We start from the raw sequence: 55,306 nt of genomic DNA, 5'->3' as shown, positions 1-55,306 counted from the left end.
CCGCACCAGCCGTTCGGTGAGTTCGTGGAGGCGCGGGCCGTTGGCGCCAATGTTGCGGAGCAGCGGTAGCGCCTCGGCGGTCAGGCGCGCGGCATCGACGATGATGCCCGCGATGTCGCGCATCTCGGGCTCGAACTCGGTGACGTCGTAGAGGTCGACCGCACCCGCGGTCTTCTGCATTTCGTCGATCGCATCGTCCATCGAGGCGATTAGATCGGTGATCGCGCTGCGGTCGAAGGGGGTCAGGAAAGTACGGCGGACGGTCTGAAGCACTTCGCGCGTAATCGCGTCGGCATCATGCTCGCGCTCGATGATCTCCTGGACATGGTCGGCCATGCCCTCCCCGCCCTGTAGCATCCGCGACAGCGCGTTCGCCCCCGCGACGAGCGTCGCCGCGTGGCCTTCGAACAATTCGAAGAAATTTCCCTGTCGCGGCAGCAAACGCTGAAACCATGCGAACATGCGGCTTACCCCTGTCTTGTCACTCATATTCTGAACCACGTCGCGCGGCTGCGCGACGGCGCGGAAGCCGCCATCGCCGAAGGAACGGATCAGCGCCTGCAAATCGGCCTCGTCGACCGCCTTCGCGGCCTCGCGGAACGAGAACCATTTGCGTTCGCGCTCATCCATTTCCTTCCACTCGTCGAGTTCGTTGGTCACCGCGAGCGGAAAGACCTCGACATTGTACATGATCGACGCGCCGTTCGCGCGGCGCTTGCGATATTCATAGCTGCCGATTGGCGTCGGACAGACCGCGCCGATCACGCCCGCCTCTTCCTCAGCTTCGATCGCCGCGGCAGCGTGGCGCGTCATCCCGTTGAGCGGATTGCCTTTCGGCACCACCCAGCGCTTCGTTTCGCGCGAGGTGATCAGCAGGATTTCGGTCGGGCCGTCCTGCTGAGGGCCGCCGAATCGATAGGGCAGGACCGCGATCTGGCGCATTTAGATCAATCCTTTCCTATAGTTGATGCGGCGCGATGGCAGATTGATGACAATTGGGTTTCGCCCCTATGACAATAATGTGACAGCCACAAGGGACGGCGCCTCGCAAACCCCTACTTTCAGGGCTGTCAATTCGATTGCAAAATGCAACGCGGTGCGTAAGCTGCCACCCAAAAGCAGACGGGAGACGAGATGATGGCAGGCACGGCGACGATGGAACGCCCCGTGGACGCAAAGGCTGCACCGGTCGATCAGGATGTGCTGATCGTCGGCGCCGGCATTTCGGGCATCGGCATGGCGGTGCATCTACAGATGAATTGCCCCGACCGCAGCTTCGCCCTCGTCGAACGCCGTGAACAGCTTGGCGGCACCTGGGATCTTTTCCGCTATCCCGGCATCCGTTCGGACAGCGACATGCACACGCTCGGCTTCATCTTCGAACCGTGGAAGCATGAAAAATCGATCGCCGACGGCCCGGCGATCCTCGAATATCTGAACCGTATCGTCGACGAGCGCCATATCCGCGAACGCATCCGCTTCGACCGCAAGGTCGTCGGCGCCGACTGGGACAGCGCCGCCGCGCGCTGGACGGTGACGATGGAGGACAGCGAAGGCGCGACTTCGACAACCACCGCGCGCTGGCTTTATCTCGGGTCGGGCTATTACGACTATGACGAGCCCTTCGACGCGGGATTCGCGGGGCGCGAGGATTTCCAGGGCCAGATCATCCACCCGCAATTCTGGCCGAAGGATCTCGATTATCAGGGCAAGAAGGTCGTCGTGATCGGGTCGGGCGCGACCGCGGTGACGATCGTCCCCTCGATGAAGGGGGCGGCGCACGTCACGATGCTCCAGCGGACGCCGACCTGGTATTTCATCCGCCCGGCCAAGGACGGCTTCGCCAACTTCCTGCGCAAATTCCTGCCCGAAGAGCTCGCTTACAAGATCACGCGCTTCAAGAATGTCCGGCTGCAGGACATCGCGTTTCGCCGCGCGCGCGAAAAGCCCGAGAAGGTCAAGGAGTTCCTGACCAAGAAGCTGAAGGCGAGCCTTGGCGACCATTATGACGCCGAAGCCTTCACCCCGCCCTACAATCCGTGGGAGCAGCGGCTGTGCCTCGTCCCCGACGCCGACTTCTTCGAAGCGATGAAGGCAGGCGAGGCATCGGTCGTGACCGATCATATCGAGAAGTTCGACGCCTCGGGCATCCAGTTAAAGTCGGGCAAGCATCTCGACGCCGACATCATCATCACCGCGACGGGCCTGAAACTAGCGGTCGCGGGCAAGATTCCGGTGCGGGTCGACGGCGCGCCGATCGATTGGCACGATCATTTCTATTACAAGGCGTGCATGTTCTCGAACGTCCCGAATTTCTCGGCGGTGTTCGGCTATCTCAACGCAAGTTGGACGTTGCGCGCCGACATCGTGTCCGAATATGTCTGCCGCGTGCTCAACCATATGCGCGATACCGGGACGACGGTTGCGACCCCTGCTCTCGCCGATCCAGCAAGCCTCGAAGAGGAAAATGTCTTCGACTTCTCGTCGGGCTATATCCAGCGTTCGCTGCACATCATGCCCAAGAGCACGGCTGCGCTGCCGTGGCGGCTCAGCCAGAATTATGTGCAGGATCGCATCGACATGCGCACCGGTGCGATTGCCGACGGCGTGCTGACCTTCAGCAATGCGAAGGCCACGGTGACAACAGCCCCCGCGGAGCTCGAAGCCGCAGAGTAAGGTCAGGTAGTCGCCCCCGCGAAGGGCGTTTCAGAGTCACGTGCCTCTGAACGCGGCCGCCGGAGAGGTAGCGCAAGGCCGATAGCGGCCAGTTAAGGGTTGGACATGTCTCCGGCATGTCCAAGGATTGACCGGGGGACAATCCGGCCCTTCACTCCTTCGCGGGGGCGACGTGAAATCGGCGGACCCGATCGGTCCTAATCGACGTGCTCGGGCTTGCCTTTGGTCGAGCCCTTGGCGAAATCCTCGAGCTGTTTTTCGGTCATGCTGTCGACCATCTGTTTCGACGCGCCCTTGAGCTTTGACTTGGGCGTGTCGCCGCGTTTGGCGCTGAGCGCGGCACCGGCGGCCTTTTGTTGCGCTTTAGATTTGGCTGGCATGGCGTTTCTCCTTTGCCGCCCCGCTAGCCATTAACGATTGTGCCGCCGTTGGGATGCAGCACCTGACCCGACATATAGCTACTGTCGTCGCAGGCGAGGAACAGGAAGCAGGGCGCGACCTCATTGGGCTCACCCGGCCGTTTCATCGGCGTGGCCTCGCCAAAGGTCGCGACCTTTTCGGCGGGCGCACCGCCGCGCGGGTTGAGCGGGGTCCAGATCGGGCCGGGCGCGACGCCGTTTACGCGAATGCCCTTGTCGATCAGATTTTCGCTCAACGAACGGGTGAAGGCGGTGATCGCACCTTTGGTGGCGCTGTAATCGAGCAGGCCTTTCGACCCCTGATACATCGTGACGCTGGTGCAATTGACGATCGCCGAACCTTTTTTGAGATGCGGCAGCGCCGCCTGCACCAGATAGAACATGCCGAAGATATTGGTGGCGAAGGTCTGTTGCAGCTGATCCTCGCTGATGTCGCGGATATCCGCCGCCGGATGCTGTTCGCCGGCGTTGTTGACGAGTATGTCGAGGCGGCCGAGTTTCTCGACCGTCTGCGCGACGATCTTTTCGCCCGCCTTCGGCTTGCCCACATCGGCCTTGATCGCGATCGCGCGCCGCCCTTCGGCCTCGACGATCGCGGCGGTTTCGACGGCATCGGCGCTGTTCTCGAGGTAGACGACGGCGACGTCGGCGCCCTCGCGCGCAAACAGCGCGCAAACCGCGCGGCCGATGCCGCTGTCGCCGCCCGTCACGATCGCCACCTTGCCGTCAAGGCGCCCCGATCCCGGATAGCGCGGCTGCCATTTCGGCGCACGATCGAGGTCGGCTTCGCGGTCGGACGGCGGCTTGGCGATCGTCTTGCCGCTGCCCACGTCGCGGCGCAGCTTCGCCGCCGCGCTTCGCTTGCCCTTCTTTTCCTTCGTGCTTTCGCCGACCTTGCCGGCTTTGGGCTGCTTCGCCATGGCTTGTCCTTGTTCAGTTGATAGGGAGAAAGTCGCGCGCGAACTCGTCTTTCACGACCTTGACGAGCGCGCCGGTCATCGGGACATTGATCTTGTAGCTACCCTCGGCATAGGCGCCGATTTCATAAGGCGCGATCGCGATCGTCAGCCGGTCGAGATAGCGCCCGTCGGACGAGCCGAGCCACAATGTCTGCGCCGACGCCGGTGGACATTTGGCGAAAACGCTGTCGGGCGCTTCCTCGATCCCCTTCGCCGCCTTCGCGCGTTTGATCCCGGCGCAGAAGCCGTCGCGGATCGCCGAGTCGAACGCCGCGCTGCTTTCGAACAGGTCGACCGGCTTCATCCGCTTGCGCCGATTACGATCCCAGATCAGCGTGTCGAATGTCTGCATGCCGTGCGCGCCGCCCGAATAGGTTCCGATCTCCGCCGACAGGCTGAGAAAGCGCGGGGTACTGGTGACGCGCTGCCAAGTCTGAAGGTGGCTATGCTTGCGATAGGGGAAGCCCTCCTTTTCCGCTGCTTCCTTGTCGCGCCGCGCCGCCGCGATCAGCGCCTCGCGTTTCGTTGCCCGGTCCTTGTCGAGCATTTTCGCCAGTTCGGGAATCCGCGCGGCGTCGGCGGGATAGGCGTATGCGAATTCGATGAGGTCGGTGTTTTCGCTGACGTTCGACGCCGCCGCGCCCTTCGCTGCTTCGTCGGCAGCGGCCTCGGGCGGTGCGCCGGGCACCGATGCCGCGGCGACCTTTTCCGCTTTGGTCGGCTTTTCTTCGGAACAGCCCGCCAGCAACAGCGCGCCGACAAGGATCGGGATGGCGTTTCGCCAATGTGGGTCGGTCATCATGCGGACATAACGCCGGGAATCGACAAAATATCCACGGCGGCCTAGCACGGCCCGCATGACCGACTATTCCGACCTGATCCAGCCCGACAAGGGACAGGATGCCCGCACCATCCATCTCGTCGACAAGAAGGGCTATGACGAATGGCTGAAAGGCCGCAGCGCGCGCGAACGCGCGCATCTGGCGGCGGTGGGCTTCAAGCCCGACGCGTTCGTCCACGCGATCCTGCCCGGCGACGATCCCGAAAAATGGGCCGTCGTCACCACCGTCGCCGATGTCGCGAGCCTGTCGGCCTGGTGCCTCGCGAAGCTGGGGCAGATTTTGCCCGAGGGCCGCTACCGGCTCGAAGGCCAGCAGCCGGGCAAGGCGCTGTTCGGCTGGATGAGCGGGCAGTATCGTTTCGACGCCTATAAATCGAAGCCGTCCACCAAAGGCCCGCGCGTCCTGCTGACGACCGACGTCGGCGCGATCGCGCCGCTGGTTGCCGAAATGCGCGCGGTCGCGCTCGTCCGCGACCTCGTCAACACGCCCGCCGCCGACATGGGGCCCGCCGCGATCGAGAAGGCGGCCGAGCGCATCGCCAAGACGCATGGCGGCAAGCTCTCCGTCACCAAGGGCGAGGCGCTCGAACAGGGCTATCCGATGATCCACGCGGTCGGCCGCGCCGCGGCGAAGCATCACGCGCCGCGGCTGATCGAGATCGAGTGGGGCAAGGAGGATCATCCGCGCATCGCGCTCGTCGGTAAGGGGATCAGTTTCGACAGCGGCGGGCTCGACATCAAACCCGCGGCGGGAATGCGGCTGATGAAGAAGGACATGGGCGGCGCCGCGCATGTGCTCGCGCTCGCCGAACTAGTGATGGCGAGCGGGCTGCCGGTGCGCCTCCACTGCCTCGTCGCGGCCGCCGAAAATGCCATCTCGTCCGACGCCTTCCGCCCCGGCGACGTGCTGAAGAGCCGCAAGGGGCTGACGGTCGAGATCGGCAACACCGATGCCGAAGGCCGGCTTGTGCTCGGCGACGCGCTCGCCAAGGCCGGCGAAGGCAATCCCGAGTTGATCGTCGATTTCGCGACGCTGACCGGCGCGGCGCGCGTCGCGCTCGGCCCCGACCTGCCGCCGCTGTTCGCGAACGACGACGATCTGGCCGAAGCGATGCTCGCGGGCGGGATCGAGCGCGACGATCCCCTGTGGCGCATGCCATTGTGGGACGGCTATGCCGACCTGCTCGAAACCGACATCGCCGACCTCGGCAATGCGGGCAGTTCGCCCTTCGCCGGCTCGATCACCGCCGCGCTGTTCCTGAAACGCTTCGTCCCCGAAGCCACCGTTTGGGCGCATCTCGATACCTTCGCCTGGCGTCCCTCGGCCAAGCCCGGCCGGCCCAAGGGCGGCGCGGCGCTGGGGTTGCGCGCGGCATGGGCGATGCTCCAGGCGCGCTACGACCGGCGCGTCAAAAGCTGATCATTCTTGATAATGCAGGCCCTGCTGGTCTAATGGCCCGCGATTGTCCGCGCCCGGCGGACCTCGGGTTTCAACAGGACGGCAAGTGACAGCAGATAGCGGCGAACATTCAGCGGCAAATCGCGTGCGTATGGGACGTCCCGGCGCTGCGGGCGCAGGCCGTGACCGGTTCGGTTTGACCGGAACGTCGCAGCATTTCGATCCGCGCGTCGTCGCGATCCGTCCCGACCTCGCCGATATCGCCGTCGCCGGCACGCATTTCGCGCCGCATTATGCGGCGCCGATGATGCGCAGCGGCGTCCTCCCGGCCGCGGCGCTGCGCGCATCGCCGTCGGTCGATGCCGACCAGACGAGCGAGTTGCTGTTCGGCGAGGGTTTTGCCCTGCTCGACCTCACCGGCGGCTGGGCCTGGGGCTATTGCCTCGCCGACCATTATGTCGGCTACCTCGCCGCCGAAGCGCTCGCCGCGCCGATCGCGCCGACGCACCGCGTCGAAATGATCGAAGCGATGCTCCACAGCGCGCCCGACGCCGCGAGCGGCGGCCCCGCCGTCCTGCCGCGGGGGGCGCTGGTGATGGGCGAGGTCGAGGGCGAATGGCTCGCAACCTCGCACGGCTATCTGCCGCTCGCGGCGCTGGTCGAAGTGGTGACCGGGGACAGCGACCCCGCCGAACTGGCTGAACAGATGATCGACGTCCCTTATCTTTGGGGCGGACGCACTGCGAAGGGAATCGACTGCTCGGGCCTCGTCCAGCTCGTGTGGGGTGCCGCGGGCGTCCAGCTCCCGCGCGACAGCGACCTCCAGCTTGCCGCCCTCGGCCCCGACAAGGATGTCGATCCGGCGGCGCTCGCGCGCGGCGACCTGGTCTTCTTCCCCGGCCATGTCGGCATCATGGCCGACGACAAGAACATCATCCACGCCAGCCGACGATGGATGGCGGTGAAGGCCGAACCGCTGGCCGACGTCATCGCGCGTTCGGCTGCAAAGGATCATGATCCGCCGGTGAGCGGATATAAAAGACTGCGATAACATATGACACAGACGGTTTTCATCGACGGCGCGGCGGGTACGACGGGCCTCGAAATCGCCGAGCGCCTTGCGGGGCGAAGCGAATTTTCGCTGATCACGCTGGATGAGGCGCGCCGCAAGGATGCCGCCGCGCGGCGCGAGGCGCTGAACGATGCCGATTTCGTCATCCTCTGCCTGCCCGACGACGCCGCGCGCGAAGCGGTGGCGATGATCGGCAATGACCGCAGCCGCGTCATCGACGCATCGACCGCGCATCGCATCGCGCCGGGCTGGGTCTATGGCTTTCCCGAAGTCAGCGGCCATGACGCCGTCGCCGCCGCAGCGCGCGTGTCGAACCCCGGTTGCTATTCGACCGGCTTCATCGCGCTCGTCGCCCCGCTGGTGCGCGCGGACCTGCTGCCCGCCGACTGGCCCTATATCTGCCATGCGGTCAGCGGCTATTCGGGCGGCGGCAAGGCCTTGATCGAACGGTTCGAACAGGACCGCGACATCGCATGGCGCGGCTATGCGCTGGCGCTCGGCCACAAGCATGTGCCCGAAATGCAGGCGCGGTGCGGGCTGTCGATCGGCCCGCTTTTCTCGCCTGCCGTGATCCCCACGCATCGGGGCATGGTCGTCGAGGTGCCGCTGCCGCTGAACGCGATGCCGACCGCCGCAGCGCCCGACGCGCTCCGCGCCGCGCTTGCGAACTTTTACGGCACAAGCCCGATCGTCGTCATGGGCGCCGCGCCCGAAAGCGGCGAAATGCTGCTCCGCGCGTCCGACCCCGGCGACGATCGCATCGAATTGTTCGTATTTGCGAATGCAGACGCCAGCCAGGCCCGGCTCGTCGCACGGCTCGACAATCTGGGCAAGGGCGCGAGCGGCGCGTGCGTCCAGAACCTCAACATCATGGCGGGCTTGCCCGAGACCGCGGGCCTGCGGCTGTAAGGTCTAATGCACCGTGTCGAGGATATCCTCGACCGACAAATAGGTAATCAGCCTCTCGATCTGGCGCCAGCGCGCGAAATGGAGATGATTGCCAAGCGCGCGATATTGCTCGGCGCGCGCGGCGGCCGCGAAACCGGCTTCCTCGCCATGCAGGGTGATCAGCGCATGGGCATCCTCGACCGCGGCACGATCGGCAAGAAAGGGGGCTGGCAGGTGCATCGGTTCCTGGTCCGTTACTCGAACCCTTCTCCTACGCGCCGCACCTCACCGCGCCGTTCCCAACCGTGATGAACGGACAGGTAAGGTTAATCGCCAGCCCTTGCCGGTTAACCATTCGTCCGCGCGCGCTATCCCTTTGACGCCGCGCGCCGCCCGTGTAGACAAGACGCCATGCGCAAGATCCTGAAATATGCCGCCCTCGCCCTGCTGGTCCTGCTGATCGCCGGCGGCATCACGCTTTATGTCATGTCGCGGCCCGATGTGGCGCGCTTCTCGACCGCCGAACTCAGCGGCCGGGTGCCGGTGATGGCCTCGCAGCGCACCGAGACATTTCCGACGATCAACGTGCCCGAGGCGACGAGCTGGCCCGCGGGCCAGGCGCCGCGCGCCGCGCAAGGACTGACGGTCGCGCGCTTTGCCGAGGGTCTCGACCATCCGCGCACGATGCTGGTGCTGCCCAATGGCGATGTGCTCGCCGCCGAATCGCAGAGCCCGCCGCGCAAGGACGGCGGCGTGCAGGGCGCGGTGATGAAGAGCCTGATGGGCAAGGGCGGCGCGGGACGCCGTCCGTCGGCGAACCGCATCACCCTGCTCCGCGATGCCGACGGCGACGGCAAGGCCGAGGTGAAGACCGCCTATATCACCGGCCTCAACTCCCCCTATGGCATGGCGCTGGTCGAGGGCACGCTCTATGTCGCGAACACCGACGCGCTGCTCGCCTTTCCCTATGTCGAGGGCGAGACCAAGATGAGCGGCAAACCGGTGAAGGTCGTCGATCTGCCCGCGAAAGGCACCAACCGCCACTGGACCAAGAGCCTCGTCGCGGCGCCCAATGGCTGGCTCTATATCGGCGTCGGCGCAGATTCGAACATTGGCGAGGCGGGCATGAACCGCGAGTTCCGCCGCGCAAGCGTGCTCGAGGTGCGGCCCGAGAACAAATATATGCGCACCTTTGCCGCGGGCATCCGCAACCCCGTCGGCCTCGCCTTCTACCCCGGTTCCGACCGGCTGTGGACCGTCGTCAACGAACGCGACATGCTCGGCAGCGACCTCGTCCCCGATTATCTGACCGACCTCGACGAGGGCGATTTCTATGGCTGGCCCTGGTATTATTGGGGCGGCTTCATCGACCCGCGCGTCGAGCCCGAGGCGGAAGATCGCCGCCAATATGTGAAGCGCCCGGAATATGGTCTCGGCGCACACACCGCGCCGCTCGGCATGACCTTTACCGACGGCCTCGACCTCGGCGAACGCTGGACGAACGGCGCGCTGATCGCCCGCCACGGATCGTGGAACCGCGAACCCGTAACGGGTTACGACGTGGTGTTCGTCAAGTTCGGCGCGAACGGCAAGCCGGTCAACGCCCTGCCGATCACCCTGCTCGACCAGTTCCTCGGCAAGGACGGCGAAACCACCCGTGGCCGACCCGCCGACGTCAAGGTCGCGAAGGATGGCAGCGCGCTGGTCGCCGACGATACCGGCGGCGTCATCTGGCGGGTTGCGAAGGCGGGTTGATCACCGAACCATTGTGCCGTCATTGGGAGCGAAGCGAACAATCCAGAGAATAATCGGGTTGGGCTGAAGCAGCGCCCTCCCTACTTCGTCATCCCGGCGAAGGCCGGGATCTCGCCGGTGCGTTAGGCCGAGACGACGAGATCCCGGCCTTCGCCGGGATGACGATTCAATGAAATCTGACCACGCGCCAGCGGCCCCCGCCTTCGCGGGGGCGACGCCAGACTACACCCGCATCGGCATCAGCACATAAAGCGCTGGGCTCTTCTCGCTTTCGCGGATCAGTGTCGGCGCGTTGGCGTCGGCAAGGTGCAGTTCGACGTTGTCGCCATCGACCTGCCCCAATATGTCGCTGAGGTAGCGCGCGTTGAAGCCGATCTCCATCGCATCGCTGTCATAACCCGCCGCGAGTTCTTCGGCCGCGGTGCCATTCTCGGGGCTGGTCACGCTCAGCGTGATGCGATCCTTGTCGAGCCCGACCTTGACCGCGCGCGTCTTTTCACTCGCGATCGTCGACACGCGGTCGACGCCCTGGAACAGGCTCTTCGGATCGACCTTGAGCAGCTTGTCATTCGCAGTCGGGATCACGCGGCTATAATCGGGGAAGGTGCCGTCGATCAGCTTCGAGGTCAGCACCGCATGACCGAGCTGGAAACGGATCTTGCTCGCCGAGAGGCTGATTTCGACATTGCCCTCGGCTTCGTCGAGCAGCTTGCGGATCTCGCCGACGCATTTGCGCGGCACGATGACGTCGGGCATCGACGCGGCGCCGTCGGGGCGCGTGACGGTATAGCGCGCGAGGCGGTGGCCGTCGGTCGCCGCCGCCTTCAGCACCGGCCCCGTCGCATCCTCGGCGACGTGGAAGAAGATGCCGTTCAGATAATAGCGCGTTTCCTCGGTCGAGATCGCGAAGCGCGTCTTGTCGATGATCTGGATGAGCTCGGCGACGGGCAGCTCGAAATTGGTCGGCAGGTCGCCCTCGGCGATCACCGGGAAGTCGTCGCGCGGCAGCGTCGGCAGATTGAAGTTCGACCGGCCGGCCTTGACCTGCATCTTGCCCTCGGCGGCGGCCAGGCTGACCTCGGAGCCTTCGGGCAGCTTGCGCGCGATTTCGAACAGCGTGTGCGCCGACACCGTCGTCGTGCCCGGCGTTTCGACCTTCGCCGCGATCGTCTCGACCACCTGCAGGTCGAGGTCGGTGGCCATCAGCTTCAGTTGACCCGATGCGTCGGCTTCGATCAGGACATTCGAGAGGATCGGGATCGTGTTGCGCCGTTCGACCACCGACTGGACGTGGCCGAGGCTCTTCAACAACACTGCGCGTTCGATCGTCGCTTTCATTCTAAATCGCCATCCCTGTGCTTTCCGCGGGAAAAGTCCCTGAGGGACAGACCGTCGGAGGCGATTCGCGCCCCGATTCTGGCCCCTGAAAATGTCCACCTTCCTTAACGCACGCGCCGGCGGGCGCAAGCCATGCTTGCAAAGCGGCCCCAATCGCGCGAACGAGACGCGATGCTTCGGCGCGCCTTTCTTTTCCTGATAGCGATGATGGCGCCCGCGTCGGCGCTCGCTGCGCCGCCGGTGGCGCTCGGCATTTTCGACGGCTGGGGCGCATTCCGCGATCCCGCGACGCCGCGCTGCTATGCCATCGCCGCGCCCGCTGCGACGATCGGCACGCCTCGGGTCAAGGCCTATGCCAGCGTCGGTTATTGGCCGAAATCGCGCATCCGCGGCCAATTCTATGTCCGCCTGTCGAAAGCGCGCGCGCCCGACCGCGAGCTGCGGCTGACGATCGGCAGCCGGCGCTTCATCCTGACCGGCAACGGCGCGCACGGCTGGGCGAGCGACGCGCGCATGGACGCGGCGATCGTCGCGGCGATGCGCTCGGCGCCGAGCATGAGCGTCGAGAGCGGCACCGCGACGGGCAGAGCCATCGCCGATACCTATCGCCTGCGCGGCGCGGCTACGGCGATCGATGCGGCGGCGCTGGGGTGCGCCCAGCTGCGCTGATGCGGCCTAGCCCCGTCCCAGCTTCGCGAGTTCGGTCGCAAGAAAGTCGAGAACCAGCCGCACCCGCGGAACATGGCGCAGCCGTTCGTGCGTCAGCAGCCACAGCCCCGTACTATCTTCGCTTTTCGGCGGGAGGCAGCGGATCAGGTCGGCTTCGCGATCGGCGAGGAAGGCTGGCAGGACGGTGAGGCCCATTCCCGCCCGAACCCCGGCGAGCAAGCCCGACGCCGTGTCGTATCGCATCACGACCGACTCCTCGAGCCCATATTGGCGCAGCCAAGCCTGATAGGGCTCCCACACCCCGCCGCCACCGCCGATGAAGGGATGGGCGGCGAGTTCGTCGCGCGTGTGCGGAATACCATGCCGGTCGGCATAGTCGCGGCTGCAATAAACCGTCCAGGGATTGTCGGCGATGCGCCGCCCGACGAGGCCCGCGCCGGTCGGCTGCTTGCTGCTGCGGATCGCGATGTCGGCGGCGCCGGCGGCAAGATCGCGCGGCTCGTCCGACGTGTCGAGATGGATATGGATCGCCGGATGCGCGGCGCGCAGGTCGCGGAGGATCGGCGGCAGGATCGTCACCGCAAAGATTTCCATCGTCGTCAGGCTGACCGTCCCACCCGCATCGCGCGACCGCGCGCCCGCCGCTTCGCCGAAGCGGTTGGCGGCATCGCGAACCGCAATCGCGCTCGCCAGCATCGCTTCGCCGACGGGGGTCAGCGCGTAGCCCGCCTGCCGCCGCTCGAACAGGTTGAGACTTGTCGCCGCCTCCAGCGCGGCGATGCGCCGGGCAACGGTCGTCTGGCTGACGCGCAGCGCCTGCGCGGCGGACAGGGTGCTGCCCGTTTCCGCCACCGCCAGAAAGGCCTTGAGGTCGTTCCAATCATACATGACGCCTTGTGCGTCATAATCGCCCGGGCCTCATTCTGCAATTTTGCAGAATGTCTCGGCAACATCGTTGCTCCTTTCACGCCGGACGATCGCTTATTTTCATCTGACCGGCTTCCTCCCCTCCTCCCCGAGCCGGACGATGGAGACACAAGATGAAAAAGCTTATGATCCTCGCCGCCTTCGCCGCCGTATCGGCCGGCCAACCAGCATCGGCGCAGACCACCTCCGCAAATCCAAGCGTCGCCGTCGCACACCGCGATCTCGACCTCAGGACCGAGGCGGGCGCCAAGACGCTCGACCGCCGGATCTGGCGCGCCGTGGTTACGGTGTGCGGAACTGCGCCCGATTATGACATCGAAGGAAAGAATGAGGTGCGCGAATGCCGCCGCGACACCCGCCGCGTCGCCTCTGCACAGGCCGATCTGGCAATCGCCGGCGCCACGCGCGACCAGAACATCCAGGTCAGTTCGATCCGCAAATAATCTGCGGGCCCTTGTTGCAGGCCCCCGATAGCCGGGGCGGCGATCCGGGCACGGTCGCCGTCCCGGCGTTTTGTCCAGCTTCCGTATAGCCGCGGCGGGATACGGCGCGACTGTTTTGGAGTGAGGCGTGGCCTTAAGCTCCTCCCTATCGCGAAGCGATGGGGAGGATCTGTACGTCCGCTTCCGGTCGAAACCGGACCATGCGGATCGCCGCGAAACCCGCTTGACTCAGAATCGCTCGTGTCCGATATTTCTGTTATGACAGAAATTGAAGAATACTCCTCAAAACTGTCCCCCGCCGCGACCGAGTTCATCCTTCATTGGGGCAATCTCGGCGGGCAATGGGGCGTCAACCGCTCGGTGGCGCAGATTCATGCGCTGCTCTTTATTTCCGACCGTCCGCTCCACGCCGAGGAGATTGCCGAGATGCTCGGGCTCGCACGCTCGAACGTTTCCAATTCGATCAAGGAACTCCTCGGATGGCGGCTGATCGAGCGCGTCCCCCTGCTCGGCGCCCGGCGCGACCATTTCACAGCCGAGAAAGATATATGGGAAATGGTCACGCGCATCGCCGCGGGGCGCAAGGCGCGCGAGGTCGATCCCGCCGAGGCGGCGCTCAAGGCCTGCGTCGCGCGTGCCGCGCACGACCCGCAATTGAGCAGCGATGCCAAGGCGCGGCTCGCCGCCATGCTCGATTTCGTGACGACGATGGGCCGCTGGCACGACGAGATGCTGAGCGTACCCAAACCGGCGCTGATGCGGCTGATCAAATTGGGCGCCGGCGTGACGAAGCTGATCAACTGGCGCCCGGGCAAGGGCAAGGACGCGGGATAGGAGGCGGGCGGTGCGGGGCACGGCGAAAAGACCCGTCGAAGCGCCTGTCGTGCAGGGCGACGAGGATACGCTCTACGATTATCGCTTTCGCCGCCTCGTCGCGCACGCCGCATGGGACGCGCTCCCCGAAGACATTCGCCGCCGTTTCAGCAAGCGTCTGACGGGCGCCGCGGTCGCGACCTACAGCGGCGAGATCGTCTGGACGCGCCTGTCCCGCGCGGGCTGGCTGCTCGCGCAATTCTGCCGCCCGATCGGTGCGCCGCTGCCGCTTGCACCGAGCGGCCCTGCTCCCGCAGCGGTCGCGGTGAGCGAGGATCGGACGAACGGCGGCCAATGCTGGTCGCGCCTCTATGGGCGCGGGAGCGGGCATCCGCAGGTGATCCACAGCGCCAAAAGCTTCGCCGGCCCGACGGGGCTCGAGGAGCATATCGGCGGCGGTTTCGGCATGGCGCTGAGCGTGCATGCCGAGGCCGACGCGCTGATCTTCACGTCCGACCATTATTTCTGGCAGTTCGGCCGCCTCCGCCTCCGCCTTCCGCGCTGGCTGACGCCGGGAATCACAATCGTGACGCACCAGCATCTGGGCACCGGCCGCTTCGCCTTCGACCTCAAGGTGACCCACCCGCGCTTTGGCGAGCTCCTCAATCAGCACGCCCTGTTTCGCGATGGCTGACGGTCCGGTCATCCTGTTCGACGCCGAATGCATCCTCTGTTCGGCGAACGCCCGCTTCATTCTGCGCCACGACAAGGCGGCACGGTTCCGGCTCGCCTCGGTCCAAAGCGTCGCCGGCGCCGCGATCTGCCGCCACAATGGCGTCGACCCCGACGATCCGACGACGCTCCTCCTCGTCGAGGACGGGCGGGTACGGCGCGACAGCGATGCCATCCTCGGCATCTATCAAGGGCTCGGCTTCCCATGGGCGCTCGCGGGCGTCTTGCGTCTGATCCCCGCCGCGCTCCGCGATCGTGTCTATCGCTGGATCGCGCGCAACCGATACCGCTTCTTCGGCAAACGCCAAAGCTGCTGGATCGCCCCGCCCGAATATAGGGACCGCATATTGTGACGAAGAAGATCTTGATTCTGGGCGGCTATGGCGTCTTCGGCGGGCGGCTCGCCGAATTGCTGGCCGATCGCCCCGATCTCGAATTGTTGGTCTGCGGCCGCGACCCCGCCCGCGCCGAAACCTTCTGCGTCCGCTACCAAGGCAAGCCGCGTGTGGTTCCCTGCGCGCTGGACCGGCGCGACATCGCCGATGCCCTTCGACGCTTCGCGCCCGAACTCGTCGTCGACGCCTCGGGCCCGTTCCAGGACTATGGCGCCGGTCGTTACCATGTCGTCGAGGCGTGCATCGCGGCAGGCATCGACTATCTCGACTTTGCCGATGGTGCCGATTTCGTCTTCGGGATCGATCGCTTCGACGCCGCGGCCAAAGCGGCGGGCGTCTTTGTTCTGTCGGGTGTCAGCAGCTTCCCCGCGCTGACCGGCGCGGTGCTGCGCGAAATGGCGCAGACGATGGATATTCGCAGCGTCGAGGGGGGTATCGCGCCGTCGCCTTTTGCCGGCATCGGCCTCAACGTCATGCGCGCGGTCGTCGGCTACGCCGGCGCGCCGGTGAAGCTGCGCCGCGGCGGACGCGACACGCACGGCATCGGCCTCGCCGAAAGCATGCGCTTCACGGTCGCGGTGCCCGGCCGTTTGCCGCTACGCAATATTCACTTCTCGCTCGTCGATGTTCCCGACCTCCAGCTTTTGCCGCGCGCCTATCCGGCGATGGCCGATATCTGGATGGGCGCGGGGCCGGTGCCCGAGATTTTGCACCGCATCCTGAACCTGCTCGCCAAAGCCCGCAGGCGCTTACGCCTGCCGTCGTTCCAGCCATTCTCGCGCCTCTTCTATGCCGTGCTCAACCGGATGCGCTTCGGCGAGCATCGCGGCGGCATGTTTGTGCACGCCCGGGGCATCGCGGACGGCCGGGCGGTCGAGCGCAGTTGGCATCTTTTGGCCGAGGGTGACGACGGCCCCTATATTCCGTCGATGGCGATCGAGGCGATCGTCCGCAAATGGCTCGCCGGTAACCGTCCCCCCGCCGGTGCGCGGTCGAGCGTCGATGCGCTGACGCTGGCGGATTATGATGCGCTGTTCGATGGCCGCTCGATCCACACCGGCTTTCGCAGCGAAGAGCCCGACGCGCCGCTTTATCGCCGGATTCTCGGCTCCGCTTTCGACACGCTGCCACCGCGGCTGAGGGAGCTTCACGGCAGCAAGGCCGCGCGCCGGTGGCAGGGCCATGCCGAAGTCCGCCGCGGCACGGGCCTGCTCGCACGGATCGCGGCCGCAACGATGCGCTTTCCGAAAGCGGCTGAGCGAGCCCCCCTCAGCGTCGCGTTCGACCCCGAAACCGGCGGCGAACGCTGGACCCGCGATTTCGCCGGCAAGCGCTTTTCGTCGCACCAATCGCGCGGCACCGGCCGGAACGAATATCTGCTGGTCGAACGCTTCGGGGTGCTGTCGTTTGCGATGGCACTAGTCGTCGAGCGGGACCGGCTCCATCTGGTCCCGCGGCGCTGGTCGGCTTTCGGCCTGCCAATGCCGCGCTGGCTGATGCCCTATGGGGCGAGTTTCGAAACCGAAACCGGCGACCGTTTTCGTTTCGACGTCGAAATCGCTACGCCGCTCACCGGGTTGATCGTCGCCTATCGCGGATCGCTCGAACCGGCGTGACGCGCACTAAATCCCTTGTCCGCCCCTTGCCGATCCTTACATACAGGCGCACGATAATTTCCCAACCAATGAGGTCGCCTTGCCATGTCCCGTAAAAGCCTGTCCGCCCCGCTCGCGCTGGTTGCCCTGATGACTCCGGTAGCCATGACGCCGGCGGCGGCCCAAGCGGCTGAAGGAGCGGCCGAGGCGGCGGCGGCATCGGCCCCCGCCGCGGCGCTCGCCTATCCCGACACCCTGCGCGGCGACACGGTCGACCCCCAATTCGGCGTCGACGTCGCCGATCCCTATCGCTGGCTTGAAGACGACGTCCGCGTCAATCCGAAGGTCGCCGACTGGGTAGCGGCGCAGAACGAGGTGACCGACGCCTATCTCGACACGCTGCCTGGCCGCGACGCGTTCAAGGCCCGGATGACCGAGCTTTACGATTACGAACGCTTCGGCCTGCCGACCAAGGCCGGAAGCCGCTATTTCTACAGCCGCAACGACGGGCTGCAGCCGCAGTCGGTGCTCTATGTGCGCGAAGGGCTGAAGGGCGAAGGCCGCGTGCTGATCGATCCGAACCTGTGGACCAAGGACGGCGCAACCGCGCTCGCCGAATGGAGCCCGTCGGAAGACGGCAAATATCTCCTCTATTCTGTGCAGGACGGCGGCACCGACTGGCGCGTCGTGCGGGTGATGGACGTCGCGACCGGGAGCGACCTGCCCGACATGATCCGCTGGGTGAAATTCTCGGCGCTCGACTGGGCGAAGGACGGCAGCGGCTTTTATTATTCGCGCTTCCCCGAACCAGAGGAAGGCGAGGCCTTCCAGTCCTTGAACGAGAATCACAGCGTCTATTTCCACAAGCTCGGTACACCGCAAAGCGAGGATGTGCTGATCCACGCGACCCCCGACAAGCCCAAGCTCAACAACAGCGCGATCGTCACCGACGACGGCAAATATCTGCTCGTCGTCTCGTCCGAAGGCACCGACGAACGCTATGGCCTGACGCTGTATCCGGCGGGCAAGCCCGGCGCGAAGCCGATCACCCTCGTCGACGATTATGCGAACAATTGGGAATATGTGACCAACGCGGGCACGCGCTTCACCTTCCTCACCAACAAGGACGCGCCGCGCGGACGGATCGTGTCTTTCGACGTCAAGAAGCCCGGCGAACTGACGCAGATCGTCGGCGAGAATGAGGCGACGCTGGTCGGCGCATCGCGCGTCGGCAATCGCATCATTCTCTCCTATCTCGGCGATGCGAAGTCGGAGGCGCGGATGGTCGCGCTCGACGGCAAGCCGATCGCCAACATCAATCTCGCCGACATCGGTTCGGCATCGGGCTTCGGCGGCAAGTCGAGCGATCCCGAAACCTTCTACGCCTTTTCGAGCTATGCGCGCCCGACGACGATCTATCGTTTCGACACACAGACCGGGAAGAGCGAGATTTTCGCCGAGCCCAAGCTGACCTTCAAGCCCGCCGACTTCACCGTCGAACAGCGTTTCTACAAGTCGAAGGACGGCACCGACGTGCCGATGTTCGTCGTGATGAAAAAGGGCCTCGATCGCAGCAAGGGATCGCCGACGCTGCTTTATGGCTATGGCGGTTTCAACGTGTCGTTGACCCCGGCCTTCTCGCCGACGCGGCTCGCCTGGGTCGACAAGGGCGGCGTTCTCGCGATCGCGAATCTGCGCGGCGGCGGCGAATATGGCAAGGCGTGGCACGACGCCGGGCGCCTCGACAAGAAGCAGAATGTCTTCGACGATTTCATCGCCGCGGGCGAATATCTGATCGCCGAAGGCATCGCGGGCAAGGGCCAGATCGCAATCGAGGGCGGGTCGAACGGCGGCCTGCTCGTCGGCGCGGTGACCAACCAGCGCCCCGACCTGTTCGCCGCGGCGCTGCCCGCGGTCGGGGTGATGGACATGCTGCGCTTCGACCGCTTCACCGCCGGCCGCTATTGGGTCGACGATTATGGCTATCCGTCAAAGGAAGGTGATTTCAAGAATCTGCTCGCCTATTCGCCCTATCATAATATCAAGGACGGAACGGCCTATCCGGCGGTGCTGGTGACGACCGCAGATACCGACGACCGCGTCGTGCCGGGGCACAGCTTCAAATATACCGCCGCGCTCCAGCACGCCGATGCGGGCGACAAGCCGCATCTGATCCGCGTCGAAACCCGCGCCGGCCACGGCAGCGGCAAGCCGACCGACAAGATCATCGCCGAAGCGGCCGACAAATATGCCTTTGCGGCGAAATGGACCGGGCTGAACGTCGAATAATGTCCTACGCCCTCTCCTTCTCGGCCACCGATCCCGCCGAATTATGGGCCGAGGCGGGCGACGCCGCCGCGTCGCTCGTCGCGGGCGAGCGCGACGGCATCGCCAATATGGCAAATGTCGCGGCGCTGATCTGGCAGGCGATCCCCGACCTCAACTGGGCGGGCTTCTACCGCTTCGACGGCAGCGAACTCGTGCTCGGCCCGTTCCAGGGCAAGGCGGCGTGCATCCGCATCGCGCTCGACAAGGGCGTGTGCGGTGCCGCCGCGCGGCTGCGCGCCACCCAGCGCGTCGACGATGTCCACACCTTCCCCGGCCATATCGCGTGCGACGCCGACAGCCGCAGCGAACTCGTCGTGCCGGTGATCGCGGACGACCGGCTGGTCGGCGTGCTCGACCTCGACAGCCCGACCCCCGCGCGCTTCACCGCCGCCGACCAGGCGGGCGCCGAAGCGCTGGTGGCGCGCATCGCGGCTTCGCTCGCAAGCTAAACCCGCCCCAAATCGGGACATAAACTTCACGGTTAACGGAATCGCGAACACACGCCATTTTTGCTAACAAGCTGTTAACCAATCGGTTCGGGCCGAGGGAACAGGGAGCAAGTCATGCGCACGTTCGTGTTGTTGGGATTGGCCGCGGGGTCGCTGTTGCTGGCGGGTCATGCCCGCGCCGAACAGCCCGCACTCGACTATGGCGTTCCCGCCGATCCCGATACGCGCGTCTACACCGGCTATCCCGACCGCGTGCCGAGCGAGGTCGACTATCGCACCGTGAACGGCACCTATGATGCCGAGGGCCGCTGGAGCGGCACGTGGGACGGCACCTATGAAGCGCCCGACGGACGCGTCTACGAAGGGCGCTACGAGGGCACGATCGAAGGCCATGGCGCCGGCTATCCGCCGCCGCCCGCTTATGATCCATATTATAGTGGCGGGTATGACCCGCGTTACGAAGCGGAAATGGAACGCCGCTGTGGCCGGGGGGGCACAGTGGGCGGCGCGGTTGTCGGCGGGCTCGTGGGGGGTATCGCCGGCAACCGCATTGCCGGCCGCGGCGACCGCACCGCGGGCACGCTGATCGGCGCCGGGGTCGGCGCGCTCGCCGGGTCGGCGATCGGCAGCGCCGCGGACCGGAAGAAATGCGAACAATGGTGGTCGAGCCGCAGCGCCCGCTATCAGGGTGGCTATTATCAAGGCGGTTATTATCCCGGCGGCTATTTAACCACCTACCATCACGGCGGTTACGGCTATGGCTACGGCTATTATACGCCGGGCGTTGTCGTCACGACGATCATCAACGGCGCGCCGGTCGTGACCGAGACGGTCGAGACCTCGACGCGCACCTATTATGAAAATGTGCCGGTGCGGAAACGCTATGTCGCGAAGAAAAAATGGAAACCGAAACGCAAGCCGGTGCCGCGCTGCGTCTGCTGAAGTGTCATGAGATAGGTCTGGTCACCTATTATCTGGTCTCAAGGCCCGTCATCCACCGGATGGCGGGCCTTTCCTTTGGCCCCGCGCTTTGCCGCCTCCGCGCAAGGGCGCGTTAGATGAACGCCAGCAAAACCAAGGCTGAACGCCAGATAAGCGCCGGGTTCAGCACCGCGTCACGGCGGGTCCGCTAGACCATCCTCAACAGGCTGCCCCATGCCGCCTGCGTTGTTTGAGGAGACCGAACCATGGCTATCAAGACCAACCTGACCAGAGCCGCAATTGGTGCGGCCACCGCCGGCGCGATGCTGATGAGCGCCGCCCCCGCCGCGGCGCGCGACCGCTATGACCGCGACGGGATCAGCGCGGGCGAAATCATCGCCGGCGCCGTCGTCCTCGGCGGCCTCGCGGCGATCCTGTCGAGCGGCGACAACGACCGCTATGATCGCTACGACCGATATGACGATCGCTATCGCTATGACGATCCGCGCTACGGCTATGGCTATAATTACAACCGCTATGGCAACAGCCGCAGCGCGATCCGCCAGTGCGTTAACGCCGTCGAACGCGGCAGCCGCCGCTATGGCCGCACCGACGTCACCGAGGTGACCGACATCGACCGCAAGCGCGACGGCTATCGGGTCAAGGGCCGCGTCGTCGTGCGCGACGGTTACGGCGGCCGCTGGGGCCGTGGCGGCTATTATGACCGCGGCAAGTTCAGCTGCGACGTTCGCTACGGCCGCGTGCGGGACATCGACTTTTCAGGTCTGCGTTAAGCCTCCGAACCTATCGCCTTCCGGCCCGCCCGTGCTCCGCACGCGGCGGGCCTTTTGCTACGCCCGACGCCCGCTTTACCGTATCGGATAGCGATTCCGGCCTTGCCATCGCGGGCATATCCCGCAAAAATCGGGTTTTTCCTCAGGGGGATCCCGAGCCCATGCGTCGCCGCACACTCCTCGCCGCCGTTCCCGCCGCTGCGCTATTGCCGACGGCCGGCCTCGCCGAGGGCACGAAGCCTAAGACGGCGCCCGCCGCCCCCAAGGCGAATGCTTCGATGCCGCCGGTCTGGGACGCCGGTGCCGACCGCTTCGTGCGACCCGACGTCCAAAGCGGCGACCGCCCCGTCGGCGCCAGCTTCGCGTCGCGCACCGCAGCTTATGGGCTCAGCGGCGCGGCGGGAACCGCGCATCCGCTCGCGACACAGGCGGGGATCGACATTTTGAAGCGTGGCGGCTCGGCGGTCGATGCGGCGATTGCGATCAACGCGTGCCTTGGCCTGCTCGAGCCGACCGCGAACGGCATCGGCGGCGATGTCTATGCGATGATCTGGGACCCGAAGACGAAGAAGCTCGCCGGTCTCGCGGGATCGGGCAAGAGCCCCCGCGGGCTCGACCTCGCGACGGTGCGCAGCCGCGCCAAGGGCGGCACCCTGCCCGCCTATGGCGCGATCAGCGTGTCGGTGCCGGGGACGGTCGACGGCTGGTGGACGATGCACCAGCGTTACGGCAAGCTGCCGTGGAAGGAGCTGTTCGAGCCCGTCATCGCGCATGCCGAGGCGGGGGCGCCGGTCCCCGACATGATCGCATATTATATCCGCCGCAGCCTCGCCGGCTTCCGCCAGCCCGGCCGCGGAATCGAAGAAGTCGACAATGCGATCCGCACCTATGGCCTGAACGACGGCAAAGGCCCGGCTGCGGGACAGGTTTTCCGCAACCCCGACCTTGCGCGCACCTTCCGCCTGATCGCCGAAGGCGGCCGCGACGCCTTTTACGAGGGCGAAATCGCGCGCACCATCGACGCCTATTTCAAGCGGATCGGCGGCTGGCTGCGCTACGAGGATCTCGCCGCGCACAAGTCCGAATGGATCGAGCCGCACAAAACGGGCTATCGCGGCACCGACGTTTATGCCCTCGGCGCGAACACGCAGGGGATCGCGACCTTGCAGATGCTCAACATCCTCGAGCATTTCGACCTGAAAGGCGCGGGCTTCCAGTCGGCGCTGTCGATCCACCTGCAGGCCGAGGCGAAGCGTCTCGCCTATGAGGACCGCGCGCGTTACTACGCCGATCCGCACTTTTCGAACGTGCCGGTCGAATGGCTGATCTCGAAGGAATATGCGGCCGAGCGCGCCAAGCTGATCCGCCCCGACCGCCTGCTCACCCCCGTCCATCCGGGACAGGCGCCAAGCCGCGGCGACACCACCTATTTCAGCTGCGCCGACCAGGACGGGATGATGGTGTCGATGATCCAGTCGAACTTCCGCGGCATGGGGTCGGGGCTGGTCGCCGACGGTCTCGGCTTCATGTTCCAGGATCGCGGGCAATTGTTCAGTCTGCAGGACGGGCATCCGAACATCTATGCGCCCGGCAAGCGGCCGTTCCAGACGATCATCCCGGGCTTCGCAGCGCGTGGGCAGGTGCCGTGGATGAGCTTCGGCGTGATGGGCGGCGACATGCAGCCGCAGGGGCAGGCGCAGATCGTCATCAACCGCGTCGATTACGGGCTCGAAATCCAGTCGGCCGGCGACTCGCCGCGCTGGCACCATGAGGGATCGTCCGAAACGATGGGCGAGGATTCGCCGGATCTCGACCCGAACGGCATGTTGCGGCTCGAAAGCGGGGTGCCCGAGGCGAGCCGCCGGAAGCTGGCCGATATTGGCTGGACGATCGGCGAACCCGATGGCGGATTCGGTCGCTATCAATGCGTCGAGCATCGCATGGATGGCGACACGCGTGTCTATGCCGCAGCGAGCGAGATGCGTGCCGACGGGTGTGCGCTGGCCTATTGAGGCGCGCCGACGGCCGGATAATTCCGCACAATTATCAAACACGCTATACGAAAATTTACCTTCCCTGTTTAGGACTCGTGTCCGGGACCAAATAGATAACCGTCCGAGGTGGGAATCGGGCGGCAAATACTGAGTCGCGCATGTCGAATCCCGAGGCCTCCCCTGCCTCATCAAACCCGGAGGAAAAGCGCCAACCGCGGCAGTCGCGTCTGGTCAAGGCGGCGCTCGCCTGTCAGCGGCTCGGCCGGTTCGACGTCACGCTGCGCAATGTCTCGTTGACGGGCGTCGGCGGACAGGGACCCCATATCCTGCAGATCGGCGAGCGTATGACGCTGTTCCTGCCCGGCCACGAACCGATGTTGGGGACGGTGCGCTGGGTCGCGGGCACGCGCTTCGGCATCCAGACCGACCGCGAGATCGAAACCATGCGGCTGCGCGCCGCGCACACCGACCAGATCGCCGCCGCCGACAGCATGGCCGAGTTCCAGATCATCCCCCCGCCGCGCGTCGATACCTGGCGCCCCGGCCTCACCCGCGCCACCGGCCTGCCGGGGCAATTCGGACGCAAACGGTAAGGCCTACCCGCGCGCGTCGAAGGCCGATCGCGCCCTTTCGATCCGGTCGAGATTGGTTTCGGCCCAGATCCAGACGCCGCAAAAGGCTTCACCCAGACTGTGACCGAGATCGGTAAGGCAATATTCGACCTTGGGCGGGACCACCGGGTGGACCGTGCGCACCAGCAGACCGTCACGCTCCATCGCCCGCAAAGTCTGCGTCAGCATCTTCTGGCTGATCCCCGGAACGAGCCGCGCCAATTCGGTGAAGCGGCAGGTTCCATGATCTTCCAGTTCCTCGAGGACGAGGAGAGTCCATTTGTCGGCGACTCGGCCGATGAGTTCGTTGACGAGCGTCTCGACACGCGGATCGACCGGCGCATGCGGATCGTATGAAATTTTTTCGGCGGCAGGCATGGCTGAAAATCCAACTCTCTCTTTTTGGTAACTATCGCACCTTCGGGTGCCTACTTTCCTTTGGAGAGTATAGGAATATCTAGGCCTCTCACCACCCCCAAAGGAGAAGCGCCATGAAGACCAGCGGCAACACCATCCTCGTCACCGGCGGCGGCTCGGGCATCGGCCTCGCGCTCGCGCAGCGCTGGCACGACGCGGGCAACAAGGTCATCGTCACCGGCCGCAACGCCGCCAAACTCGACGCGGCGATCGCCGGACGCCCGAACATGTCGGCAATGTCGCTCGACGTCACCGATGCCGACGCCATCGCGGCCTTTGCAAAAGAGATCGTCGCCAAGCACCCCGACCTCAACATCCTCGTCAACAACGCCGGCATCATGAGCGCCGAGGATGCGAGCGCGAAGCGCGACCTGACGCACGCCGAGACGACGGTCGTGACCAACATCCTCGGCCCGATCCGGCTGATCGACGCGCTCGTCGATCATCTCGCGGCGCAGGCCGACAGCGCGATCGTCAACGTCACCTCGGGGCTCGCCTTCGTCCCCTTCCCCAAGGCACCGACCTATTCGGCAACCAAGGCGGCGATGCACAGCTATTCGGTCGCGCTCCGCATCCAGCTCGAAGGCAAGTGCGAGGTGATCGAACTCGCGCCGCCCGCGGTGCGCACCGACCTGACCCCCGGCCAGTCGACGCGCGAGGGCTATATGCCGCTCGATGATTTCGCCGACGAGGTCATGGCGCTGTTCGCGCAGCAACCGACGCCAGAAGAGGTTCTGGTGCAGAACGTGCTGCCGCTGCGCAATGCCGAGGCGAACGGCACCGTGCCGCAGGTGCTGGCGATGCTGAAGTCGCTGTAATCTTTGATCCTCCCTGTGCCGCAGACATGGCGAGGTGGCAGCGGCGCAGCCGCTGACGGAGAGGCTGGTGCCTATCGCCCCTCCACCATCCTGCGGATGGTCCCCCTCCCCATCGCTTCGCGACAGGGAGGATAACCGCGCCCAATTGCGCTTTTCGCCCTCTCCCACTATATGGCCGCGCATCATGCAGATTCCCGGCCATATCGACCCCGTCACGACGGGCACCGTCCCGCTGCGCGGCGGCAACCGCATCGACCTCGTCGGGCTGACCCGGGACGCGATCGGCGGCGTGCTCGTCGAGGCCGGACTGGACGCGAAAGCGGCGAAGCTGCGCGCCAAGCAGATCTGGCACTGGATCTATCACCGCGGCGTCACCGATTTCGAGGCGATGACCGACATCGCCAAAACGATGCGTCCCTGGCTGACCGACCGCTTCATCATCGGGCGCCCGACGGTGCGCGAGGCGCAGGTGTCGAGCGACGGCACGCGCAAATGGCTGCTCGCCGCCGCCGACGGCCAGGAATATGAAATGGTCTTCATCCCCGACGCCGATCGGGGTACGCTGTGCGTGTCGAGCCAGGTCGGCTGCACGCTCAATTGCCGTTTCTGCCACACCGGCACGATGCGCCTCGTCCGCAACCTCGGCGCGGGCGAGATCGTCGGGCAGGTCCTGCTCGCACGCGACGCGCTCGGCGAGTGGCCCAAAGGCACGATGGCGGGGTTCGGCGCCGATCCCGAAGATGACGATGCCGACGAGGATGCCGCTGGCCACTATACCGCCGACGGCCGCATGCTCACCAACATCGTGATGATGGGCATGGGCGAGCCGCTTTATAATTTCGACGAGGTCAAGGGCGCGCTCAAGATCGTGATGGACGGCGACGGGCTCGCGCTGTCGAAGCGGCGGATCACTTTGTCGACCAGCGGCGTCGTGCCGATGATGGCGCGCGCGGGCGACGAGATCGGGGTCAATCTCGCGGTCTCGCTCCACGCGGTGAACAAGGAAATCCGCGACGAGATCGTGCCGCTTAACCGCAAATATGGCATCGAGGAGCTGTTGCAGGCCTGCGCCGACTATCCCGGCGCGAACAATGCGCGGCGCATCACCTTCGAATATGTGATGCTCAAGGACAAGAACGACAGCGACGCGGATGCCCGCGAGCTCGTGCGGCTGATCAAGCAATATAATCTGCCGGCGAAGGTCAATCTGATCCCGTTCAATCCTTGGCCCGGCGCGCCCTATGAATGTTCGACGCCCGAGCGGGTACGCGCGTTCAGCAACCTGATTTTCAAGGCCGGCATTTCGGCGCCGGTGCGCACCCCGCGCGGGCGCGACATCATGGCGGCGTGCGGACAGCTGAAAAGCGCGGCGACCAAGCCGACGCGCGCCGAACTCGACCGCATCGCCGAGGAAAAACAGGCCGCGCTCGGCTGATCGCCCTTCGCGCGCCGACTTCTTCCTTTTAAAAATCGCCAGAAATCCGTGGTTCCGCGGGTATGATTTCGCATAGCCATTCCATACCGTGTGGTAAAAATAACACAGGTAAGAAAATTGTCATATTCTGAACGATCCATTCATTGAAGCGACAGCCGCGAACGCCATTTAAGAGCCGGCCGCGACCCAAAGGGCGCAGCCGGATTTGAAAGAAGGAAAACAACATGAAGAAGTTCGCAGTTGCAGCCGCTCTCCTGACGGCCATCGTTGCAACCCCCGCCATGGCGGCCGAAGGCGGCGAAGCTCGCGCCGAAGTGCGCGGCGGTCTGATCACCGGCAATGGCCAGGACGAAGGCACGCTCGGTCTCGCCGCCGGTTATGATTTCGACCTCGGCAGCTCGACCTTCGTCGGCGCCGAAATCGCGGGCGACAAGGTTCTCGTCGACGGCGCGAACGTCCAGTTTTCGGCTGGCGGCCGCGTTGGTGCCAAGATCGGCGCCAGCGGCAAGCTTTATGCCACCGGCGGTTACACCTTCGGCGACGTCGACGATCCCTATGTCGGCGCCGGCTACCAGCATAAGCTGACCCAGAATGTCTATGCCAAGGGCGAATATCGTCACCAGTTCATCGACAACTTCGGCGACTTCGACACCTTCGTCGTCGGCCTCGGCTTTGCTTTCTGATCCTTTCGGACCAGCGAAACGAAAAGAGAGGGGCGGCCCATCGGGTCGCCCCTTTTCTTTTGCCCACGCTCCGGCCACGGTGCGGCGATGACGGCATTCGCATATATCGGCGCGGCGCTCGCGGAAATCGCGGGCTGCTTCGCCTTCTGGGCGTGGCTGCGGCTGGACAAGTCGGTGTGGTGGGTCGTGCCCGGGGTGGCATCGCTCGCGCTGTTCGCCTGGCTGCTCACGCTCGTCGATGCCGAGCATGCCGGGCGCACCTACGCCGCTTATGGCGGCGTCTATATCGTCTCGGCGCTGCTGTGGCTGTGGGCGGTCGAGGGCGCGAAGCCCGATCGCTGGGACCTGATCGGCGCCGCCGTGTGCCTTGGCGGTGCGGCGATCATATTGTTCGGGCCGCGGGGCGGTTGAGTCCTCAATCCTCCCTGTGCCGTAGGCATGGGGAGGTGGCAGCGGCGCAGCCGCTGGCGGAGGGGCTTTAGCGCAACGTCACGGCCCCTCCACCACTCATCTGCGATGAGCGGTCCCCCTCCCCATCGCTACGCGACAGGGAGGATACCTTTATCCGGCCTCCGGCAGCGCCTGTTCGACCAGCGGCGCCAGCCCCTCGGCCACCACTTTCACCCCCCTGGCATTGGGATGGAGATTGTCGCCGAGCATCAGCGCCTTGTCGGTCACCACATTATCGAGGATGAAGGGATAGAAGCTCACATCATATTTCGACGCGAGCTCGGGATAGATGGGATTGAACTTCCCCGCATAATCGCTGCCGAGGTTCGGCGCCGCCATCATGCCGGTGAGCAGCACGGGGATGTCGCGTTTCTGAAGCTCGGCGAGCATCGCGTCGAGATTGGCGCGCGTCTGGTCGGGGCCGATGCCGCGCAGCATGTCGTTACCGCCGAGCCCGAGCAGCACGAGCGCGGGCTTCGCCTTGGCATTGTCGAGCACATAGGTCAGCCGCTGGCGCCCCGCCGCGGTCGTGTCGCCCGAAACCCCGGCATTCTGGACGCGCGCGACGACGCCGTCATCGGCAAGCGCGGCCTGCAATTGCGGCGCGAGCCCTTCCTTCGGACCAAGCTGATAGCCGGCGTAAAGGCTGTCGCCGAAAGCGATCACGAGCGGGGCGTCGGGCGGGATTGCGGGCGCCGCTTTCGCCGCGCCCTTGTCGTTCGTCGATGCTGGTGGCGCCTCCGCCGACCCGCACGCCGCGAGCGGTTGGCAAAGCGCAATCACGCAACCATATATCAAGGCAGAACGCCATCCGGCCGTTTTCATTCCAAAGGGTCCTCTCCTTGCCCGACACCCCACGACAATCGCCCGATCTGGCGATCGCCGCCCATAATGTGACGCTGACTTTGGGGAGCGACAAGGCCCCCGTCGAAATTTTGCGCGGAGTCGACCTCGAGGTTGCGGCGGGGACGTCGGTCGCGCTGCTCGGCCCCTCGGGATCGGGCAAAAGCTCGCTGATGGCGGTCCTCGCGGGTCTTGAGCGCGCCAATGGCGGCAGCATTCATGTCGCGGGGCTCGACTTTGCGGCGATGGATGAAGACGATCTCGCGCGCGCAAGGCGCGGCCGCATCGGCATCGTCTTGCAGGCCTTCCACCTGCTCCCGACGATGACCGCGCTCGAAAATGTCGCGGTGCCGCTCGAACTCGCTGGGCTGTCCGATCCGTTCGGCCGCGCCGCTGCCGAACTCGAAGCCGTCGGCCTCGGCCACCGTCTCACCCATTATCCCGCGCAGCTTTCGGGCGGCGAGCAACAGCGCGTTGCGATCGCGCGCGCGATGGCAAGCTCGCCCGCGATCATCTTTGCTGACGAGCCGACGGGCAATCTCGACACCGCGACGGGACACGCGATCATCGAGCTGATCTTCGCGCGCCGCGCCGCGCTCGGTGCGACGTTGCTGATCATCACACACGACCCCGAACTCGCCGAACATTGCGACCGCGTCGTCGTGATGCACGACGGTCGGATCGAGGAGCGGGCGTGAGCGTGGCCGAATCATCCTCCCTGTGGCGCAGCCATGGGGAGGTGGCAGCGGCGCAGCCGCTGACGGAGGGGCTATGGCGCTGCCGTCGGGGCCCCTCCACCATCTGTTTCGCAGACCGTCCCCCTCCCCATGGCTACGCCACAGGGAGGATTGGTTGATGCTCCCCCTCGCCACGCTCTGGCGGATCGCGCGGCGCGACCTTGCGGCCCGGATTCGCGGCCTCCGCCTCCTCGCGGTCTGCCTCTTCCTCGGCGTCGCGACGCTCGCGGCGATCGGCAGCCTGACGCGCGGTATCACCTCCGAACTCGAAGTGCGCGGACAGACCATCCTCGGCGGCGACATCGAATTCAGCCTGCCGCAACGCGAAGCGAGCGCCGAAGAAATGGCGGGCTTCCGCCGCGTCGGCACCCCCTCGGCCACCGTCCGCCTGCGCGCGATGGCGAACGATCCCGATGGCGAGGCGCTGCTCTCCGAGTTGAAGGCCGTCGATAGCGCCTATCCGCTCTACGGTACGATGCGGCTCGAAAGCGGCGCACGCCAAGGCCCGCCGCCTCCGGGCAGAATCTGGATCGGCAAGGACCTCGCTTCGCGGCTCGATCTCAAGGTGGGCGAGCGCGTAAAGTTCGGCGAAAAAGCGTTCCTTATCGACGGCATCATCGCCGAAGAACCCGACCGGCTAGGCGAAGGTTTCACGCTCGGTCCGGTCGCGATCATCGGGCTTTCCGACCTGCCCGCGACGCAGCTGATCCAGCCGGGAAGCCTTTACGAGAGCAAATATCGCGTCCGCTTGCCCGACAGCGCGAACCCCGAAGCCGTCGGCAAAGCGCTCACCGCCGAATTCCCCGACGCGGGGTGGGACATCACCGACAGCAGCAACGGCGCGCCCGGCACGCGGCGCTTCATCGAGCGCATGGGACAATTCCTGTCGCTCGTCGGCCTCGCGGCGCTCGTCATTGCCGGGATCGGCGTCGGTAACGGGGTCGCGAGCTATCTCGCGGGCAAACGCCCGGGCCTCGCGACTTTGAAGGTGCTCGGCGCCGACAGCGGCACCGTCGCGCGCATCTATGGCCTGCAGATCCTCGCGGTCGCGGCGGTGTCGATCGCGGCGGGGCTGATCGTCGGCGCGCTCGCGCCCGCGATCATCGGCGCGATTGCGGGCGATGTGCTGCCCGTCAAACCCGGCGTCGCGATCTATCCGCTGCCGCTTGGCGTCAGCGCCGCCTACGGTCTGCTCATCGCAATCGCCTTCGCCCTGCCCCCGCTCGCCGCGACACGTCACGTCCCCGCCGCGGGCCTATATCGCGCGACGGTGAGCGGCGCGGCGCGGATCGACCGGCGCACGGTGATCGCGGTCGCGGCCGCGCTCGCCGCAATCATCGCGCTCGCGGTCGGCACCGCGCGCGAGCCCTTGTTCGCGCTCGGATTCGTCGGCGCAGCGATCGGCCTGCTCCTCATCCTCGTCGGGCTCGGCTGGCTCGTGCGCCGTACCGCGAGCCGCCTGCCGCGCCCGAAACGCCCGCTCTTCCGCCTTGCGCTCGCCAACCTGCACCGTCCCGGCGCCGCGACCGGCGCGCTTGTCGTCGCACTCGGGCTCGGCCTCACCCTGTTCGTGACGCTCGCGGCGATCCAGACGAGCATCACCGCCGAAATCCGCTCGACCGTGCCGCAGCGCGCGCCGAGCTTCTTCGTTCTCGACGTGCCGCGCAGCGACGCCGCGCGCTTTCGCACGCTCGTGACCGGCGCCGACGCCAAGGCCGAAATCAACATGATCCCGGCGCTGCGCGGCAGCGTCACCGAATTTCGCGGCCAGCGCGTCGACGAGCTTGCCGAACTGCCCGAGGGCGCGTGGGTGCTGCGCGGCGACCGCGGGCTAACCTATAGCCCGGTCCTGCCGAACGGCAGCGAGCTCGTTGGCGGCGCATGGTGGGCGGCCGATTACAGGGGCCCGCCGCTGGTCAGCGTCGAGCAGGAGGTCGCGACCTCGCTCGGGCTGGGGCTCGGCGACACGCTCTCTGTCAATGTGCTGGGGGTCGAGGTGCAGGCGAAGGTCGCCTCCTTCCGCACCGTCAACTGGGACAATTTCGGGCTCAACTACGTCCTCGTCTTCTCGCCCGGCACCTTCGACGCCGCGCCGCACAATATGGTCGCGACGGTGGCGGTAGGCCCCGAAGCCGAAACCGAGCTGTCGCGCAGCATCCCGCGCGCCTTCCCCTCGGCGTCGCTGATCGCGGTGCGCGATGTCGTGAGCCAGGTCACCACCCTGCTCACCCAGATGAGCCAGGCGATCGCCGCCGCCGCGAGCATCGCGATTCTTGCGGGGATAGCGGTGCTGATCGGCGCGATCGCCGCGAGCCGCGAGCGGCGCGTCTACGACAGCGTCATTCTGAAGCTGCTCGGCGCGACGCGCGGCCAGGTACTGGGCGCGCAGGGCATGGAATATGCGGTGCTGGCGGCTATTCTCGCGGTGCTGGCATTGGGGCTCGGCCTCGCGGGCGCCTGGTATGTCGTGACGCAGCTCTTCGAGTTCGACTTCGCCCCCGATCCGCTGATCGTCGGGCTGACCTTGCTCGGCGGCGCGGGTCTGTCCTTTCTGATCGGCATCGCGGGCAGTTGGCCCTTGCTCTCGGCCAAGCCCGCGCAGGCGCTGCGCAGTCTCTAGTTCAACAGGCGCACTACCGCCGACACCGCCGCGACGCCGAGCACGACCGCGACCATCGCCTGCCAGATATGCGGCGGGACGCGGCCGAAATGGCGCGCGCCGACATAATTGCCGAGCCACATCGGCACGAACAGCAACACCGCCATCAGGAACAGCCGCCAGGTCGCGATGCCGAGCCACAGCGACGCGAGCGTCCCCGCGATCGCGGTCATGAAAAAGATCATCAGCATCGACGCGCGCGCCACTTTCGGATCGATACGGCGGCGCAGGTAAAAGGGCACGACCGGCGGCCCCGGCATCGCGGCAAAGCCCGTGAGGATACCCGACGTGATCCCCGTCCCCGCAACGGCAAGCCGTCCGGGGCGGTGGCCTTCGGGCTTTTTCGGCAGCAGCACGGCGACAAAGGCCGCGACCGCCGCGAGCGTGATCAGCAGGCGCGCGATGTCGGCAGGGGTCAGGTCGAGCACATACATGCCGACCGGCGTCGTCGCCATCGCTGCGAGCCCGATCGGAAGCGCCGTCTCGCGGTCGGCGTCGGCGATGATATGCCCGATCCCAACGGGGCCGATCAGCAGCTGCAACAATATCCCCATCACCACCGCCTCGCCCGGCGGGATCAGAATGCCGAGCAGCGGCACGAGGATGATCGCCATGCCGAACCCGGTCAGCCCGCGCACATAGGCGGCCCCAAAGGTCATCGCCGCCGCGCCGACGAGCGTCAGCGGCGCGAAGCCGAAAAGATGCGGGGTATCGATCATGAGCGCGGATCTTTCGGTTTCAGCGTGATCAACCACGCGTCGGGCGGGGTGAGGTAACGAAGCGGCAAGAGGCTGGTCCCGAGCCCCGCCCCGACGAAGACGCGCTGTCCACCGTCGCTTATGTCACCGCATGCAAAGCGGTCGCCGTAGCGCGAGACATAGGTCAGCGCGCCGATGAAGGGGAAGCGGATCTGGCCGCAGTGCGTATGACCCGCAAATACCGCCGCCACCGGCCGCGGCACGTCGGGCACGATGTCGGGGCTGTGCGTGAGCAGCAGCGGCACATCCGCACCGAGACGGTCCATCGCGGCGAGCGTCGCGGGAACATCGTCGTGCCCCGAATAATCGTCGTCGACCCCGCCGACGATGAGCGGGCCGAGCTTTACCGCTTCATTCTGCAGCACCCGGATGCCGCGCTTTTCGAGCTCGCCGCGGAGCGCGTCGGGCCGGAACCAGTGATCATGATTGCCCGGTGCGACGACGACGCCGAGAGGCGCCTTCAGTTCGCCGAGCGGCGCCACGACCTCGGCCGGCGAGTAGACATGCGACGCGCTGCGCTTTTCGCTGACGAGATCGCCCGCGATCAACACGAGGTCGGGCTTCAGGCGGTTGAGGTCGGCCACGATCCGGAGGAGCCGTTCGGGCGGCATATCGGGTCCCGCCACGTGGATGTCCGACAGCAGGAGTAATTTGAGAGCGGGCTGTCCCATGGGCAGACCTGCCACTTCCACCGTCGCGGTGCGGATCACCGGATCGCGCGTTGCGTTCCAATAGCCCTTGGCGAGAAGCCCCGCGCCGGCGAGCCCCAGCAACAGGAGCCAGCGCAGCCAGCGGCGCGGACGACGCTTCTCCTTCCCGCTCAATCGCGCAGATCGGGCGGGGTCGCTTCGCCCTTCAGCATCGCGATCGCGTCGGCGAGCGGCATGATGCGCTGGCCGTCCTGGCCGAGCGTACGGATCGCGACCGTTCCCTCTTCGGCCTCGCGCTTGCCGACGACGAGCAGATAGGGGACTTTCGCAAGGCTGTGTTCGCGCACCTTATAGTTGATCTTCTCGTTACGAAGGTCGCTGTCGGCGCGGATACCCGCCGCGGTGAGCTCTGCCACCGCGTCCTTCGCATAATCGTCGGCGTCCGAAACGATCGTCGCGACGACCGCCTGCACCGGCGCGAGCCAGGTCGGGAAGCGCCCTGCGAAATGCTCGATCAAAATGCCGATGAAGCGCTCATAGGTGCCGAGGATCGCGCGATGCAGCATCACCGGGCGGTGGCGCTCGCCATCCTCGCCGATATAGCTCGCGTCGAGGCGCTCGGGCATCACGCGGTCGGACTGGATCGTCCCGCACTGCCACGTCCGGCCGATCGCGTCGGTCAGGTGGAATTCGAGCTTGGGAGCGTAGAAAGCGCCCTCGCCCGGCAATTCTTCCCAGCCATAATCCTCGTTCGCCATGCCCGCGCGCGCGACGGCTTCGCGAAGCTCGGCCTCGGCCTTGTCCCACATATCGTCGCTGCCGAACCGCTTTTCGGGGCGCAGCGCGAGCTTCACCGCATATTTCTCGAACCCCAGCTGGCGATAGACGCGGTCGAGCAATTCGCAAAAGGCGCGCACTTCCTCGACGATCTGGTCTTCACGGCAGAAGATATGACCGTCGTCCTGCGTGAACTGGCGCACGCGCATGATGCCGTGCAGCGCGCCGTGCGGCTCGTTGCGGTGGCAGCAGCCCATTTCGGCCATGCGCAGCGGCAGATCGCGATACGACTTCATGCCCTGACGAAAGATCAGGACGTGCGCCGGGCAGTTCATCGGCTTCAATGCCATCCACTCGGCATCGTCGGAAACGATCGGGCCCTCGTCCTCGATGTTCGGGATTTCGTCGGGGATGACGAACATATTCTCGCGATATTTGCCCCAGTGGCCGGATTGTTCCCACTGCTTGGCGTCCATCACCTGCGGCGTCTTGACCTCCTGATAGCCCGAGCCGTCGATCGCGCGGCGCATATAGGCTTCGAGCTCCCGATAGATGCGATAGCCCTTGGGGTGCCAGAAGACGCTGCCATGCGCCTCTTCCTGCAGGTGGAAGAGGTCCATCTCGCGCCCGATCTTGCGATGGTCGCGCTTGGCGGCTTCTTCGAGGCGGACGAGATGCTCGGCGAGCTGCTTCTTGTTAAGCCAACCGGTACCGTAGATGCGCGACAACTGCGCATTCTTCTGGTCCCCGCGCCAATAGGCACCCGAGACGCGCGTCAGCTTGAACGCCGCGGGATCGAGCTTGCCCGTCGAAGCCAGATGCGGCCCGCGGCACATGTCCATCCAGCCGTCGCCCGAGCGATAGACCGTCAACTCTTCACCCTGCGGCAATTCGGCGGCCCATTCGGCCTTGAACGTCTCGCCATCGGCCTGCCATTTGGCGATGAGCTTGTCGCGCTCCCAGACTTCGCGCGTGAGGGGAAGATCGGCGGCGATGATCTTGCGCATCTCCTCCTCGATCAACGGCAGCTCCTCGTCGCGAAACGGGCCATGCTCGGCGGCCGGCGCGAAGTCGTAATAGAAGCCGTCGTTCGTCGACGGGCCGAAGGTGATCTGCGTGCCGGGAAACAGCTTCTGCACCGCCTCCGCCAGCACATGCGCATAGTCGTGGCGTGCGAGTTCGAGCGCGTCGGCCTCGTCGCGGCTGGTGACCAGCGCGAGGTCGGTATCGCCTTCGAACGGACGCATGATGTCGCGAAGCTCGCCATTGACGCGCGCCGCGATCGCGGCCTTGGCGAGGCCGGGACCGATCGCCGCCGCGACGTCGGCCGGGGTCGAACCCGCGGGCATTTCACGCACCGAGCCATCGGGAAGGCTGATTTTCAGCATCTCACTCATCGAAATCCGTCTTTCATCGCTTTGGTCCGCGCCATGGCACAAGGCGGCGCGCACCGGAAGAGGCCGCGTCCAGCTTTCGAAAATTCGGGTGGAAGGACGCCGCGCCACCCGAACCCGGGTGGCAGCCGGCGCGCGTTCAGGCCGCGGCCGACCGCCCCCGGCATGCGGGGGTAGTGGTGGTCCGGGTCGTGATCGGCGTCCGCGTCATGCCGTCCACATAGGCGGCGCGAAAGCCTTTGTCATCACCCGCCGGAAACCTATGCTGGCCTTCGGCCTTCCGGGAGTTCCATCATGTCCGACGCACCGACGCACAGCATCGCCGCCATTCTCCCCTGCAGCGACCTCGACGCCAGCACCGCATTCTACGAAATGCTGGGGCTGAAAGTCGTGAGCGACCATGGCACTTATCGCCTGCTCGCCGACGGCAAGGGCTGGCAATTGCACCTGACGAACGAATCCGGTCCAACATGGCCCGAGCGCGACCAGAATCCCTTCGGCCTCTACCTCTACACCGAACGCGTCGCGGAACTCGCCGAACGTGTCGGCGACCGCATCATCGAGCGCGAAAAGGCGCCGACGCACAAGCCGTGGGGCATGTATGAATTCGCGCTGTCCGACCCCGACGAGACACTGGTGCGCGTCGGCTGGCCGAGCGAGCTGATCGGCTGACCCAACAAGCATCCTTGTCACTATGTAAATGAAGCTTGACTATTCATGTCGCATCATGTCAATGTTCCTTTACCTATTAACAAGGGAGCTTGACCGATGCCGCCAATATTCCGTGCCCTGCTCTGGGCCATTCCCAGCTTCGCCGTTGCGCTCGCCTGGATCGCCGGCCTCATCCCGGGGCCGCTCGGCAGCGCGTTGGTCCTTGCCGTGCCGATCGCGATGATCGCGACCATGCCGCGCGCGGCATGCCGGAGGGGTTGAGCGATGGCGACCAACCCCGCACAGCGGCGTTACGTCGGCCGCATGATCCCGATTTCGATCGCCTATATCGCGGCGGTGATGCTCGCGAGCTGGATCATTCCCGATGACGCCGCGGCGACTCCCCTAACCGTCGCGGTGGCGCTGGTTCCCGCGCTCGCGACATCGGGCTTCATCTGGGCGATGGCGCGCTATCTGGCCGAGCTCACCGACGAATATGTGCGGATGCTCGAGATCCGCAAGATTCTGGTGGCGACCGGGCTCACGCTGGCGCTGGCAAGCGGCTGGGGCATATTGGAATTGTTCACCGATGTGCCGAAGGTGCCGCTTTTCTTTGTCTTCCCGGTCTGGTGCCTGGGGCTGGCGGCCGGGTCGCTCGTCAACAGGCTGACCATCGGCGACGCCGGACCTTGCGCGTGAAGAACCGCCTGAAAGTCCTGCGCGCCGAGCGCGACTGGAGCCAGCAGGATCTTGCCGAAAGGCTGGAGGTGTCGCGCCAGTCGGTCAATGCGATCGAAACGGGCAAATATGATCCGTCGCTCCCCCTCGCCTTCCGGATCGCCGACCTGTTCGGCCTGCCGATCGAAGCGATTTTCCTGCGAGAGCGATAATCGCGCCGGCGAGCCTTGCAGGCCGCCTCCCCGCCCGCTACGGCGGCGGCAGCCGGAAAGGAGCCCGCCGCCATGTTCAAGCGCCTGTTCGTCGACCATCCGAAGAGCGTCGATGAAAATTACATCGAACATTTCGGCGTCGCATCGAAATTCGGGGTGACGATGATCTGGGGCGGCCTCTGCGCGCTGGTCCATGCGGTCGTCCCCGGCTGGTGCATCACCACGGGCAGCGACACGATCCAGCGGCTCAACCACATCATGGTCGAAAAGCGGCGCGCCAAGGGGCAGGCCGTGATGCAGATGAGCACGATCGACTGGGTCATCTGATCGCGGTGGACGCCGTTCCCGAATATCTCGAACGCTCGGGCCGCCCGCGGCTCGCCTATCGCCATACGCCGGGCGCCGGTCCCGCGATCGTCTTCCTGCCCGGCTATATGTCCGACATGGCGGGGGGCAAGGCGACCGCACTTTTCGACTGGGCGGTTGCCGAAGGCCACGCCTGTCTGCTGCTCGATTATGCCGGATGCGGGCTTTCGGACGGATTGTTCGCCGACCAGACGCTCCTCGATTGGCGCGGCGATGTGCTCGACATGATCGACGCGAAGGCCGAAGGCCCAGTCGTCATCGTCGGATCGTCGATGGGCGGCTGGCTGATGCTGCTCACCGCGCTCGCGCTGGTCCAGCGCGACGGGTCGGCGCGCGTCGCGGGGCTTGTCGGGATCGCGGCGGCGCCCGATTTCACCGACTGGGGCTTCACGTCGGAAGAAAAGGCAATCATCCTCGCCGAGGGCGCCTTGGTCGAGGAAACGCCGTACAGCGACCAGCCCTATGTGACGACGCGCGGCTTTTTCCAGTCGGGCGAAGCCAACCGCCTGCTCGACGCCGAAATCCCGCTGACCTGCCCCGTGCGCCTGCTCCACGGGCAGGAGGACGGTGACGTTCCGCCCGAAATCAGCCTGCGCCTGTCGAAAGCGCTCGCGAGCGCGAATGTGCAGGTCACGCTCGTCAAGGGCGGCGATCACCGCCTGTCGCGCGATACCGATATCGCGCTGCTGATCGACACGGTCGCGCGGCTCGCCACGCAAATCTAGAAAAGGACTCCCATGGCCCGCAGCGACTTCCGGTTCCACGTCACCAAGCGCGTCCGCTATGCCGAGATCGACGCGCAGCGCGTCGTGTTCAATAGCCGCTATCTCGAATATTTCGACATTGGCATCACCGAATATTGGCGCGCCGCGGGCGTCTATGACCGCTGGCCCGACCACAGCAGCCCCGAATTCCACGTCGCGCGCGCCGAGGTCGATTACAAGGTGCCGATCCTGCTCGACGAAGAGATCGACATCTGCGTGCGCGCGTCGCGCGTCGGCAAAAGCTCGATGACCTTTCTGTTCGAACTGCACGGCGCGGGCAAGGACGACCTGCGCGCCACCGGACAGCTCGTCAACGTCCATGTCGCCGAGGCGCAGGGCGCGCCGGCGCCGGTACCGGACGAATTCCTATTCCTGTTCGAAGCGTTTGAAGCGCGGCCCCTTCGCGCCTAAATACGCGCCATGACCAAATATCTTCATACGATGATCCGCGTGTCGGATCCCGACGCCACAGTCGATTTCTTCAAGCTGATCGGGCTCGAGGAAACACGCCGCTTCGATGACGAGAAGGGCCGCTACACGCTGATCTTCCTCGCCGCCCCCGGCCAGCGCGATGTCGCCGAGGTCGAACTGACCTATAACTGGCCGCCCGCCGACGGCAGCGCCCCCGAAGACTATACGGGCGGGCGCAATTTCGGCCACCTCGCCTATCGGGTCGACGACATCTATGCGACGTGCCAGCGCCTGATGGACGCCGGGGTGACGATCAACCGCCCGCCGCGCGATGGCCATATGGCCTTCGTGCGCTCGCCCGACGGCATTTCGGTCGAGCTTTTGCAGGAAGGATATCTCGAGCCCGCCGAGCCCTGGGCGTCGATGCCCAACACGGGCAGCTGGTAAGCACCGCGCGATGGGCCTGTTGATCAACATCGACGTGCCCGACCTCGCCGCCGCCGAGCATTTCTACACCGCGGCCCTCGGCCTGTCCGCCTCCCGCCGGTTCGACGACGACATCGTCGAGCTGACGGGATGCGAAATCCCCATCTATCTGATCCGAAAGCCCGCCGGAACGGCGATCGGCCCCGGCGGCGGCGATTTTCGCCGTTACAACCGGCACTGGACGCCGGTGCATCCCGATTTTTCAGTCGAAAATCTCGATGAAGCGATCGCGAAAGCCCTCGCCGCCGGCGCGGTGCAGGAGGGCGAGACATTGGACCTGCCCTATGGCAGACAGGCGATGTTCGCCGATCCGTTCGGCAACGGATTCTGCCTGATCGCGTTCAACGAGCGGGGCTATGACGCCCTTCTGACCTGAGCAGGAGAACCAAGGCCCGCTGGCGCCCGCTCCGTCTTGAAAGAGCGAGACGCTGGAAAGGAGATGAAATGGCTGCGCTGGACATCGTCCGAATTCCCGTCCTCAGCGACAATTATGTCTGGCTGGTCCATGATCCCGCCAGCGCGGCGACGATGGTCGTCGATCCCGCCGTCGCCGAGCCCGTGCTGGAAGCCGCGGCGGCGCGCGGCTGGACCATAACCGACATCTGGAACACCCACTGGCACCCCGATCACACCGGCGGCAACGCCGCGATCAAGGAAGCCACCGGTTGCACGATCACCGGCCCCGCGGCGGAATATGCGCGCATCCCGACGCTCGATGTGCAGGTGAAGGGCGGCGACAAAGTCAAGCTCGGCGACCATGTCGCCGACGTCTGGGACGTGCCCGCGCACACGGCGGGTCACATCGCCTATCACTTCGCCGAAGACGCCGCGATCTTCGTCGGCGACACGATGTTCGCGATGGGCTGCGGCCGGCTGTTCGAAGGCACGGCCGAGCAAATGTTCGCCAATATGCAGAAGCTCGGCACGCTCGACGATGCGACCCGCGTTTATTGCGCCCACGAATATACGCTGTCGAACGCGCGCTTCGCGGTGACGGTCGATCCCGGCAACGACGCCCTCGCGGCGCGGCTGGCGGCGGTCGAAGCCGCGCGCGCGGTCGGCGAGGCGACGGTGCCGACCAGCATCGGCGAAGAGCGCGCGACCAACCCCTTTTTCCGCGCGTCCGACGCTGCCGAACTCGGGCGGATCCGCGCGCTGAAGGATGCCGCCTGATGCCGCCGCTTCAGCACCCATTCATCTGCAACGGCCATATTGGCCGATCTCAAGGAGCAATTTCATGGCGAAGCTGAACCCGATGGCTGCCGCGCTGTTGACCGCGGCCATGCCGCTGGTCGCCAGCTGCGCGCCCGCGGGATCGGGCGAGCCGGGCGCCGCGGCGCTCACGCCCAAACAGGCCGAGCGGCTCGACAAGCAGCTTGCCGGCAAAATTCCGGGTAAGCCCATGCGATGCCTGCCAAGCTATCGCACCAACGAAACGATCCGCGTGTCGGACAATATCCTGCTCTATCGCTCGGGCGGCAACCTCGTGTATCGTAACGATCTCAAAAGCAGCTGCCCGGGCCTCGCGCGCGACAGCGACATCATGGTGGTACGCCAATTCGGATCATCGACCTGCGAAGGCGATTTCTTCCATCTGGTCGACCGGTCGAGCGGCATTCGCGGGCCGACATGTGTGTTTGGCGAATTCGTCCCCTATCGCAAACCGGAGGGGGACAAAGGCTGAACCCAGGTTCAGTCGCAGGCGGGGCCCGGTTTGCGCCGAGCTCTTCGGGTCGCACCCCCGCCTGCACCTGCTCAAGCTCCCCCTGAAGGGGAGCGGCTCTATGCCTTGTACAGCGCCGCGATCTTGTCCGCATAAACCTGCTTCAGGACGTGGCGCCGGATTTTCATCGACGGCGTCATCTGCTCATTCTCGATCGCGAAGGCTTCGTCGGCGAAGTCGAACTTGCGCACCTTCTCGATCACCGAGAGCTGGCCGTTGACGCGGTCGACCGCGGTGCGGATCGCGGTGCGGAATTTCTCATGCTCGCGCAGCAGCTTCAGATCCTTGGGCAGGCCCTCCGCCTCCGCCCATTCGGCCATCCATTCGGGATCGGGGACGAGGATGCCGACGAGGTGCGGGCGCTTGTCGCCATAGACCATCGCCTGCAGGATTTCGGGCTGGAGCGTCAGCATGCCTTCCACCCGCTGCGGCGAGACATTGTCGCCCTTGTCGTTGACGATCAGGTCCTTCTTGCGGTCGGTGATGACGATGCGGCCCTTGTCGTCGATATGGCCGATGTCGCCGGTGTGAAGCCACGGCCCGGCTTCGGGATCGCTGGCATCGGCGATCAGCACGCGCTCGGTCTCGGCGTCGTTGCGCCAATAGCCCTTCATCACCAGTTCGCCGCGCACGCAAATCTCGCCATCGTCGGCAATGCGCACTTCGGTGTTCATCAACGGCGGACCGACGGTGTCCATCTTGATCCCGGCGCTCGGGCGGTTGCAGCTGATCACCGGCCCCGCCTCGGTCTGGCCATAGCCCTGGAGCAAGGTCAGCCCGATCGAATGAAAGAAGACCCCGATTTCGGGGTTGAGCGGCGCACCGCCCGACACCAGCGCCTTCATCCGGCCGCCGAAACGCTTGCCGATCTTGGGCCGGAACAATTTGTCGAGAATCAGGTCGACCGGCCGGTCGAACACGCCCATCCGCCGCTCATAATCCTTCTCGCCCACGCGCAGCGCCTGGTTCAGCATCCAGTTCGCAAGCTTGCCCTGTTTTTCGACCGCCTTGATCATCCGCGCGCGGATCACCTCGAACAGCCGGGGCACGACGACCATGATCGTCGGGCGCGTCTCCTCGATGTTGGAGACAAGCTTTTCGAGGCCTTCGCTGTAATAGATTTGCGCTCCGACCATGATCGGCAGAAACTGGCCGCCCGAATGCTCATAAGCATGGCTGAGGGGCAGGAACGACAGGAACACCTCTTCGTCGCCGATCCCGAAATCATTGACCAGCACTTCGGCGGCGCCCGCCGCATTGTGCAGGATCGCGCCGTGATGCTGCATCACCCCGCGCGGCGCGCCGCCGGTGCCGCTGGTGTAGATCAGGCAGGCGATGTCCTCGCGCTTGACGCCGAGCCCGCGCGCTTTGGTTTCCTCGACATAAGTCTCGCCGCCTTCGACGAGCGGCGCCCAGTCGTGGACCGAAACCTCGCCCTGCTGACCGACGCGCAGGCTCTCCATCGTGATGACGATATGCGCCTCGGACCGCATGACCGCGGGCATCAATGTGCGCGCGAGCTTCGCGGTCGACACGATCACCGCCTTCGCGCCGCTGTTGTCGAGAATATGCTGATGATCGCGTTCGGTGTTGGTCGTATAGGTCGGCACGGTGATGCAGCCCGCTGCCATGATGCCAAGGTCGGCGATGCACCATTCGGGCCGGTTCTCGCTGACCAGCACCACCCGGTCGCCTTCCTTCAGACCGAGTTCGCGCAGATTGTGCGCGAGTGCCGCCACTTGATTGGCGACCTGCCGCCAGCTCAGCGGCTGCCACGCGCGATCGGCCTTGCGCCACAGGAAGGGATCTTCGCCACCACGCCCCGCGCGGTCGAAGAACATCGCGACCAGGCTCGGAAAATGGTCGAGATGGGGATTTTCAAGCTTCATTCTGCCTCTCTCCAGGGAGATTCATTGCGTCTGTTCTGTTTTCGTTGGGGTAAGGGCCCAGACCCTAATTTTGTGCCGGCGCGCCGTCGATCGAAGAGCTGCCGGGACCGCGCGGATCGGCGGCGCCCCGATAACCCTCCGCGGTGCGTTCGACGGCATTGAGTTTCGACCCGAGCCCGGTGGCAGTGAAGCTGTAACCGAACGGTTTCATCTTCGCGGCGATCGCCTGCCCCGCTTCATTATTCTCGATCAGCACACCGGCCTTGCCGAAGAAAAGATTGGGCAGTTCCATCGCCGATTTCGCATCGAGCCCCCAATCGAGCACCCCGACCAGCACCTTGGTCACGTGCATGATGATGCGCTTGCCCCCCGCCGAACCGACCGCGAGCACGACCTTGCCGTCGGGGCCGTAAACGATCGTCGGCGACATCGACGACAGCGGGCGCTTGCCCGCCTGCACGCGGTTCGCGGTCGGCACGCCGTCCTGCGTCGGGGCGAGGTCGAAATCGGTGAGCTCGTTGTTGAGGAAATAGCCGCCCGCGATCAGCTGGCTGCCGAAGATGCTTTCGATGGTCGAGGTCATCGAGACGACATTACCCGCCGCGTCGACGGTGACGAAATGCGTCGTGCCCTGTTCGGGGATCGCGGGCGCGGCAGCGCGCGGCTTGGCGCCGGGCGGCGTGCCGGGTTCGTAGCGGCCCGCGGCGCGATAGGGCGAAATGAGCTGGCGGCGTTCGGCCAGATAGCTCTTGTCGAGCAGGCCTTTAACCGGAACGTCGACGAAATCCGCATCGCCGAGATAGGCGGCGCGGTCGGCGTAGGAGAGCTGCATCGCCTCGGCGAGCAAATGCCAACTCATCGGATTGTCCTTGCCCATCGCCTTCATGTCCCAGCCCTCGATCATGCCGAGAATGCCGAAAACGGTCGTCGCGCCCGACGAGGGCGGGCCCATGCCGCAGACCTTGTAGACGCGATAGCTGGTGCAGACGGCCGGGCGTTCCTTTGCCGTATAGGCCGCGAGATCCTTCGCGGTGAGCGCGGCCGCGTTGCGCGGCGCCTTTGCCACCGCGTCGGTAATCGCCCTGGCATTGCCGCCCGAATAAAAGGCGTCGGGGCCGCGCGCGGCAATGGCGCGCAGGGTTGCGGCATAGGCGGGATTCTTGATCCGCGTACCGACCGGTGCGGGCTTGCCGTCCACATAATAGATTGCGCGCGCGTCGGGAAAATCCTTCCACATCGGCTCGAACTCGACGAGCCAGTTGTTGAGCGCGGGGGTGACGATGAAGCCTTCTTCGGCGAGCTTGATCGCGGGCGCGAACAGCGCTTTCCATTCGAGCTTGCCCCATTTCTTATGCGCCATTTCCATCAGCCGCATATTGCCGGGCACGCCGACCGACAGCCCGCCGGGAATGACGTCCATATAGCCGCGCGCTTTTCCGTCGGGACCGAGGAAGCGTTCGGGCTTGGCCGCTGCCGGCGCCATTTCGCGGCCGTCGATCGTCGATATGCTGCCGTCCTTCGCATTGTGATGCAGCATGAAGCCGCCGCCGCCGATGCCGCTCGATTGCGGTTCGACCAGCGTGAGCACCGCGACCATGGCAACGGCTGCGTCGGCTGCGGTGCCGCCTTGGTGCAAAATCTCGCGCCCCGCCTCGGTCGCGCGCGGGTCGGCCGACGAGGTTACGCCCTGCGCGGCGGCGAGCGACGGGAGGATGAAGGTGACGACCGCGGCGAGCGGGAGGAATCTTTTCAACATGGCCGCGACATTGGCGTGGCCCTCGGGCCAACGCAACCCCGTCAGTGCGCGGTGCCCACCGCATCGGCTACGCGCGCGAAACCTTCGCGCGCGGCGAGCTTTTCAAGGCCATGTGCGATCCGCGCCGCGAGACCCGGGCCTTCATAGACCATCGCCGAATAGATCTGCACAAGACCGGCGCCGGCGCGGATACGCCCCCACGCGTCGTCCGCCGATGCGATCCCGCCCGCAGCAACCAGCGGCAATCGGCCGCCGCTCGCAATGTGAAAATCGCGGACGCGCCGAAGCGCCAGTTCGGCAAGCGGCGCGCCCGACAGCCCGCCCGCTTCGCCCGCGTGGCGTGAGGCCAGCAGCGGGCGCTCGATCGTGGTGTTCGAGACGATGATGGCGGCCAGTCCCTTGTCGAAAGCGACCGCGACGATGTCGTCGATGTCCGCGGGTTCGAGGTCGGGGGCGACTTTCAGGAAAACCGGTTTCGCCGCCCCGGCGGGCTGCGCCGCCGCGACGCCGTCGAGCAGTGCTTCGAGCGCGCCCCTGTCCTGCAGCGCACGAAGGCCCGGCGTGTTCGGCGATGAGATGTTGACCGTCAGATAATCGGCCAGCGGCGCCATCGCCGCGGTGCCCTTCGCATAGTCCGCGATGCGGTCGGCGCTGTCCTTGTTCGCGCCGATGTTGATGCCGAGCGGCACCGGCAGGCCGTAACGGCGCAGGCAGCGGATGCGCTCGGCCGCCGCCGCTTGCCCGCCATTGTTGAAGCCCATGCGGTTGATCACCGCCCGATCCTCGACCAGCCGGAACAGCCGCGGGCGCGGATTGCCGTCCTGCGGCAGCGGGGTCAGCGTGCCGACCTCGACGAAGCCGAAGCCGAAGTGCGGCATCGCGTGGGCGACGCGGGCATCCTTGTCGAAACCGGGCGCGACGCCGATCGGATTGGGAAAGTGGAGCCCCGCGAATTCGGTCGCGAGCACCGGGCTGGTCAGCGCATGCCGCGCGCGCGGCAAGGGCGCGAGCGCGTTCAATGTCAGATTGTGCGCCGCCTCGCCGTCGGTGGCGTGGACGATCGGGCGGACGAGCGCATAGGCGGCATCGGTGAGCGAGGCGAAGAGCGACATGGCCCGCCATTGCGCCGAGCCGGACGCTATGGCAAGCCCCCCGCGGGCCAGCATAAACGCATCGGAAAAACCGGGAGAAAATCGTGTCGCACCTTCGCCTAGCCGCCAAAATGTCCACCGGCCTGCTGTTGCTCGCCGTGGCGGGCTGCGCCCCCGCCACGATCGATCAGGCACCCGCGACCGCCTCGGCGCCCACTCCCGAGGCGCCTCTCGACGTGCCCGCCGGCGCGCCGCTCGCCGAATTCTTCGAGAAATATGACGAGGCGCAATTGTCGCTTTCGCCGCAAACCAAAGCCTATCGCGGGATACGCGACGGCGATTACGGCAAATGGGACGATGTGAGCGACGAGGCCGAGGTCGCGCGGAACAAGCTGCAACAGGCGACCGCCGCCGCGATGCGCGCGAGCTACGACCCCGCCAATCTGTCGCCCGACGACGCGCTGTCGTTCGAGCTGTTCAACGCGCAGGCCGCGCGCGAGGAAAGTCTGTTCCCCTATCGCCATCACAATTATCTGTTCAACCAGATGCGCGGCGCGCAGAGCCAGATGCCGGCGTTCCTGATCAACATCCACCGCGTATCGAACGTCGCCGAGGCCGAGGCCTATGTCGAACGCATCCGCGGCATGGGCCCGGTGATCGACGCGCTGACCGCGCAGTCGGCCGAGCGCGCGACGCAGGGCATCCAGCCCCCCAAATGGGTCTATGCCTATGTCATCTCGGACATTCAGAATCTGCTGAAGCCCGAAAATGCGCTGATCGAGGATCTCACCGCCAAGGTCGGCAAGCTCGACATCGCGCCCGCCGAAAAGACGCGGCTGGTCGATTCTGCGAAAGCGGCATGGTCGACCAGCGCCGACCCCGCCTACACCCGCCTGCTCGCCGAAATGAAGCGCCAGCAGCCCGGCGCGCCGACCGCCGACGGCGTCTGGCGGCTCCCCGACGGCCAAGCCTATTACAAGGCGCTGCTCGCCAATTACACGACGACCGACATGACCGCGGCCGAGATCCACGACCTCGGCCTCGCCGAAGTCGCGCGCATCCACGGCGAGATGAAGGCGATCATGACGAAGGTCGGCTTCAAGGGCACGCTACAGCAATTCTTCGTCCACCTGCGCACCAGCCCGCAATATTTCCACACCTCGCGCGAGGCCTATCTCGCCGAGGTCGATAGCCATGTGAAGGCGATGGAGGCGCGCCTGCCCGCCTTCTTCAACACGCTACCCAAGGCGCCGCTGCAAGTGAAGGCGGTCGAGGCGTTCCGCGAGAAGTCGGCGGGCAAGGCCTTTTATCAGTCGCCCTCGCCCGACGGCTCGCGGCCCGGCACCTATTATGTGAACCTCTACGACCTCAATGACATGTCGAAGACCGAGCTCGAGGCGCTCGCCTATCATGAAGGCATTCCGGGGCATCATCTCCAGCGCGCGGTGCAGACCGAACTCACCGGCCTGCCGCCATTCCGCCGTTTCGGCGGCTTCACCGCCTATACGGAGGGCTGGGGCCTCTATACCGAGGAACTCGCCAAGGACATGGGCTTCTACACCGACCCCTACAGCGATTTCGGCCGCCTCGGCATGGAGCTGTGGCGCGCATGCCGCCTCGTCGTCGACACCGGCATCCATGACAAAAGATGGAGCCGCGAACAGGCGATCCAGTATCTGAAGGACAACACGCCCAACCCCGACGGCGACATCGAAAAGGCGATCGAACGCTATATCGTCTACCCCGGACAGGCGACCGCCTACCTCATCGGCAAACTCAAGATCATGCAACTCCGCAGCCGCGCCCAAGCGGCGCTCGGCGACAAATTCGATTTCCGCAGCTTCCACGACGTCGTGCTCGAATCGGGCCCGGTGCCGCTCGACATCCTCGAACGGCGCGTCGATAATTGGATCACCGCGCAGAAGGGTTAAGAAAATTGACGATTGGCGCTTGACGCGAGCCGACGAAGCGCAAATGATTTGGGCGCATAAGAAGGCAGCCGAGGAAAGGCTGTCGGGGTCTGGGTCTGATGTCGCAATCTTCTTCCTCGCCAACGGGCGTGGACGGCAGCGCGCCGTTCGAACTACATTATTTTCCGCCCGATCCCGATCTGGCGGAAATGGTGTCGAGCCTGTATTTCGCGCGCGTCAACATGCCGCGGTTCGACGAATATGAACGCGCCGACCGCCCGCAATTCCGCTTCGTGACCGCGGCTGACGGCGAGTATATTTTCGCCGACGACCATCATGCGCCGGTCTGCAAGGCCAATATCGTCGGCCCGACCAGCGGCCGCGTGCGCGCGATCAGCAATTGCCCGACGCAGATGTTCGGGTTCGGCATGCTCCCCGCGGGCTGGGCGGCGCTGATGGGCGACGACGCCGACAAGCTCACCGACCGCGCGATGGATGCGGCCGACCTGTTCGGTCCGTGGATCGAGGATGTCGCCGCCGCACTCGAAAAGGCCGCGACGGTCGAGGAAAAGCTGGTCATCGGCAATAATTTCGCACGCGAGGTGCTGACCAGAAACGAACGGCCGCCGATGTGGTTCATCCGCACGGTCGATGAATGGCTGACCGCCTCGCCCTCGCCGCAGGTGCCCGAACTGGTCGGGGCGACGGGCATGTCGATCCGCTCGGTCGAGCGGATGACGAAACATTATTACGGTCTGTCGCCGCGAATGCTCGCGCGCAAATATCGCGCGGTGCGCGCCGCTTCGGCGCTCGCGCGCGGCGAAGGGCTCGACGCGGCGCAGCTGGGCGACGCCTTCTACGACCAGTCGCACCTGATCCGCGAGATCAAACGCTTCGCCGGCGCGACGCCGGGCCAGCTCGGCAAGCCGACGACCTACACCGAAGCGACCACCAAAGGGCGCAAGCAGCTCGCCGGCAAGGTCAGCCCGATCGTCTCCGAGACGTGAGCCGCTATTAACCTTCAAAAATTGCGCGCCCTGTCGTTTTGGCGTTTCCATACAATCACGAATCGGGCGCGGGGCATAATTCCCCCTTGCGACCCAGAAGAGCTCATCCTCTGACGAGGACTTGAGACCTTCATCTTGGCACTCATTTGGCTTCGGCCGGATGGGTGCCTTTTTTTCGTATATCGGGCAGCCGCTTTGGGGTGGGCTTAAGCCGTTCCCCTCCCTTTTAGGGAGGGGTTAGGGGTGGGTGCGCGAGCGCAGCGAGTAATAAGGAAGAACGTCGCCTTCGGCGGCTACCCACCCCCGGCCCCTTCCTAAAAGGGAGGGGAGAGATATGTCCGCAATCGGTCGGAAACCGGCCACCCACCCTCATCTTTACCCCGCCCAACCACGGCTTGCTTGCACCTCGCTGGCCCCTTGCCTATATAAGTGGAGTAATTTACTCCAGTTAAGAATCGTTCGCAATTGCGACGGAAAAGAACATGCGCCTGTCCAACCTTGCCGACTATGCCGTGGTGCTGATGAGCGCCGCCGCCCGCCAATGCGGGTCCCATTACGGTTCTGGGCCGATCCACGCTGGCATGCTCGCCGAGCAGACGGGCATCCCGGGACCGACCGCGCAGAAGCTGGTCAGCCAGCTCGCGCGTGCCGGGCTGCTCGTCGCGTCGCGCGGCAGCGGCGGCGGGGTGCGACTCGCGCGGCCTGCGGCGGCGATCAATGTCGCCGACATCATCGAAGCCGTCGAAGGCCCAATCGCGCTGACCTCCTGCGTCGCCGAAGGACGCCATGATTGCTCGCTCGAAGGCAGCTGCAAGGTGCAGCCGCATTGGGGCGTCGTGAACGGCGCGGTGCGTGGGGCGCTGGCGGAGATCAGTCTTGCGAGCCTCGTTAAGCCCCTCCCGCTTGCGGGAGGGGTTTGGGGAGGGCCTGTAGCAGCCACCAACCCAACGAACATTCCCTCCCCCAACCCCTCCCGCAAGCGGGAGGGGAGGATAGAAGCATGACCGACAACACCGAACTCCCCGTCAAGGACCAGGCCGCGCACGACGCCGCCGCCAAAGTCGCCGATTACGAGCATGGCTGGTCCTCCGCCATCGCGACCGACTTCGCGCCCAAGGGGCTGACCGAGGATACGGTGCGGTTCATTTCGGCCAAGAAGGACGAGCCCGAATGGATGCTCGATTGGCGGCTGAAGGCGTTCCGCCACTGGCAGACGATGGAGACGCCCGACTGGGCGAAGCTCAACGTGCCGCCGATCGATTACCAAGACGCGTACTATTACGCGGCGCCCAAGGCGAAGCCGAAACTGTCGAGCCTCGACGAGGTCGATCCCGAAATCCTCGAAGTCTATAAAAAGCTCGGCATCCCCATCGAGGAGCAGAAGGTGCTCGCCGGCGTCGAGGGCGCACGCAAGGTCGCGGTCGACGCGGTGTTCGACAGCGTCAGCGTCGCGACGACCTTCCGCGAGGAGCTGAAGCGCGCGGGCGTGATCTTCCTGTCGATTTCGGAAGCGATCCGCGAATATCCCGAGCTGGTGAAGAAGTGGCTCGGCAAGGTCGTGCCGATGCACGACAATTATTTCGCGACATTGAACTGCGCGGTCTTCTCCGACGGCACCTTCGTTTACGTGCCCGAGGGCGTGCGCTGCCCGATGGAGCTCAGCACCTATTTCCGCATCAATGCCGAGAATACGGGGCAGTTCGAGCGCACGCTGATCGTCGCCGACAAAGGCGCCTATGTCAGCTACCTCGAAGGCTGCACCGCGCCGATGCGCGACGAGAACCAGCTCCACGCCGCGGTGGTCGAACTGGTCGCGCTCGATGATGCCGAGATCAAATATTCGACCGTGCAGAACTGGTATCCCGGCAACGCCGAGGGCCTCGGCGGCATCTATAATTTCGTGACCAAGCGCGCGCTCTGCCAGGGCAAGCGCAGCAAGGTGTCGTGGACGCAGGTCGAAACGGGCAGCGCGATCACGTGGAAATATCCGAGCTGCGTGCTCAACGGTGACGACAGCGTCGGCGAATTCTATTCGGTCGCGGTCACCAACAATTACCAGCAGGCCGACACCGGCACCAAGATGATCCACAATGGCAAGCGCACGCGCTCGACCATCGTTTCGAAGGGGATCAGCGCGGGCAAGTCGAACAACACCTACCGCGGCATCGTCCGCGTCGCGCCCAATGCCGAGGGCGTGCGCAACTTCACCCAGTGCGACAGCCTGCTGCTCGGCAGTAGCTGCGGCGCGCATACCGTGCCGTACATCGAAGTCCGCAACCCGACCGCGACCGTCGAACATGAAGCGACGACGAGCAAGATCAGCGACGACCAGCTCTTCTACGCGATGCAGCGCGGGCTGGGGCAGGAAGAGGCGGTGGCGCTGATCGTCAACGGCTTTGCGAAGGAAGTGCTGCAGCAACTGCCGATGGAATTTGCGGTCGAGGCGCAGAAGCTGCTGGGGATCAGCCTTGAGGGGTCGGTCGGGTGACGCAGCTGACCCTTAACGACCATGCGAAGCAGACCCAAGCCCCTCCCCTTCAGGGGAGGGGTAGGGGGTGGGGCCTCTCGGCCGAACGCCTCGCCGAGCTGCATCGCCGCGCGGCGGACATGCGCCGCAACCCGACCGAGCCGGAGAAGCGGCTGTGGCGGCATTTGTCGAACAGCCAGCTGGGCGGGTTCAAGTTTCGCCGCCAGCAAGTGATCGGCTATTTTATCGCGGATTTTGTTTGTCCTTCGGCGAAGCTGATCGTCGAGGTCGATGGCGACACGCATGACGAAGCCAAGGACCGGCTGCGTGACGAAATTCTAAGCGGCCACGGATTTCGCGTGATCCGGGTGACGAACACCGATGTCATGCAGAATATGGATGGCGTGCTGGCGTTTATTTCCGAAGCGCTGCGCAAGGCGGACAGGCCCCACCCCAACCCCTCCCCTGAAGGGGAGGGGCTTGATGCGGTCGAGGCGCAGAAATTGCTGGGCATCAGCCTTGAAGGGAGCGTGGGGTGACACAAGCTCTTTTCGAATACACACGTCCCTTCAACTGGCAGCCGACTGAACACTACGGCCCCGAAGGTTCGTCGGATTGGTCGGAGTGGGATGAGCAGGATCTCGCTACAGCTCAAGAATTTCTCGACCTCACGGGTGAGCGGATCATCTGGCTCCATCCTTCGAAGAGCGGGCTGCCGTTGGAAGGTGTCAAAGGCGAACCGGACTATGCCGCTCAATCCGGCGAACACATATTTTTAATCGGCGAACATTTCTGGCCGGGATTTCCTGATCCGCCTCAGTTCGCGATCGTCAAATGCCATCCCGTCGAACGCACGACCCAGCACTTGGGCCACTTCGACTACTGGCCGGAAACTTGGACACGAAAAGACCAATGATGCTGAAAATTGAAAACCTCCACGCCACCGTCGCCGACAAGCCGATCCTGAAGGGTCTGTCGCTCGCCATAAATGCGGGCGAGATACACGCGATCATGGGCCCCAATGGCGCGGGCAAATCGACGCTCTCCTATGTGCTCGGCGGCCGGCCGGGGTATGAGGTTACCGAAGGGTCGGTGAGCTTCACGCCCGATGTCATGTTTCCCGGCACCAATACGTCCGACGAGGCAGGCTCCGGCTTTCAGCGCGGGACTGGAACCACCGAGACGCTCGACCTGCTCGCCCTCGACCCGCACGAGCGCGCCGCCGCCGGCCTGTTCCTCGGCTTCCAGTATCCGGTCGAGATCCCCGGCGTGTCGAACGTCCAGTTCCTCCGCGAAAGCCTGAACGCCCAGCGCAAGGCACGCGGCGAGGAGCCTTTGTCAGGCGGCGACTTCCTGAAGCTCGCGCGCGAGAAGGCGGGGCTCTTGAAGCTCGACATGGACATGCTCAAGCGCCCGGTGAACGTCGGCTTTTCGGGCGGCGAGAAGAAGCGCAACGAGATGGTGCAGATGGGCATCCTCGATCCCAGGCTCGCGATCCTCGACGAGACCGACTCGGGCCTCGACATCGACGCGCTGCGTATCGTCGGCGACGGGATCAACGCGATCATGCGCCGCCCCGACAAGGCGGTGCTGCTGATCACCCACTATCAGCGCCTGCTCGACTATGTGCAGCCCGATTTCGTGCATGTCCTCGCCGCGGGCCGCATCGTCAAATCGGGCGGGCCAGAGCTGGCGCTCGAACTCGAAGAACATGGCTATGCGGAGATCGCGGCGTGATGAGCGCCCATTTTTCCTTCTTTCGTGATGCCGGACTTGATCCGGCATCCATGACCGCATGGACCCCGGATCAAGTCCGGGGTGACGAAGTGTGGGAGGTTGCAGCTTGAACACTGCTATTCTCCCCTCGCGGCGCGATGAAGCATGGCGCTATAGCGACATCGACGCCGTCACCGCCGCATGGCCGCTGCCCGCGCCCGAGAGCATCGTCGTGCCCGCGGGCGGCGACTTCAAGCGCGCGATCGTGCAGGATGCAGGCGCGATCCATCAGATCGAGATGAGCGTCGGCAAGGGCGCGACGGCATCGCTGCATGTGCTGAACATCGGCGGTGCCTATGGCCGCATCGAACTGGCTGTGACGCTCCACGAAGGCGCAGATTTCCACCTCGGCGCGGCGCAGATCGGCGGCGGCGAACAGACTCTCGAGATCGTCACCACCGTCACCCACGCCGAACCCGGCGCGACGTCGCGGCAGATGGTGCGCTCGGTTCTCGGCGGCACCGCCACCGGCACCTATCTCGGCAAGGTTGCGGTCGCGCGCGATGCGCAGCAGACCGACAGCGAGCAGGATGTGAAGGCGATGCTGCTGGATCGCAGCGCGACCGCCAACGCCAAGCCCGAGCTCGAAATCTTCGCCGACGACGTCAAATGCGCGCACGGCTGCGCGATCGGTGAACTCGACGCGATGAGCCTTTATTATCTCCAGTCGCGCGGGCTGCCGCCCGCCGAGGCGAAGAAGATTTTGCTGCAGGCGTTCGTTGCGGGCGTGTTCGACGGCGCCGAGGATGAGGAACAGCTGCAGGCGCTCGCGCTGGCGAAGCTGGGGGAATTGGTGTGACCACCGCGACCGCCCTCCGCTCCTTCCCGGACGTCCGCGCCGACTTCCCCGGCCTGACCCTCGGCTGGCACTATCTCGACACCGCGGCGACCGCGCAGAAGCCGCAGGCGGTGATCGACGCCACCGTGAACGCGATCGGCCGCGACTATGCGACGGTCCACCGCGGCGTCTATGCCCGCTCGGCCGACATGACGCTCGCCTATGAGGCGGCGCGGCGGCGGATCGCGGGCTTTATCGGCGCGCGCGAAAATGACGTGGCCTTCGTGCGCGGCGCGACCGAGGCGATCAACCTCGTCGCTTACTCGCATCCGAAGAAAGGCCGCGTGCTGCTGTCGATGCTCGAGCATCACAGCAATATCGTCCCCTGGCAACTCGCGGGCTGGCAGGTCGACGTCTGTCCGCTCACCGAAGACGGCTGCATCGACCTCGACGCCGCCGAGAAGCTGCTCACCCCCGAACACACGATGGTCGCCTTCGCGCATGTCTCGAACGTGCTCGGCAGCCCGCTCGACGTCGCGCGCGCGGCCGAGCTCGCGCACCGCGTCGGCGCCGAGCTGCTGATCGACGGCTGTCAGGCGGTGCCGCGCCTGCCGGTCGATGTCGCCGCGCTCGGCTGCGACTATTATGCCTTCTCGGGTCACAAGCTCTACGGCCCCACCGGCATCGGCGTGCTGTGGAGCGACAAGCTCGACACGCTGCCGCCATGGCAGGGCGGCGGATCGATGATCGACCGCGTGACCTTCGCCCGGACGACCTACGCCCCCGCCCCGACCCGCTTCGAGGCCGGCACCCCCGCGATCGTCGAGGCGATCGGGCTCGCCGCGGCGGTCGATTATGTCGAAGGCATCGGCATCAACGCGATCCAAGCGCATGAATGCACGCTCGTCGGCACGCTGCGCGAGGCACTCGCACGCAAGAACAGCATCACGCTCTATGGCCCTGAAAATAGTGCCGGAATCGTCAGTTTTTCGATGGCGGGGGTTCATCCGCACGACATCGGCACTATCTTGGACGAAAGCGGGGTCGCGATCCGCGCCGGGCACCATTGCGCACAGCCGCTGATGGAGCATCTGGGCGTTCCCGCGACCGCCCGCGCGAGTTTCGGTGTGTACAACAATGACGACGATGTGGCGGCGCTGATCGACGGTCTCGCCCGCGTCGAGAGGATTTTCGGATGAGCGAGGACCGCATGAGCGAGACCGGGATCAGGATCGAGGAAGTGGAAAGCGTCCAGCCGCCGCCCAAGGCGCGCGTCGAGGATGTCGAAACCGCGCCCGAAAAGCTGGAACGCAAGCGCGACTATCTTGAAGGATTCCTCGCAGCCAAGCCGGCCGAGGTCGCTCCCGGTGCAGTCGGCGGCGACCTGTATGAGGCAGTGATCGACGCGCTCAAGGAGATTTTTGACCCCGAAATTCCGGTGAACATCTACGACCTCGGCCTCATCTACAATGTCGAGATCGACGAAGGGCATGTGCTCGTCACGATGACGCTGACGACGCCGCACTGCCCGGTGGCGGAATCGATGCCCGCCGAGGTCGAGCTGCGCGTCGGCGCGGTACCGGGCGTCGGCGATGCCGAGGTCAATCTCGTCTGGGACCCGCCCTGGTCGCCGCAGAATATGAGCGACGAGGCACGGCTCGAACTGGGGATGCTGTGATGACCGAGACCAAAACACCCGAAA

At 65.4% G+C, this 55,306-nt stretch carries 60 protein-coding genes (2 of these 60 only partly in view); 45 read left to right on the top strand and 15 right to left on the bottom strand.

Going from position 1 to position 55,306, the window contains the following annotated elements:
- Positions 1-942 carry the 5' portion of a DUF47 family protein gene (locus FG95_RS13670; protein WP_200880203.1) on the bottom strand. Its footprint begins 183 nt before the window's first position, so only the first 942 of its 1,125 coding nucleotides appear in the window; its start codon is at positions 940-942; its stop codon lies beyond the left edge, outside the window.
- Positions 943-1,137: 195 nt separating this feature from the next.
- Here FG95_RS13670 and FG95_RS13665 point away from each other — a divergent pair, with 195 nt between their 5' ends.
- Complete coding sequence (locus tag FG95_RS13665) at positions 1,138-2,676, top strand: flavin-containing monooxygenase (protein WP_235211565.1); 1,539 nt, start codon at positions 1,138-1,140, stop codon at positions 2,674-2,676.
- A 197-nt stretch (positions 2,677-2,873) separates the two neighbouring features.
- On the opposite strand, the gene FG95_RS13660 is transcribed toward FG95_RS13665, so the two are convergent.
- The 3 genes from FG95_RS13660 to FG95_RS13650 are packed head-to-tail and all read right to left on the bottom strand — an operon-like array spanning position 2,874 to position 4,856.
- Positions 2,874-3,056, bottom strand: coding sequence for a DUF3008 family protein (locus tag FG95_RS13660; protein WP_037556545.1), 183 nt, complete (start codon positions 3,054-3,056; stop codon positions 2,874-2,876).
- Between the two features lie 23 nt (positions 3,057-3,079).
- The gene (locus tag FG95_RS13655; RefSeq protein WP_081933150.1) at positions 3,080-4,015 is read right to left on the bottom strand and encodes an SDR family oxidoreductase; all 936 of its coding nucleotides are present in this window, start codon (positions 4,013-4,015) and stop codon (positions 3,080-3,082) included.
- Positions 4,016-4,028: 13 nt separating this feature from the next.
- Positions 4,029-4,856 carry a DUF4163 domain-containing protein gene (locus tag FG95_RS13650; protein ID WP_037556544.1) on the bottom strand — a complete coding sequence of 276 codons (828 nt, stop codon included), beginning with the start codon at positions 4,854-4,856 and terminating at the stop codon, positions 4,029-4,031.
- 55 nt (positions 4,857-4,911) lie between these two features.
- Here FG95_RS13650 and FG95_RS13645 point away from each other — a divergent pair, with 55 nt between their 5' ends.
- The 3 genes from FG95_RS13645 to argC all read left to right on the top strand — a co-directional run bounded on the left by FG95_RS13645 (position 4,912) and on the right by argC (position 8,275).
- A complete protein-coding gene (locus tag FG95_RS13645) occupies positions 4,912-6,315 on the top strand; it encodes a leucyl aminopeptidase family protein (RefSeq protein ID WP_037556543.1) in 1,404 nt (467 codons plus the stop codon).
- Positions 6,316-6,445: 130 nt separating this feature from the next.
- Positions 6,446-7,345: a C40 family peptidase gene (locus FG95_RS13640; protein WP_037556542.1), complete on the top strand. Its 900-nt coding sequence runs from the start codon at positions 6,446-6,448 to the stop codon at positions 7,343-7,345.
- Between the two features lie 3 nt (positions 7,346-7,348).
- Entirely contained in the window at positions 7,349-8,275 is a 927-nt protein-coding gene (gene argC / locus FG95_RS13635) for an N-acetyl-gamma-glutamyl-phosphate reductase (protein WP_037556541.1), read from the top strand.
- Positions 8,276-8,278: 3 nt separating this feature from the next.
- Here the strand turns inward: argC and FG95_RS13630 are convergent, their stop codons facing one another.
- Positions 8,279-8,494, bottom strand: coding sequence for a hypothetical protein (locus FG95_RS13630; protein WP_037556540.1), 216 nt, complete (start codon positions 8,492-8,494; stop codon positions 8,279-8,281).
- A gap of 171 nt (positions 8,495-8,665) precedes the next feature.
- Here FG95_RS13630 and FG95_RS13625 point away from each other — a divergent pair, with 171 nt between their 5' ends.
- Entirely contained in the window at positions 8,666-10,009 is a 1,344-nt protein-coding gene (locus tag FG95_RS13625) for a PQQ-dependent sugar dehydrogenase (RefSeq protein ID WP_037556539.1), read from the top strand.
- Between the two features lie 222 nt (positions 10,010-10,231).
- Here FG95_RS13625 and dnaN read toward each other — a convergent pair whose 3' ends face one another.
- On the bottom strand, positions 10,232-11,347 hold the full coding sequence (gene dnaN / locus FG95_RS13620) for a DNA polymerase III subunit beta (RefSeq protein ID WP_037556538.1): 1,116 nt from the start codon (positions 11,345-11,347) through the stop codon (positions 10,232-10,234).
- A 171-nt stretch (positions 11,348-11,518) separates the two neighbouring features.
- Here dnaN and FG95_RS13615 point away from each other — a divergent pair, with 171 nt between their 5' ends.
- Positions 11,519-12,016 (top strand): hypothetical protein, encoded by a 498-nt coding sequence (locus tag FG95_RS13615; RefSeq protein ID WP_037556654.1) that lies wholly within the window; start codon positions 11,519-11,521, stop codon positions 12,014-12,016.
- A 6-nt stretch (positions 12,017-12,022) separates the two neighbouring features.
- Here the strand turns inward: FG95_RS13615 and FG95_RS13610 are convergent, their stop codons facing one another.
- Positions 12,023-12,904 (bottom strand): LysR family transcriptional regulator, encoded by an 882-nt coding sequence (locus FG95_RS13610; protein ID WP_037556536.1) that lies wholly within the window; start codon positions 12,902-12,904, stop codon positions 12,023-12,025.
- A gap of 152 nt (positions 12,905-13,056) precedes the next feature.
- Between FG95_RS13610 and FG95_RS13605 the strand changes: the two genes are divergently transcribed.
- The 11 genes from FG95_RS13605 (at position 13,057) to FG95_RS13555 (ending at position 24,000) form a co-directional block, all read left to right on the top strand.
- The gene (locus FG95_RS13605; RefSeq protein ID WP_037556534.1) at positions 13,057-13,386 is read left to right on the top strand and encodes a UrcA family protein; all 330 of its coding nucleotides are present in this window, start codon (positions 13,057-13,059) and stop codon (positions 13,384-13,386) included.
- Positions 13,387-13,644: 258 nt separating this feature from the next.
- The gene (locus FG95_RS13600; RefSeq protein ID WP_037556533.1) at positions 13,645-14,220 is read left to right on the top strand and encodes a GbsR/MarR family transcriptional regulator; all 576 of its coding nucleotides are present in this window, start codon (positions 13,645-13,647) and stop codon (positions 14,218-14,220) included.
- Positions 14,221-14,230: 10 nt separating this feature from the next.
- Positions 14,231-14,893, top strand: a complete 663-nt coding sequence (locus FG95_RS13595; RefSeq protein WP_037556532.1) for a DUF4166 domain-containing protein — start codon at positions 14,231-14,233, stop codon at positions 14,891-14,893.
- Positions 14,886-15,284, top strand: a complete 399-nt coding sequence (locus FG95_RS13590; RefSeq protein WP_037556531.1) for a thiol-disulfide oxidoreductase DCC family protein — start codon at positions 14,886-14,888, stop codon at positions 15,282-15,284. Before FG95_RS13595 ends, FG95_RS13590 begins: the two co-directional genes overlap by 8 nt.
- Complete coding sequence (locus tag FG95_RS13585; RefSeq protein WP_037556530.1) at positions 15,281-16,942, top strand: SDR family oxidoreductase; 1,662 nt, start codon at positions 15,281-15,283, stop codon at positions 16,940-16,942. The genes FG95_RS13590 and FG95_RS13585 overlap by 4 nt, the downstream gene beginning before the upstream one ends.
- A gap of 84 nt (positions 16,943-17,026) precedes the next feature.
- A complete protein-coding gene (locus FG95_RS13580) occupies positions 17,027-19,210 on the top strand; it encodes a prolyl oligopeptidase family serine peptidase (RefSeq protein WP_037556529.1) in 2,184 nt (727 codons plus the stop codon).
- Positions 19,210-19,698 carry a GAF domain-containing protein gene (locus tag FG95_RS13575; protein WP_037556528.1) on the top strand — a complete coding sequence of 163 codons (489 nt, stop codon included), beginning with the start codon at positions 19,210-19,212 and terminating at the stop codon, positions 19,696-19,698. The genes FG95_RS13580 and FG95_RS13575 overlap by 1 nt, the downstream gene beginning before the upstream one ends.
- Before the next feature lie 114 nt (positions 19,699-19,812).
- Positions 19,813-20,640, top strand: coding sequence for a glycine zipper 2TM domain-containing protein (locus tag FG95_RS13570; RefSeq protein ID WP_037556527.1), 828 nt, complete (start codon positions 19,813-19,815; stop codon positions 20,638-20,640).
- 245 nt (positions 20,641-20,885) lie between these two features.
- Positions 20,886-21,413 (top strand): hypothetical protein, encoded by a 528-nt coding sequence (locus tag FG95_RS13565; protein ID WP_037556526.1) that lies wholly within the window; start codon positions 20,886-20,888, stop codon positions 21,411-21,413.
- Positions 21,414-21,574: 161 nt separating this feature from the next.
- Positions 21,575-23,425 (top strand): gamma-glutamyltransferase family protein, encoded by a 1,851-nt coding sequence (locus FG95_RS13560; protein ID WP_037556525.1) that lies wholly within the window; start codon positions 21,575-21,577, stop codon positions 23,423-23,425.
- 140 nt (positions 23,426-23,565) lie between these two features.
- Entirely contained in the window at positions 23,566-24,000 is a 435-nt protein-coding gene (locus FG95_RS13555; RefSeq protein WP_037556524.1) for a PilZ domain-containing protein, read from the top strand.
- A 3-nt stretch (positions 24,001-24,003) separates the two neighbouring features.
- Here FG95_RS13555 and FG95_RS13550 read toward each other — a convergent pair whose 3' ends face one another.
- Entirely contained in the window at positions 24,004-24,396 is a 393-nt protein-coding gene (locus FG95_RS13550) for a winged helix-turn-helix transcriptional regulator (protein ID WP_037556523.1), read from the bottom strand.
- Between the two features lie 113 nt (positions 24,397-24,509).
- Here FG95_RS13550 and FG95_RS13545 point away from each other — a divergent pair, with 113 nt between their 5' ends.
- The 4 genes from FG95_RS13545 to FG95_RS13530 all read left to right on the top strand — a co-directional run bounded on the left by FG95_RS13545 (position 24,510) and on the right by FG95_RS13530 (position 27,782).
- Positions 24,510-25,253 (top strand): SDR family oxidoreductase, encoded by a 744-nt coding sequence (locus FG95_RS13545; protein ID WP_037556522.1) that lies wholly within the window; start codon positions 24,510-24,512, stop codon positions 25,251-25,253.
- Positions 25,254-25,437: 184 nt separating this feature from the next.
- Entirely contained in the window at positions 25,438-26,688 is a 1,251-nt protein-coding gene (rlmN, locus tag FG95_RS13540; protein WP_037556521.1) for a 23S rRNA (adenine(2503)-C(2))-methyltransferase RlmN, read from the top strand.
- 224 nt (positions 26,689-26,912) lie between these two features.
- Positions 26,913-27,371 (top strand): outer membrane protein, encoded by a 459-nt coding sequence (locus FG95_RS13535; RefSeq protein ID WP_037556520.1) that lies wholly within the window; start codon positions 26,913-26,915, stop codon positions 27,369-27,371.
- Between the two features lie 87 nt (positions 27,372-27,458).
- The gene (locus FG95_RS13530; RefSeq protein WP_037556519.1) at positions 27,459-27,782 is read left to right on the top strand and encodes a YnfA family protein; all 324 of its coding nucleotides are present in this window, start codon (positions 27,459-27,461) and stop codon (positions 27,780-27,782) included.
- A gap of 150 nt (positions 27,783-27,932) precedes the next feature.
- Here the strand turns inward: FG95_RS13530 and FG95_RS13525 are convergent, their stop codons facing one another.
- Positions 27,933-28,646: an arylesterase gene (locus FG95_RS13525; RefSeq protein WP_037556518.1), complete on the bottom strand. Its 714-nt coding sequence runs from the start codon at positions 28,644-28,646 to the stop codon at positions 27,933-27,935.
- 17 nt (positions 28,647-28,663) lie between these two features.
- Here FG95_RS13525 and FG95_RS13520 point away from each other — a divergent pair, with 17 nt between their 5' ends.
- Entirely contained in the window at positions 28,664-29,362 is a 699-nt protein-coding gene (locus tag FG95_RS13520) for an ABC transporter ATP-binding protein (protein ID WP_037556517.1), read from the top strand.
- A gap of 157 nt (positions 29,363-29,519) precedes the next feature.
- Positions 29,520-32,021 carry an ABC transporter permease gene (locus FG95_RS13515; protein WP_037556516.1) on the top strand — a complete coding sequence of 834 codons (2,502 nt, stop codon included), beginning with the start codon at positions 29,520-29,522 and terminating at the stop codon, positions 32,019-32,021.
- On the opposite strand, the gene FG95_RS13510 is transcribed toward FG95_RS13515, so the two are convergent.
- Genes FG95_RS13510 through thrS form a run of 3 tightly spaced genes read right to left on the bottom strand, consistent with a single transcriptional unit; the run spans position 32,018 to position 35,642 of the window.
- Positions 32,018-32,779, bottom strand: coding sequence for a sulfite exporter TauE/SafE family protein (locus FG95_RS13510; RefSeq protein WP_037556515.1), 762 nt, complete (start codon positions 32,777-32,779; stop codon positions 32,018-32,020). The genes FG95_RS13515 and FG95_RS13510 overlap by 4 nt on opposite strands.
- Positions 32,776-33,642, bottom strand: a complete 867-nt coding sequence (locus FG95_RS13505) for a metallophosphoesterase (RefSeq protein WP_235211562.1) — start codon at positions 33,640-33,642, stop codon at positions 32,776-32,778. The genes FG95_RS13510 and FG95_RS13505 overlap by 4 nt, the downstream gene beginning before the upstream one ends.
- Entirely contained in the window at positions 33,639-35,642 is a 2,004-nt protein-coding gene (gene thrS / locus FG95_RS13500) for a threonine--tRNA ligase (RefSeq protein ID WP_037556652.1), read from the bottom strand. The genes FG95_RS13505 and thrS overlap by 4 nt, the downstream gene beginning before the upstream one ends.
- 291 nt (positions 35,643-35,933) lie before the next feature.
- On the opposite strand from thrS, the gene FG95_RS13495 reads away from it, so the two are divergent.
- The 11 genes from FG95_RS13495 (at position 35,934) to FG95_RS13450 (ending at position 40,891) form a co-directional block, all read left to right on the top strand.
- Complete coding sequence (locus FG95_RS13495; protein ID WP_037556514.1) at positions 35,934-36,311, top strand: VOC family protein; 378 nt, start codon at positions 35,934-35,936, stop codon at positions 36,309-36,311.
- Positions 36,312-36,407: 96 nt separating this feature from the next.
- Complete coding sequence (locus FG95_RS20800; protein WP_161786559.1) at positions 36,408-36,572, top strand: hypothetical protein; 165 nt, start codon at positions 36,408-36,410, stop codon at positions 36,570-36,572.
- Between the two features lie 3 nt (positions 36,573-36,575).
- Positions 36,576-36,989, top strand: a complete 414-nt coding sequence (locus tag FG95_RS13490) for a hypothetical protein (protein ID WP_037556513.1) — start codon at positions 36,576-36,578, stop codon at positions 36,987-36,989.
- Complete coding sequence (locus FG95_RS13485; RefSeq protein ID WP_037556651.1) at positions 36,986-37,180, top strand: helix-turn-helix transcriptional regulator; 195 nt, start codon at positions 36,986-36,988, stop codon at positions 37,178-37,180. Before FG95_RS13490 ends, FG95_RS13485 begins: the two co-directional genes overlap by 4 nt.
- 72 nt (positions 37,181-37,252) lie before the next feature.
- Positions 37,253-37,507 carry a DUF6356 family protein gene (locus tag FG95_RS13480; protein ID WP_037556512.1) on the top strand — a complete coding sequence of 85 codons (255 nt, stop codon included), beginning with the start codon at positions 37,253-37,255 and terminating at the stop codon, positions 37,505-37,507.
- Positions 37,504-38,271 (top strand): alpha/beta fold hydrolase, encoded by a 768-nt coding sequence (locus tag FG95_RS13475; RefSeq protein ID WP_037556650.1) that lies wholly within the window; start codon positions 37,504-37,506, stop codon positions 38,269-38,271. Before FG95_RS13480 ends, FG95_RS13475 begins: the two co-directional genes overlap by 4 nt.
- 12 nt (positions 38,272-38,283) lie before the next feature.
- Positions 38,284-38,721: an acyl-CoA thioesterase gene (locus tag FG95_RS13470; protein ID WP_037556511.1), complete on the top strand. Its 438-nt coding sequence runs from the start codon at positions 38,284-38,286 to the stop codon at positions 38,719-38,721.
- A gap of 9 nt (positions 38,722-38,730) precedes the next feature.
- A complete protein-coding gene (locus FG95_RS13465) occupies positions 38,731-39,168 on the top strand; it encodes a VOC family protein (protein ID WP_037556510.1) in 438 nt (145 codons plus the stop codon).
- A 10-nt stretch (positions 39,169-39,178) separates the two neighbouring features.
- Positions 39,179-39,583 carry a VOC family protein gene (locus FG95_RS13460; RefSeq protein ID WP_037556509.1) on the top strand — a complete coding sequence of 135 codons (405 nt, stop codon included), beginning with the start codon at positions 39,179-39,181 and terminating at the stop codon, positions 39,581-39,583.
- 68 nt (positions 39,584-39,651) lie between these two features.
- Positions 39,652-40,380 (top strand): hydroxyacylglutathione hydrolase, encoded by a 729-nt coding sequence (gene gloB, locus FG95_RS13455; protein ID WP_037556508.1) that lies wholly within the window; start codon positions 39,652-39,654, stop codon positions 40,378-40,380.
- A 64-nt stretch (positions 40,381-40,444) separates the two neighbouring features.
- Positions 40,445-40,891: a hypothetical protein gene (locus FG95_RS13450; RefSeq protein ID WP_152567650.1), complete on the top strand. Its 447-nt coding sequence runs from the start codon at positions 40,445-40,447 to the stop codon at positions 40,889-40,891.
- 98 nt (positions 40,892-40,989) lie between these two features.
- Here the strand turns inward: FG95_RS13450 and FG95_RS13445 are convergent, their stop codons facing one another.
- From FG95_RS13445 to FG95_RS13435, 3 genes are all read right to left on the bottom strand, one after another.
- Positions 40,990-42,819: an AMP-dependent synthetase/ligase gene (locus tag FG95_RS13445; protein ID WP_037556507.1), complete on the bottom strand. Its 1,830-nt coding sequence runs from the start codon at positions 42,817-42,819 to the stop codon at positions 40,990-40,992.
- A gap of 64 nt (positions 42,820-42,883) precedes the next feature.
- Complete coding sequence (ggt, locus tag FG95_RS13440; protein ID WP_037556506.1) at positions 42,884-44,575, bottom strand: gamma-glutamyltransferase; 1,692 nt, start codon at positions 44,573-44,575, stop codon at positions 42,884-42,886.
- A 41-nt stretch (positions 44,576-44,616) separates the two neighbouring features.
- Positions 44,617-45,687, bottom strand: coding sequence for a quinone-dependent dihydroorotate dehydrogenase (locus FG95_RS13435; RefSeq protein WP_037556505.1), 1,071 nt, complete (start codon positions 45,685-45,687; stop codon positions 44,617-44,619).
- Between the two features lie 110 nt (positions 45,688-45,797).
- Between FG95_RS13435 and FG95_RS13430 the strand changes: the two genes are divergently transcribed.
- From FG95_RS13430 to FG95_RS13380, 11 genes are all read left to right on the top strand, one after another.
- The gene (locus FG95_RS13430) at positions 45,798-47,597 is read left to right on the top strand and encodes a DUF885 domain-containing protein (protein WP_200880202.1); all 1,800 of its coding nucleotides are present in this window, start codon (positions 45,798-45,800) and stop codon (positions 47,595-47,597) included.
- A 128-nt stretch (positions 47,598-47,725) separates the two neighbouring features.
- A complete protein-coding gene (locus FG95_RS13425) occupies positions 47,726-48,583 on the top strand; it encodes an AraC family transcriptional regulator (protein WP_235211561.1) in 858 nt (285 codons plus the stop codon).
- 482 nt (positions 48,584-49,065) lie between these two features.
- On the top strand, positions 49,066-49,587 hold the full coding sequence (locus FG95_RS13420) for an RrF2 family transcriptional regulator (RefSeq protein ID WP_037556502.1): 522 nt from the start codon (positions 49,066-49,068) through the stop codon (positions 49,585-49,587).
- Complete coding sequence (gene sufB / locus FG95_RS13415; RefSeq protein WP_037556501.1) at positions 49,584-51,071, top strand: Fe-S cluster assembly protein SufB; 1,488 nt, start codon at positions 49,584-49,586, stop codon at positions 51,069-51,071. Before FG95_RS13420 ends, sufB begins: the two co-directional genes overlap by 4 nt.
- Positions 51,068-51,589 carry an endonuclease domain-containing protein gene (locus FG95_RS13410; protein WP_081933149.1) on the top strand — a complete coding sequence of 174 codons (522 nt, stop codon included), beginning with the start codon at positions 51,068-51,070 and terminating at the stop codon, positions 51,587-51,589. Before sufB ends, FG95_RS13410 begins: the two co-directional genes overlap by 4 nt.
- Positions 51,586-51,966: a hypothetical protein gene (locus tag FG95_RS13405; RefSeq protein WP_037556500.1), complete on the top strand. Its 381-nt coding sequence runs from the start codon at positions 51,586-51,588 to the stop codon at positions 51,964-51,966. Before FG95_RS13410 ends, FG95_RS13405 begins: the two co-directional genes overlap by 4 nt.
- Complete coding sequence (gene sufC / locus FG95_RS13400) at positions 51,966-52,787, top strand: Fe-S cluster assembly ATPase SufC (protein WP_037556647.1); 822 nt, start codon at positions 51,966-51,968, stop codon at positions 52,785-52,787. The genes FG95_RS13405 and sufC overlap by 1 nt, the downstream gene beginning before the upstream one ends.
- A 106-nt stretch (positions 52,788-52,893) precedes the next feature.
- Positions 52,894-53,625, top strand: a complete 732-nt coding sequence (locus FG95_RS13395; RefSeq protein ID WP_037556499.1) for a SufD family Fe-S cluster assembly protein — start codon at positions 52,894-52,896, stop codon at positions 53,623-53,625.
- Entirely contained in the window at positions 53,622-54,803 is a 1,182-nt protein-coding gene (locus tag FG95_RS13390) for an aminotransferase class V-fold PLP-dependent enzyme (RefSeq protein ID WP_037556498.1), read from the top strand. Before FG95_RS13395 ends, FG95_RS13390 begins: the two co-directional genes overlap by 4 nt.
- Positions 54,800-55,282 (top strand): SUF system Fe-S cluster assembly protein, encoded by a 483-nt coding sequence (locus tag FG95_RS13385; RefSeq protein ID WP_037556497.1) that lies wholly within the window; start codon positions 54,800-54,802, stop codon positions 55,280-55,282. The genes FG95_RS13390 and FG95_RS13385 overlap by 4 nt, the downstream gene beginning before the upstream one ends.
- A protein-coding gene (locus tag FG95_RS13380) for a HesB/IscA family protein (RefSeq protein ID WP_037556646.1) crosses the window boundary here: on the top strand, positions 55,282-55,306 show its 5' end (the start). 347 nt of this gene lie beyond the right edge of the window; only the first 25 of its 372 coding nucleotides appear in the window; it begins with the start codon at positions 55,282-55,284; its stop codon lies off the right edge, out of view. Before FG95_RS13385 ends, FG95_RS13380 begins: the two co-directional genes overlap by 1 nt.

Source organism: Sphingopyxis sp. LC363, from assembly GCF_000756385.1.
Lineage (GTDB): Bacteria > Pseudomonadota > Alphaproteobacteria > Sphingomonadales > Sphingomonadaceae > Sphingopyxis.
This window is presented reverse-complemented; position numbering and strand designations above follow the sequence as displayed.

Bases quoted from the DNA above. Each gene is read 5' to 3' on its own strand.
- FG95_RS13460 (WP_037556509.1), top strand. From the start codon at position 39,179: ATGGGCCTGTTGATCAACATCGACGTGCCCGACCTCGCCGCCGCCGAG.
- FG95_RS13495 (WP_037556514.1), top strand. From the start codon at position 35,934: ATGTCCGACGCACCGACGCACAGCATCGCCGCCATTCTCCCCTGCAGC.
- FG95_RS13645 (WP_037556543.1), top strand. From the start codon at position 4,912: ATGACCGACTATTCCGACCTGATCCAGCCCGACAAGGGACAGGATGCC.
- FG95_RS13435 (WP_037556505.1), bottom strand. From the start codon at position 45,687: ATGTCGCTCTTCGCCTCGCTCACCGATGCCGCCTATGCGCTCGTCCGC.
- FG95_RS13640 (WP_037556542.1), top strand. From the start codon at position 6,446: ATGGGACGTCCCGGCGCTGCGGGCGCAGGCCGTGACCGGTTCGGTTTG.
- FG95_RS13560 (WP_037556525.1), top strand. From the start codon at position 21,575: ATGCGTCGCCGCACACTCCTCGCCGCCGTTCCCGCCGCTGCGCTATTG.
- FG95_RS13655 (WP_081933150.1), bottom strand. From the start codon at position 4,015: ATGGCGAAGCAGCCCAAAGCCGGCAAGGTCGGCGAAAGCACGAAGGAA.
- FG95_RS13660 (WP_037556545.1), bottom strand. From the start codon at position 3,056: ATGCCAGCCAAATCTAAAGCGCAACAAAAGGCCGCCGGTGCCGCGCTC.
- FG95_RS13580 (WP_037556529.1), top strand. From the start codon at position 17,027: ATGTCCCGTAAAAGCCTGTCCGCCCCGCTCGCGCTGGTTGCCCTGATG.
- FG95_RS13590 (WP_037556531.1), top strand. From the start codon at position 14,886: ATGGCTGACGGTCCGGTCATCCTGTTCGACGCCGAATGCATCCTCTGT.
- FG95_RS13385 (WP_037556497.1), top strand. From the start codon at position 54,800: ATGAGCGAGGACCGCATGAGCGAGACCGGGATCAGGATCGAGGAAGTG.
- FG95_RS13550 (WP_037556523.1), bottom strand. From the start codon at position 24,396: ATGCCTGCCGCCGAAAAAATTTCATACGATCCGCATGCGCCGGTCGAT.
- FG95_RS13480 (WP_037556512.1), top strand. From the start codon at position 37,253: ATGTTCAAGCGCCTGTTCGTCGACCATCCGAAGAGCGTCGATGAAAAT.
- FG95_RS13650 (WP_037556544.1), bottom strand. From the start codon at position 4,856: ATGATGACCGACCCACATTGGCGAAACGCCATCCCGATCCTTGTCGGC.
- ggt (WP_037556506.1), bottom strand. From the start codon at position 44,575: ATGTTGAAAAGATTCCTCCCGCTCGCCGCGGTCGTCACCTTCATCCTC.
- FG95_RS13515 (WP_037556516.1), top strand. From the start codon at position 29,520: ATGCTCCCCCTCGCCACGCTCTGGCGGATCGCGCGGCGCGACCTTGCG.
- FG95_RS13535 (WP_037556520.1), top strand. From the start codon at position 26,913: ATGAAGAAGTTCGCAGTTGCAGCCGCTCTCCTGACGGCCATCGTTGCA.
- FG95_RS13605 (WP_037556534.1), top strand. From the start codon at position 13,057: ATGAAAAAGCTTATGATCCTCGCCGCCTTCGCCGCCGTATCGGCCGGC.
- argC (WP_037556541.1), top strand. From the start codon at position 7,349: ATGACACAGACGGTTTTCATCGACGGCGCGGCGGGTACGACGGGCCTC.
- FG95_RS13525 (WP_037556518.1), bottom strand. From the start codon at position 28,646: ATGAAAACGGCCGGATGGCGTTCTGCCTTGATATATGGTTGCGTGATT.
- FG95_RS13610 (WP_037556536.1), bottom strand. From the start codon at position 12,904: ATGTATGATTGGAACGACCTCAAGGCCTTTCTGGCGGTGGCGGAAACG.
- FG95_RS13545 (WP_037556522.1), top strand. From the start codon at position 24,510: ATGAAGACCAGCGGCAACACCATCCTCGTCACCGGCGGCGGCTCGGGC.
- FG95_RS13450 (WP_152567650.1), top strand. From the start codon at position 40,445: ATGGCGAAGCTGAACCCGATGGCTGCCGCGCTGTTGACCGCGGCCATG.
- FG95_RS13565 (WP_037556526.1), top strand. From the start codon at position 20,886: ATGGCTATCAAGACCAACCTGACCAGAGCCGCAATTGGTGCGGCCACC.
- thrS (WP_037556652.1), bottom strand. From the start codon at position 35,642: ATGAGTGAGATGCTGAAAATCAGCCTTCCCGATGGCTCGGTGCGTGAA.
- FG95_RS13570 (WP_037556527.1), top strand. From the start codon at position 19,813: ATGCGCACGTTCGTGTTGTTGGGATTGGCCGCGGGGTCGCTGTTGCTG.
- FG95_RS13445 (WP_037556507.1), bottom strand. From the start codon at position 42,819: ATGAAGCTTGAAAATCCCCATCTCGACCATTTTCCGAGCCTGGTCGCG.
- FG95_RS13465 (WP_037556510.1), top strand. From the start codon at position 38,731: ATGACCAAATATCTTCATACGATGATCCGCGTGTCGGATCCCGACGCC.
- FG95_RS13470 (WP_037556511.1), top strand. From the start codon at position 38,284: ATGGCCCGCAGCGACTTCCGGTTCCACGTCACCAAGCGCGTCCGCTAT.
- gloB (WP_037556508.1), top strand. From the start codon at position 39,652: ATGGCTGCGCTGGACATCGTCCGAATTCCCGTCCTCAGCGACAATTAT.
- FG95_RS13490 (WP_037556513.1), top strand. From the start codon at position 36,576: ATGGCGACCAACCCCGCACAGCGGCGTTACGTCGGCCGCATGATCCCG.
- FG95_RS13625 (WP_037556539.1), top strand. From the start codon at position 8,666: ATGCGCAAGATCCTGAAATATGCCGCCCTCGCCCTGCTGGTCCTGCTG.
- FG95_RS13630 (WP_037556540.1), bottom strand. From the start codon at position 8,494: ATGCACCTGCCAGCCCCCTTTCTTGCCGATCGTGCCGCGGTCGAGGAT.
- FG95_RS13615 (WP_037556654.1), top strand. From the start codon at position 11,519: ATGCTTCGGCGCGCCTTTCTTTTCCTGATAGCGATGATGGCGCCCGCG.
- FG95_RS13555 (WP_037556524.1), top strand. From the start codon at position 23,566: ATGTCGAATCCCGAGGCCTCCCCTGCCTCATCAAACCCGGAGGAAAAG.
- sufB (WP_037556501.1), top strand. From the start codon at position 49,584: ATGACCGACAACACCGAACTCCCCGTCAAGGACCAGGCCGCGCACGAC.
- rlmN (WP_037556521.1), top strand. From the start codon at position 25,438: ATGCAGATTCCCGGCCATATCGACCCCGTCACGACGGGCACCGTCCCG.
- FG95_RS20800 (WP_161786559.1), top strand. From the start codon at position 36,408: ATGCCGCCAATATTCCGTGCCCTGCTCTGGGCCATTCCCAGCTTCGCC.
- sufC (WP_037556647.1), top strand. From the start codon at position 51,966: ATGCTGAAAATTGAAAACCTCCACGCCACCGTCGCCGACAAGCCGATC.
- FG95_RS13530 (WP_037556519.1), top strand. From the start codon at position 27,459: ATGACGGCATTCGCATATATCGGCGCGGCGCTCGCGGAAATCGCGGGC.
- dnaN (WP_037556538.1), bottom strand. From the start codon at position 11,347: ATGAAAGCGACGATCGAACGCGCAGTGTTGTTGAAGAGCCTCGGCCAC.
- FG95_RS13510 (WP_037556515.1), bottom strand. From the start codon at position 32,779: ATGATCGATACCCCGCATCTTTTCGGCTTCGCGCCGCTGACGCTCGTC.
- FG95_RS13600 (WP_037556533.1), top strand. From the start codon at position 13,645: ATGACAGAAATTGAAGAATACTCCTCAAAACTGTCCCCCGCCGCGACC.
- FG95_RS13575 (WP_037556528.1), top strand. From the start codon at position 19,210: ATGTCCTACGCCCTCTCCTTCTCGGCCACCGATCCCGCCGAATTATGG.
- FG95_RS13430 (WP_200880202.1), top strand. From the start codon at position 45,798: ATGTCCACCGGCCTGCTGTTGCTCGCCGTGGCGGGCTGCGCCCCCGCC.
- FG95_RS13420 (WP_037556502.1), top strand. From the start codon at position 49,066: ATGCGCCTGTCCAACCTTGCCGACTATGCCGTGGTGCTGATGAGCGCC.
- FG95_RS13665 (WP_235211565.1), top strand. From the start codon at position 1,138: ATGGCAGGCACGGCGACGATGGAACGCCCCGTGGACGCAAAGGCTGCA.